This is a genomic window from Enterococcus sp. DIV1726a (assembly GCF_051710985.1).
Taxonomy (GTDB): domain Bacteria; phylum Bacillota; class Bacilli; order Lactobacillales; family Enterococcaceae; genus Enterococcus_B; species Enterococcus_B hirae.
In genome coordinates this window covers 2,235,001-2,292,671 of the sequence record NZ_JBIOLS010000001.1, presented here as the reverse complement: position 1 = coordinate 2,292,671, position 57,671 = coordinate 2,235,001, and the positions used below count along the sequence as shown (strand labels likewise).

Annotated in this window: 48 protein-coding genes, 2 rRNA genes, 1 other RNA gene and 2 pseudogenes (2 of these 53 only partly in view); 41 read left to right on the top strand and 12 right to left on the bottom strand. The window is 37.4% G+C overall.

Annotation, left to right across the window (positions count from 1 at the left end):
• Positions 1–418, top strand: the 3' portion of a protein-coding gene (locus IGJ27_RS10390; RefSeq protein WP_010720763.1) for a folate family ECF transporter S component. It extends 119 nt beyond the left edge of the window; the window shows 418 of its 537 coding nt (coding positions 120–537); its start codon lies beyond the left edge, outside the window; the stop codon is at positions 416–418.
• A gap of 330 nt (positions 419–748) precedes the next feature.
• On the opposite strand, the gene IGJ27_RS10385 is transcribed toward IGJ27_RS10390, so the two are convergent.
• On the bottom strand, positions 749–1,180 hold the full coding sequence (locus IGJ27_RS10385) for a thioredoxin family protein (RefSeq protein ID WP_094940096.1): 432 nt from the start codon (positions 1,178–1,180) through the stop codon (positions 749–751).
• Positions 1,181–1,193: 13 nt separating this feature from the next.
• A complete protein-coding gene (locus tag IGJ27_RS10380) occupies positions 1,194–1,916 on the bottom strand; it encodes a hypothetical protein (RefSeq protein ID WP_237558446.1) in 723 nt (240 codons plus the stop codon).
• A 419-nt stretch (positions 1,917–2,335) separates the two neighbouring features.
• Between IGJ27_RS10380 and IGJ27_RS10375 the strand changes: the two genes are divergently transcribed.
• Complete coding sequence (locus tag IGJ27_RS10375; RefSeq protein ID WP_256733908.1) at positions 2,336–3,079, top strand: helix-turn-helix domain-containing protein; 744 nt, start codon at positions 2,336–2,338, stop codon at positions 3,077–3,079.
• 430 nt (positions 3,080–3,509) lie between these two features.
• On the opposite strand, the gene IGJ27_RS10370 is transcribed toward IGJ27_RS10375, so the two are convergent.
• Both IGJ27_RS10370 and IGJ27_RS10365 read right to left on the bottom strand, forming a co-directional pair.
• The gene (locus IGJ27_RS10370; protein ID WP_178305733.1) at positions 3,510–5,276 is read right to left on the bottom strand and encodes an ABC transporter ATP-binding protein; all 1,767 of its coding nucleotides are present in this window, start codon (positions 5,274–5,276) and stop codon (positions 3,510–3,512) included.
• A gap of 1 nt (position 5,277) precedes the next feature.
• Positions 5,278–6,993, bottom strand: coding sequence for an ABC transporter ATP-binding protein (locus tag IGJ27_RS10365; RefSeq protein WP_010720761.1), 1,716 nt, complete (start codon positions 6,991–6,993; stop codon positions 5,278–5,280).
• Between the two features lie 374 nt (positions 6,994–7,367).
• Here IGJ27_RS10365 and IGJ27_RS10360 point away from each other — a divergent pair, with 374 nt between their 5' ends.
• The 7 genes from IGJ27_RS10360 to IGJ27_RS10330 all read left to right on the top strand — a co-directional run bounded on the left by IGJ27_RS10360 (position 7,368) and on the right by IGJ27_RS10330 (position 14,800).
• A complete protein-coding gene (locus IGJ27_RS10360) occupies positions 7,368–10,136 on the top strand; it encodes a sigma 54-interacting transcriptional regulator (protein ID WP_088745473.1) in 2,769 nt (922 codons plus the stop codon).
• A 76-nt stretch (positions 10,137–10,212) separates the two neighbouring features.
• On the top strand, positions 10,213–10,632 hold the full coding sequence (locus IGJ27_RS10355) for a PTS sugar transporter subunit IIA (protein ID WP_010720759.1): 420 nt from the start codon (positions 10,213–10,215) through the stop codon (positions 10,630–10,632).
• 12 nt (positions 10,633–10,644) lie between these two features.
• Positions 10,645–11,115, top strand: a complete 471-nt coding sequence (locus IGJ27_RS10350) for a PTS sugar transporter subunit IIB (RefSeq protein WP_010720758.1) — start codon at positions 10,645–10,647, stop codon at positions 11,113–11,115.
• A gap of 17 nt (positions 11,116–11,132) precedes the next feature.
• Complete coding sequence (locus IGJ27_RS10345) at positions 11,133–11,912, top strand: PTS mannose/fructose/sorbose/N-acetylgalactosamine transporter subunit IIC (RefSeq protein ID WP_010720757.1); 780 nt, start codon at positions 11,133–11,135, stop codon at positions 11,910–11,912.
• Entirely contained in the window at positions 11,899–12,720 is an 822-nt protein-coding gene (locus IGJ27_RS10340) for a PTS system mannose/fructose/sorbose family transporter subunit IID (protein WP_010737178.1), read from the top strand. Before IGJ27_RS10345 ends, IGJ27_RS10340 begins: the two co-directional genes overlap by 14 nt.
• Before the next feature lie 16 nt (positions 12,721–12,736).
• Positions 12,737–13,786 (top strand): SIS domain-containing protein, encoded by a 1,050-nt coding sequence (locus IGJ27_RS10335; RefSeq protein WP_178305734.1) that lies wholly within the window; start codon positions 12,737–12,739, stop codon positions 13,784–13,786.
• A 12-nt stretch (positions 13,787–13,798) separates the two neighbouring features.
• Complete coding sequence (locus tag IGJ27_RS10330; RefSeq protein WP_178305735.1) at positions 13,799–14,800, top strand: SIS domain-containing protein; 1,002 nt, start codon at positions 13,799–13,801, stop codon at positions 14,798–14,800.
• 170 nt (positions 14,801–14,970) lie between these two features.
• Here IGJ27_RS10330 and IGJ27_RS10325 read toward each other — a convergent pair whose 3' ends face one another.
• The 3 genes from IGJ27_RS10325 to IGJ27_RS10315 all read right to left on the bottom strand — a co-directional run bounded on the left by IGJ27_RS10325 (position 14,971) and on the right by IGJ27_RS10315 (position 17,612).
• The gene (locus tag IGJ27_RS10325) at positions 14,971–15,615 is read right to left on the bottom strand and encodes a lytic polysaccharide monooxygenase (protein ID WP_010720753.1); all 645 of its coding nucleotides are present in this window, start codon (positions 15,613–15,615) and stop codon (positions 14,971–14,973) included.
• 343 nt (positions 15,616–15,958) lie between these two features.
• Complete coding sequence (locus tag IGJ27_RS10320; protein ID WP_010737182.1) at positions 15,959–16,606, bottom strand: lytic polysaccharide monooxygenase auxiliary activity family 9 protein; 648 nt, start codon at positions 16,604–16,606, stop codon at positions 15,959–15,961.
• Between the two features lie 133 nt (positions 16,607–16,739).
• Entirely contained in the window at positions 16,740–17,612 is an 873-nt protein-coding gene (locus tag IGJ27_RS10315) for a helix-turn-helix domain-containing protein (protein ID WP_178305736.1), read from the bottom strand.
• A 217-nt stretch (positions 17,613–17,829) separates the two neighbouring features.
• Between IGJ27_RS10315 and IGJ27_RS10310 the strand changes: the two genes are divergently transcribed.
• The 15 genes from IGJ27_RS10310 (at position 17,830) to IGJ27_RS10240 (ending at position 35,564) form a co-directional block, all read left to right on the top strand.
• Positions 17,830–19,563, top strand: coding sequence for a fibronectin type III domain-containing protein (locus IGJ27_RS10310; protein WP_178305737.1), 1,734 nt, complete (start codon positions 17,830–17,832; stop codon positions 19,561–19,563).
• Between the two features lie 561 nt (positions 19,564–20,124).
• Positions 20,125–21,144, top strand: coding sequence for an NAD(P)H-dependent glycerol-3-phosphate dehydrogenase (locus tag IGJ27_RS10305; protein WP_178305738.1), 1,020 nt, complete (start codon positions 20,125–20,127; stop codon positions 21,142–21,144).
• A 31-nt stretch (positions 21,145–21,175) separates the two neighbouring features.
• Positions 21,176–22,045 (top strand): UTP--glucose-1-phosphate uridylyltransferase GalU, encoded by an 870-nt coding sequence (gene galU, locus IGJ27_RS10300; protein ID WP_034700586.1) that lies wholly within the window; start codon positions 21,176–21,178, stop codon positions 22,043–22,045.
• A 169-nt stretch (positions 22,046–22,214) separates the two neighbouring features.
• The gene (locus IGJ27_RS10295) at positions 22,215–22,571 is read left to right on the top strand and encodes a hypothetical protein (protein WP_178305739.1); all 357 of its coding nucleotides are present in this window, start codon (positions 22,215–22,217) and stop codon (positions 22,569–22,571) included.
• Positions 22,572–23,351: 780 nt separating this feature from the next.
• Positions 23,352–23,951, top strand: coding sequence for an SIS domain-containing protein (locus IGJ27_RS10290; RefSeq protein ID WP_178305740.1), 600 nt, complete (start codon positions 23,352–23,354; stop codon positions 23,949–23,951).
• Positions 23,952–24,627: 676 nt separating this feature from the next.
• A complete protein-coding gene (gene yfcC / locus IGJ27_RS10285; protein WP_010720745.1) occupies positions 24,628–26,367 on the top strand; it encodes a putative basic amino acid antiporter YfcC in 1,740 nt (579 codons plus the stop codon).
• Positions 26,368–26,602: 235 nt separating this feature from the next.
• Entirely contained in the window at positions 26,603–27,787 is a 1,185-nt protein-coding gene (gene iadA / locus IGJ27_RS10280; RefSeq protein ID WP_178305741.1) for a beta-aspartyl-peptidase, read from the top strand.
• A gap of 88 nt (positions 27,788–27,875) precedes the next feature.
• Positions 27,876–28,100: a CsbD family protein gene (locus IGJ27_RS10275; protein WP_010720743.1), complete on the top strand. Its 225-nt coding sequence runs from the start codon at positions 27,876–27,878 to the stop codon at positions 28,098–28,100.
• A gap of 758 nt (positions 28,101–28,858) precedes the next feature.
• Positions 28,859–30,538 carry a ribonuclease J gene (locus IGJ27_RS10270; RefSeq protein ID WP_010720742.1) on the top strand — a complete coding sequence of 560 codons (1,680 nt, stop codon included), beginning with the start codon at positions 28,859–28,861 and terminating at the stop codon, positions 30,536–30,538.
• Between the two features lie 154 nt (positions 30,539–30,692).
• A complete protein-coding gene (locus IGJ27_RS10265) occupies positions 30,693–31,166 on the top strand; it encodes a YbaK/EbsC family protein (protein WP_178305742.1) in 474 nt (157 codons plus the stop codon).
• Positions 31,167–31,319: 153 nt separating this feature from the next.
• The gene (locus IGJ27_RS10260) at positions 31,320–32,000 is read left to right on the top strand and encodes a metal-dependent hydrolase (protein WP_010720740.1); all 681 of its coding nucleotides are present in this window, start codon (positions 31,320–31,322) and stop codon (positions 31,998–32,000) included.
• Between the two features lie 9 nt (positions 32,001–32,009).
• Positions 32,010–33,341, top strand: a complete 1,332-nt coding sequence (locus tag IGJ27_RS10255) for a DRTGG domain-containing protein (RefSeq protein ID WP_010720739.1) — start codon at positions 32,010–32,012, stop codon at positions 33,339–33,341.
• A 14-nt stretch (positions 33,342–33,355) separates the two neighbouring features.
• On the top strand, positions 33,356–34,306 hold the full coding sequence (locus IGJ27_RS10250) for a DHH family phosphoesterase (RefSeq protein WP_178305743.1): 951 nt from the start codon (positions 33,356–33,358) through the stop codon (positions 34,304–34,306).
• Between the two features lie 140 nt (positions 34,307–34,446).
• On the top strand, positions 34,447–34,779 hold the full coding sequence (locus IGJ27_RS10245; protein ID WP_178305744.1) for a zinc ribbon domain-containing protein YjdM: 333 nt from the start codon (positions 34,447–34,449) through the stop codon (positions 34,777–34,779).
• Between the two features lie 77 nt (positions 34,780–34,856).
• The gene (locus tag IGJ27_RS10240; RefSeq protein WP_010720736.1) at positions 34,857–35,564 is read left to right on the top strand and encodes a zinc metallopeptidase; all 708 of its coding nucleotides are present in this window, start codon (positions 34,857–34,859) and stop codon (positions 35,562–35,564) included.
• 201 nt (positions 35,565–35,765) lie between these two features.
• On the opposite strand, the gene IGJ27_RS10235 is transcribed toward IGJ27_RS10240, so the two are convergent.
• On the bottom strand, positions 35,766–37,229 hold the full coding sequence (locus IGJ27_RS10235) for a helix-turn-helix domain-containing protein (RefSeq protein ID WP_010737192.1): 1,464 nt from the start codon (positions 37,227–37,229) through the stop codon (positions 35,766–35,768).
• A 443-nt stretch (positions 37,230–37,672) separates the two neighbouring features.
• On the opposite strand from IGJ27_RS10235, the gene IGJ27_RS10230 reads away from it, so the two are divergent.
• The gene (locus IGJ27_RS10230) at positions 37,673–38,215 is read left to right on the top strand and encodes a hypothetical protein (protein WP_010720734.1); all 543 of its coding nucleotides are present in this window, start codon (positions 37,673–37,675) and stop codon (positions 38,213–38,215) included.
• Between the two features lie 159 nt (positions 38,216–38,374).
• A complete protein-coding gene (locus IGJ27_RS10225) occupies positions 38,375–38,710 on the top strand; it encodes a hypothetical protein (RefSeq protein WP_010737193.1) in 336 nt (111 codons plus the stop codon).
• A 106-nt stretch (positions 38,711–38,816) separates the two neighbouring features.
• Here the strand turns inward: IGJ27_RS10225 and IGJ27_RS10220 are convergent, their stop codons facing one another.
• Positions 38,817–39,677, bottom strand: a complete 861-nt coding sequence (locus IGJ27_RS10220; RefSeq protein WP_010720732.1) for a helix-turn-helix domain-containing protein — start codon at positions 39,675–39,677, stop codon at positions 38,817–38,819.
• A 108-nt stretch (positions 39,678–39,785) separates the two neighbouring features.
• Here IGJ27_RS10220 and tadA point away from each other — a divergent pair, with 108 nt between their 5' ends.
• The 10 genes and pseudogenes from tadA (at position 39,786) to IGJ27_RS10170 (ending at position 48,239) form a co-directional block, all read left to right on the top strand.
• The gene (gene tadA, locus IGJ27_RS10215; RefSeq protein ID WP_010720731.1) at positions 39,786–40,277 is read left to right on the top strand and encodes a tRNA adenosine(34) deaminase TadA; all 492 of its coding nucleotides are present in this window, start codon (positions 39,786–39,788) and stop codon (positions 40,275–40,277) included.
• A gap of 40 nt (positions 40,278–40,317) precedes the next feature.
• Positions 40,318–40,402, top strand: an RNA gene (gene ffs, locus IGJ27_RS10210) — signal recognition particle sRNA small type.
• Between the two features lie 245 nt (positions 40,403–40,647).
• On the top strand, positions 40,648–40,968 hold the full coding sequence (locus tag IGJ27_RS10205) for a hypothetical protein (protein ID WP_178305745.1): 321 nt from the start codon (positions 40,648–40,650) through the stop codon (positions 40,966–40,968).
• A gap of 744 nt (positions 40,969–41,712) precedes the next feature.
• Positions 41,713–42,084, top strand: coding sequence for a phage holin family protein (locus IGJ27_RS10200; protein WP_053766345.1), 372 nt, complete (start codon positions 41,713–41,715; stop codon positions 42,082–42,084).
• Between the two features lie 263 nt (positions 42,085–42,347).
• A pseudogene (locus IGJ27_RS10195) lies at positions 42,348–42,755 on the top strand (phage tail tip lysozyme); the annotation flags it as partial.
• 75 nt (positions 42,756–42,830) lie between these two features.
• Positions 42,831–43,799: pseudogene (locus IGJ27_RS10190) on the top strand (peptidoglycan amidohydrolase family protein); the annotation flags it as partial.
• Between the two features lie 948 nt (positions 43,800–44,747).
• Complete coding sequence (locus IGJ27_RS10185) at positions 44,748–46,133, top strand: bifunctional metallophosphatase/5'-nucleotidase (protein WP_438791703.1); 1,386 nt, start codon at positions 44,748–44,750, stop codon at positions 46,131–46,133.
• A 36-nt stretch (positions 46,134–46,169) separates the two neighbouring features.
• The gene (locus IGJ27_RS10180; protein WP_010720726.1) at positions 46,170–46,829 is read left to right on the top strand and encodes a YutD family protein; all 660 of its coding nucleotides are present in this window, start codon (positions 46,170–46,172) and stop codon (positions 46,827–46,829) included.
• A 2-nt stretch (positions 46,830–46,831) separates the two neighbouring features.
• Entirely contained in the window at positions 46,832–47,596 is a 765-nt protein-coding gene (locus tag IGJ27_RS10175; RefSeq protein ID WP_178305746.1) for a TIGR01457 family HAD-type hydrolase, read from the top strand.
• Position 47,597: 1 nt separating this feature from the next.
• Entirely contained in the window at positions 47,598–48,239 is a 642-nt protein-coding gene (locus IGJ27_RS10170; protein ID WP_034700571.1) for a TIGR01906 family membrane protein, read from the top strand.
• 1,064 nt (positions 48,240–49,303) lie between these two features.
• Here the strand turns inward: IGJ27_RS10170 and IGJ27_RS10165 are convergent.
• Both IGJ27_RS10165 and IGJ27_RS10160 read right to left on the bottom strand, forming a co-directional pair.
• Complete coding sequence (locus IGJ27_RS10165; RefSeq protein WP_010720723.1) at positions 49,304–49,813, bottom strand: phosphatidylglycerophosphatase A family protein; 510 nt, start codon at positions 49,811–49,813, stop codon at positions 49,304–49,306.
• A 120-nt stretch (positions 49,814–49,933) separates the two neighbouring features.
• Positions 49,934–50,932 carry an NAD(P)/FAD-dependent oxidoreductase gene (locus IGJ27_RS10160; RefSeq protein ID WP_034700569.1) on the bottom strand — a complete coding sequence of 333 codons (999 nt, stop codon included), beginning with the start codon at positions 50,930–50,932 and terminating at the stop codon, positions 49,934–49,936.
• 327 nt (positions 50,933–51,259) lie between these two features.
• Between IGJ27_RS10160 and IGJ27_RS10155 the strand changes: the two genes are divergently transcribed.
• Entirely contained in the window at positions 51,260–51,844 is a 585-nt protein-coding gene (locus tag IGJ27_RS10155) for a peptidylprolyl isomerase (RefSeq protein WP_010720721.1), read from the top strand.
• Between the two features lie 141 nt (positions 51,845–51,985).
• Here IGJ27_RS10155 and IGJ27_RS10150 read toward each other — a convergent pair whose 3' ends face one another.
• On the bottom strand, positions 51,986–53,152 hold the full coding sequence (locus IGJ27_RS10150) for a MalY/PatB family protein (protein ID WP_373191608.1): 1,167 nt from the start codon (positions 53,150–53,152) through the stop codon (positions 51,986–51,988).
• A 91-nt stretch (positions 53,153–53,243) separates the two neighbouring features.
• Between IGJ27_RS10150 and IGJ27_RS10145 the strand changes: the two genes are divergently transcribed.
• From IGJ27_RS10145 to IGJ27_RS10130, 4 genes are all read left to right on the top strand, one after another.
• The gene (locus IGJ27_RS10145) at positions 53,244–53,624 is read left to right on the top strand and encodes a CvfD/Ygs/GSP13 family RNA-binding post-transcriptional regulator (protein ID WP_010720719.1); all 381 of its coding nucleotides are present in this window, start codon (positions 53,244–53,246) and stop codon (positions 53,622–53,624) included.
• Between the two features lie 73 nt (positions 53,625–53,697).
• Positions 53,698–54,060: a hypothetical protein gene (locus IGJ27_RS10140; protein ID WP_010720718.1), complete on the top strand. Its 363-nt coding sequence runs from the start codon at positions 53,698–53,700 to the stop codon at positions 54,058–54,060.
• Between the two features lie 690 nt (positions 54,061–54,750).
• Positions 54,751–56,310 (top strand): 16S ribosomal RNA (locus IGJ27_RS10135).
• 232 nt (positions 56,311–56,542) lie between these two features.
• Positions 56,543–57,671 (top strand): 23S ribosomal RNA (locus IGJ27_RS10130) (it continues 1,785 nt past the right edge of the window).
• The 16S and 23S rRNA genes sit together here, the layout of an rRNA operon.

Here is a 57,671-nt window from a genome sequence, read left to right as displayed (position 1 = left end):
ATTTATTCCACAAATGATCATGGGGATTTTATTTGGCCCGTTTTGGTCTGGAATTGGGGGTGTATTAGCTGACTTAGTAGGAATGGCGTTATTTTCAAAAACAGCTTTCTTTATTGGCTTTACTTTGAATGCCTTTATCGAAGGAGCAATTTATGGTTTCTTTTTTTACCGAAAAGAGATTACTTGGAAAAATTCGCTATTAGCTACACTTTCGGTCACGCTGATCATTAATTTGCTATTGACTCCTTTGTGGCTAGCGATGATGTATCATGTTCCATTATTTAGTTGGATCGTCTGGGCACCAAGGTTATTAAAAACAGTCGTTTGGATTCCTATTCAAACCATTGCGATGTATTACGTCGGACGTAGTATTCCATACAAAAAGATTTTAAGAAGTATGACTCTTCACGCAAAATAGTCAACTCAGAAACCAAAGAAGCAACCTTCCCATCCCAGAAGGTTGCTTCTTTTGCTTATTTATTGTAAGAAAGGAGACGTTTATTTCTATAAAATAGTGAACAACGATTGAAAGAGATGATATATGGCCATACCACCTAGAATACTACTGATGATGGTCAAAAGGATTGTGACACTTTTAGAGGGCTTTGTTAATGAAAGATAGTAATAGGCAAGCCCAATTTGAAGATTGAAGTAGAAAATAGCACTTCCAGATCTAAAATTAGGGAAAAGTGTCATAATAATATTTATACACAGTGATATCTTTAACAATTCTTTGTACCAATTTTTTTTAGCCATTTAGGATAAACTCCTCGATTGCTTTTTCATTTTTAAGGCCAATTATTCGATCAATAACTTTCCCATCCACAATTTTTATTATGGCCGGGATAGAATTAATTCCTAAGCTGTCAGCCATTATTTCCAACTTATCCTCATTCTCTTTACGAGCGTTATCTGTATTATAATATCCCATAGATTGGTGCTGGTTGTTTAGTACTTTTCGCAAAATAGGCTCAAATTCTTTACATTGGGGGCATGTAGGTCTCCCTACATAAACAAATAAAGTATCCTTTCCATTCATTATTTTTTCTAAAGAAATACTATCCACTTCATATAAACCTTCTTTAGATGTTGCCATTTGAGTATAGACATATAAAATAGTAGGTAAACTAAAAATAATTAAAATGAAACACATCAATTTTTTTGGATTAATATTTATCATAAACACAACCAGTTTATAATTTAAAACATGCGACTACTCCACCGATGGCACCACCAGCAAGAGCGACAAAACCTGTTATACAAGCAGCACATACTAATGGAACTGCAAGACAAGCAGCAGCACATGTAGGGGCAATGATGTTAGCAACTGCACGGCTTATTCCTAAAACAATTGCTAGACAGGCTGCTTTTTCAGCCATTCCACGGGCTTGCTTCAAATGAAGAAACTCACTTTGAACTTCTTGTAACTGTTTTTTCAATTCATTATTTGGTATAAATTTATCTTCAAGAATTTGGTGAGTCATTTCTTCGCCATTGGAAAATGTTCTAATCTCGAAAGTATCTTTTTCTGATTGAGTGATCAAAGATTCTTGGACTCCCTTAATGTTGTACATCATATCAAAGATTACCGTAACACTGCTGAATAGATTATAGTGTTCATTTGTGATTGGTACAGTCAATGAATAATAATCTTTATTTTCTCCATTTTCACTTATAATTTGTAACGCTGTAGCATTGTCCAATGTTAAATATTTTTCTGAAACATGTAATTGAATAGTAGAGTCAAGTTTAGATGAAAATACGTCCATTAGTTTGTTTTTTTCTTTCGAGCTAATTTCTTTTGCTGTTTCAGACAAAATGACCATATTTTTAACGATTGATGTAGCTTCTTTCGAATTTATACCAGGAACCGTCACTGGATTGCTTTCAAAATAGGTACTAATCGTTTGTGTCATTGGCACATAGTCAGTCTCTTGAATCATCTCTGCATTGACAATCATAGAAAAGTTAGGAATGATAAAGGAAGCTAGAGTTATAACAGCAATAAGACTTATAATGAATTTGTTTTTTTACATATTTTTTTAATTCCTTTCGATGATCCAGTTTAAGTAAAAAATAGTTACTCTTAGTCGTGTGAATTCTTACATAACATTTCTTTTTTGTACTTTGCAGTAAAAATAAGCACTTTATAACAATTTAGTGAATAAAACATAATCACCAAATAACTATATTCACAAATCTCCTGATATTTTCTCCTTTACTATTATTTAAAGCGCTTTTATTGCTTGTATCCATAGTATAGAATGAAAACGAGTAAATTATTTTATATGGTATCAATAGTCACATTGAATTTAAAAAAGGAAGTGAACGACGAATGGAAATTCATGAATTACTACGTAAATTTCGAAAGGAAAGGGGGTTATCTCAAAAAGAGTTAGCACATAAAATAACTTCTAGAGAATCTTTAGTAAAATACGAAAGTGGTAAAAATCAGATTCCATTGATTCCTTTATTAGCTTTTTTAAAAAAGATGAACATTGAGTTAGACGAATGTTTATTTTATTTAAATAAAATAAACGGAAATCATCCAAGACAAAAGTTAAATCAGCTACTTAGTCAATTGGAAGATGTCAAGTTACCAATTGACGACCGATTAAGAAATTTAGAATTAGATATCAAAAAAACAAAAAGCATTGTTGATAAGCGGAATTATCTAATAGCTAAAGGCTATCAATGGCATTTACTACCGAATGATGAAAGAAAGTTTACCCTACATGATAAGGTTTATATCAAAGCGATCATGAACCATCTAGAAAAAGTAGCAGAATATGGTCGTTTTGAAATAGTCACATTTACTTCACTGGCTTTTCTTTTTACAACAGAATTTATTCAAATGCAAGCTTCGAAAGTAGAAAGGATGGGTGATAACGAAAATTTTCTCTCTTCACTTTGCACGTTGTATCATGTTCTCTTTCTTTTAATGCTAGAAAGAAAAGAAAGCGGCTATTCAAAAGAATATCTAGAAAAATTAAGGATGGTTCGAGGTAGACTAGTGACACCACAAAAAACAGAGGTACACGAAAGGTTTGACGATTTGCTACTGAATAGCTTGGTCTAGCGTACAGCTAATCCTAAGCAATTAACAGATTTTTTTATGGGGATTAGGTTAATTGGGGCAACTCAACTTGAAGAGGAGTTTCTTTTAGCTTTAAAAAAATATGAGAGACTTTATGGTCTTTCTCTTTTACCTTCAATTATAGAATAAAAACCGTTGGTAGTAAGGAAGTTTTGGGCAGCTAAGCTATTTAAAGATGAGCTAGGGATGAAATGTTTTGCTTTTGTTTTTTTATGAAGAAGTATAGTTTTGATAACCATTTACATATAAAGTGAGTCATGTCGCAAAGACGTTGTTCATGTTTTAGGAGTGAATGAATAGGTTCTTTTAATGCTTTTCTCTAATAAAATAATAACTGTCCCACAAAAGTTAGTGAAAAACTAGCTCTTGAGGGACAGTTACACTGATTTATTACAACTACTTTTTGATTGAGTTAACTATTTTTAGTAAACTGCGCTTGATATAGTTGATGGTAGTACCCGTCTTTTTGTAGTAATTCATCGTGGGTACCCATCTCAACGATGGCGCCTTGCTCCATGACTAAGATTTGATCAGCATTTTTGATTGTCGATAAACGATGGGCAATCACAAAGCTCGTTTTGCCTTCCATCATTGTTAAAAAGGCATCTTGAATTTTCTTTTCCGTCAAAGTATCGACTGAACTAGTTGCTTCATCTAGGATCAACATAGGAGGGTTGCTGATCATTGTACGGGCGATCGTTAACAATTGTCTTTGTCCGTCAGAGATTTTCAGACCTTGTCCGCCGATTTTTGTTGATAACTTTTCAGGCAAGCGTTCCACAAATTCATACATATACGAAGCTTTGAGTGCTTGATTGATTTCTTCATCACTAGCATCTGGATTGCCATACTGTAGATTTTCTTTTAACGTACTGTCAAAGAGCCAAGTATCTTGTAAAACCATTCCAAAGCTTTTTCGCAAGCTATCTCTTTGGATATCTCGAATATCATACCCGTCGATCGTAATAGTTCCACCTGTCGCATCATAAAAACGCATCAACAGGTTAACTAACGTGGATTTACCAGCACCAGTCTTACCTACAATCGCAATCGTTTGCCCTGGTTTAGCAACAAAACTGAAATTTTCGATCAATCGTTGACTTGGTTCATAAGAAAAGGATACATGATTGAACGCTACTTCACCTTTGATTGTTGCTGGATTCAACGCATAAGCATTAGGTTCATCTGGCGTTTCTTCGGGTTGATCGATGAGTTCAAAGGCACGTTCTAATCCAGAAAAAGCGGTTTGGATCTGTGTCGTGATTCCAGAAAGTTCAATAAACGGTTTAGAAAACTGACTAGAATAGATCGTGAAACTAGAGATCACACCGACTGTAATGGCTGAGCCACTTCTTAATGCTAGTAAACCACCAACTAATCCAATCGAAAGATAAGCTAAGTGATCCACAAAACGAGAAGACGGATTCGTCAAAGAAGAAGAAAATTGGGCACGTTGTCCTTTTTGATAGAGATTAGTGTTCAATGCTTGGAATTGTCGTTGATTCATTTCTTCTTGTTGAAAGGCTTTAACGATTTTCTGATTCCCGATCCGTTCGGTAACAAAGCCAGAGATATTCCCGATAATCTTTTGTTGATTGTCAAAGTCGTTTTGTGATGCACGGGCAACGATCCAACTCACAAGAAAAATGATCGGTGTGGAGCAAATCACGACGAGTGTCAATAAAGGACTAAGGCGTAACATAAATATAAAAGACAAGACGATGATAGCCACGCCGGCAAACATTTGGTTAAACGCCGCAGAGATCGCAATGGAAATATTATCCATATCGTTGGTAAAACGACTAACGATATTCCCGTGTGAATTTTGATCATAGTAACGAAGCGGTAATTTATTCAAACGTGCAAAGGCATCTTTTCTTAATTTTGCTACGGAAAGATAAGCCAAGCGATTACTTAAGACTTGGATCAGCCATTGACTGATCACGTTGATCAATACGATCCCGCCAAATAATAATAAGAGGTGGAACAATTGAGCAAATCGAACTTGACCTGCGCCGATCATTTGGTCAATACTTTGACCAATCTGTAAAGTCATTACCACAGTAGCGATCCCGTTGATGATCCCTAAAAGGATCGCAAACCAGATATCTTTTGAATAGGCTGTAAGGTAAGGAACGAATCGTTTGAGGGTTTTCCAGGATAATTTTTTTGTTTTCATCTTATTCTTCCTCCTGTGATGCGACGATTTCGCGATACTCAACGGAATCCTTCAATAAATCTTCATGTTTCCCTTGCGCAACGATCTTTCCTTGATCCATCACGAGGATCTTATGTGCTTCTTGAATCGAGCGGATTCGTTGAGAAATAATAATGACTGTCGTATCTAGTGAGGTTTGTAATGCTTTTCTTAAGTTAAGATCGGTTTGATAATCTAACGCGCTTAAAGAATCATCTAAAATCAATAATTCAGGTTTGGCAATTAACGCACGTGCAATCGTTAGCCGTTGTTTTTGACCGCCAGAAAAGTTTTTTCCGTTTTCCATTACTTTTGTTTCTAATCCTTTAGGAAGTTGTCGAACAAAATCTTCTGCTTGAGCAATTCTAAGAGCTTCCCAACATTCTTCATCTGTGGCATCTTCTTTTCCCCATTGAAGGTTTTCACGGATAGTTCCAGTGAATAAAACAGCGGTTTGAGGAACTTGTGAGATTTGGCTTCTTAAAGGATCAAGTTTCCATGAGCGAACATCCACGTCATCAAAAGCGACGGAACCTGCGTTGACGTCATAGAAACGTGGAATCAATTGAGTTAAGGTTGTTTTTCCGCTACCGGTTGGTCCAATGATCCCCAAAACCGTGTTTCGTTTCAAAGCAAAAGTAATGTCTTGTAAAGATAATCCTGACTTTTCAGTATAACGAAAGTCGACATGTTCAAATTGAACGATGTTTTCGGATTGGAAATTCGGTGTCAAGGCATCTTCTGCATCTGTCAGTGTGGTGTCAGTTTCTAGGACTTCTTTGACCCGATTACCTGAAGCTTCCGCTCGGGTAAAGATAACGACCAGGTTAGAAACGACGATCAATGCCAGTAACATTTGATTCATGTAATTGATCAACGCAAGGACTTGACCTTGTTGCAAATGTCCGATATTGACTTTGATCCCACCAACAGTCAACAAACAAATAATACCGATATTCATGATCAATGTGGTAGCCGGTGATAAGAGAGCTGAGATATTTGAAACACGTAAGTAGTTTTTAGCTAATTCATCGGTGTCCTCATCAAAAGTATCAATTTCTGTTTTTGTGCGGGAGAATGCTCGAATTACACGAACACCGCTTAGATTTTGACTAACCGTTTCATTTAAACGATCCAGTTTTTCTTGGACTTTTTGGTACAGTGGAATTGTTTTTTTGATGATAAAGTATAAAATGATTGAAAAAATCGGTAGGATAGCTAAGAAAAACAAGCCGATTTCCCAGTCAATCACAAAGGCCATGACGACTGAACCGATACTTAGAAATGGCGCACGGATCAATAAACGGATTACCATAGCTAATGCTAATTGGAGTTGGTTGATGTCGTTCGTCATTCGAGTGATCAATGTATCTGTACCAAAATGATTTAATTCACTATGTGAAAAGGAATTGATTTTCTTGATTAGTTGATTTCTAAGCTCAGTACCAAATCCTTGTGAAGCTATTGAAGCATAATATTGACAAATGATCGCACAAATCAATCCAACAACTGACATCACGACCATCCAGATCCCCATTTGGATGATCACACCACGATCATTCATCTTTAGACCGTTATCAATCAATGAGGCCATCAATAATGGCAAAATCAATTCAAAGACAGCTTCTAAGAATTTAAAAACGGGACCCAGAATGATTTGTTTACGGTAATCTTTTGCATAACGCAATAACTGAATCATATGATTCCTCCTAAAATATATTTACCATTAGCTAAGAAAAAGCCAAATAAATTTTCTCGAATTTCTTTCTTAGCTACTTAAACGGTAGGCACGGATTTAAGAGAAAGGGGAGTCAGTTGCAAGAAATTTCTGTCTATTTTACATTGATGACCCTTTGTCTTAAACGAGTACTTTCCTATGTATAAGTAGGTACTCTCACATTGTATCTTATGAAATTTAGAATGAAAAGTGAATAAGCCTTTTCATAAATGAAACTTTGAAGTGAATTAGCAAAAAAAGTCATTGACGAATCTCGTTTGTTTCTCCTTCTTTTTAGATAAAAATAGCTATTGACAAAATGAATGCGTTTCCTATGATGGAGAAGAGGTGAGAGAATGTTAAAAGAAGAAATCCAAGATTATTTAGAAAATCAAACGGCATTTATCGATTTAGCACAATTAAGTGATGTTTTTACAGCGAAATATTTAGCAGCATACTTTAAAGTGAAACGTAATACGGTCAGTCATTATCTTAATCAATTAAATGAAGCTGGCATTTTGGTTAAGATCAATTCTCGTCCGGTCTATTACTTTCATAAAATGGCTTTTGAACAGCAATTTTTTGCTTTAAGTAAAACGTATTATGCCTCAACTGAAGAAATAAGGGCTGAACAGCCTATTTTTTCAAGAAGTAAAGATCTTTTTTCTTTAGTGATCGGTCACGAAGCAAGCCTGAAAGAAAGCATTGAACAAATCAAAACAGCTCTTTTTTATCCAGATGGTGGGCTACCTGTGTTATTAACTGGAGAAAGTGGTACAGGGAAAAGCTTCTTAGTCAATATCGTTTATCAATACTGTTTAGAACATGATCTCTTACCAGAAAATGCGCCTTTCGTGACGTTGAATTGTGCCCAATATGCCGACAATCCAGAATTGTTGACGAGTAATTTATTTGGACATGTCAGTGGAGCATACACCGGTGCGACACAAGATAAGGTTGGCGCTTTTGAGGCAGCCGATGGGGGATTATTATTTTTAGATGAAGTTCATCGACTTAGCCCTGAAGGACAAGAAAAATTGTTTACGTATCTGGATCAAGGGATTATTTATCGAATGGGAGAAACGAATCAGGGGAAAAAAGTCGATGTTCGGCTCTTCTTTGCTACGACTGAAGAAGTCACCAAACATTTTCTGCCCACTTTTATGCGTCGGATTCCTTTTAAGATTGATCTGCCTTCTTTACGTGCTCGTGGAAAAGAAGAACGATTGGAGCTGATTTATTCTTTTTTCTTAAATGAACAAAGAAAAATCGAGCGACCAATGAAAGTGAGTGGTCAAGTGCTGTCATTATTGACGAACCAAAGTTTTTCGGGAAACATCGGCGAATTGAAAAATAGCGTAAAAGTAGCTGTAGCCAAAGCATTCGCTGAACAAAAAGAGGAAGAGAGCCTATCGATCAAACTCCAACATTTACAAAGATATCTTTTGAAGGTTCCCCATCAAGACAGCCCAGCCCAATCAGCTGTGTGGATCACTGAGAAAAAAGAATTAGCTCATTTGGTTGAAAAAAGACAACCAGAACAGGAGCGAATGATCCGCTGCTTTGAACAACTATTATTGACCTTTAAGAAAAATGGCGCAACAGTAAGTAACTGTGAAGAAAAATTAAAAGAAGAAGTCGTTTATTTATTTGATTTTTTACTCTTTGAAACGAGTCGCCAAGAAAAACATGAACTACTAGTCTACTGGTTGCACTCCATTCGAGAAACGCTAAAACAAATGGAAAGTGCCTATCAGATCAAGTTTGATGGTAACAGCGTCTATGCGCTAAGTTATTATCTCTATCAAAGAAGCACAGTAAAGTGGTTACCAGAAGATGGGGAAATCGAACAATTGATCAAGGAACTAGACCGCCAGTTAGAACTAATGTATCCAGCAAACTATCACTACGCCCATCGGATCTTGGAATTGACACAAGCTAAGTTAGATTTAGAAGTTACTTTATTAGATCATATTTTATTAACGATCTATTTGAGACGGACGAAATGGACAAAAGAACAAAGTGTGCCTAAAGCAATCATTGCTGCTCATGGTTATGCTACCGCTAGTAGTATGGCAAACGTCGCTAATCGACTGTTGGGAAATGATCTGTTTGAATCCTTTGATATGCCCTTAGATGTGACACCCCAACAAATTGCGGATGAAATGATCGATTACAGTAATCGTCATGATATCTCTAATGGACTGATCATTTTAGTTGATATGGGCTCGTTAAAAGAAATCCATCAACTATTCAAAGATCAGGTCTTTGCCCCAATCGTTATTTTGAATAATGTGACAACACCATTAGTTATCAGCATTGGAGAAAAAATGCAAAAAATGACTGATCTGGAAGAAATCGTCAAGGAAGCGGTGGCCTCCTTGGAAGCAGAGTGGACGATCATTTACCCTCAAAAAAATAAACAAAAAGCATTACTGATCACTTGCATGACGGGGATCGGAACGGCTGTCCATATGAGTGAACTACTTGAAAAAAGTTTACCAGCAAACAGCGCACTTAAAATCATCCCTTATGAATACCAAGTATTAACACAAAGAAAATTAACGGAATCGGTTTTTTCGATGTATGATGTGATTGGCATCATTGGGACAACGAATCCTCAAATCGACACGATGCCATATCTGTCGCTAGAGTCATTGATTTCAGGAGAGAAGATGGATGAACTTGTTCAATGGCTGGCTCCTATTTTTTCATTGAAAGAACAAGCTAACTTTGATCAGCAATTTGTCCGAAATTTTTCATTAGAAAAAGTACTGGAGTCGGTGACGATCCTTGATACAGAAAAAGTGATGACAGAAATCGAGCTGTTTATGCGCGAATTGGAGATGCGTTTTGATAAGAACATCACGACGCCACAAAAGATCGCCCTTTTTGTCCATGTCAGTTGTTTGATTGAACGATTGATCAGGCAGATCCCGATTGAAAGTTACCATGGTCAAGAACAGTTGTTACAGTGTCAAAAAGAAACCTTGGATCGAATCAAAGAAGCATTTAGTGTCATCGAAGAACATTATAGTGTCACGATCCCACCATCAGAAGTCGCTTATATTTATGATATTCTCGAAAATGTAGAGGATAAAATAGGCTCAGAAGAAGAATTTTAATCGTAAGCAAGATACTGCCACTATGTTGGCACGTATCTTGCTTTATTTGTAGTGAGAGTAAGAAAGAGGTGGAAACATGGAAAGAACAATTATTCTAGCCTCCCATGGACGTTTTGCTTCAGGGATTTTAGATTCTTTGGAACTTATTTTTGGTAAAACGCATTCAATCCTAGCGTTAGATTGCTATGGAACTGAAACGTTTGATTTAGCAAAATCAGTGCAGCAATTGATCAACGATCATCAAGGGCAAGAGTTGATCATCATCACTGACTTATTTGGTGGCAGTGTAAACAATGAATTTTTGCAGTACATTAACCGACCGAATATCTACTTGATTGCTGGTTTGAATCTGCCATTGTTGATCGAGATTGCCACAAAAATTGAGACAGCTGATTCAATCGTTGAATTGATCCATCAGGTATTGAATGATTCAAAAGAAATGATCCAATTTTGTAATGAAAGTATCGAAAAAAAAATGGAAGAAGAAGAATTTTAGGAGGGATTGGAAATGATTATTTTAACAAGAGTCGATCATCGTTTATTACATGGTCAAGTCGCTTTTTCTTGGACACAATCAATTGGCGCAGATTGTATTTTGATCGCAAATGATGATGTGCCAAACAATGAAATACGCAAAACAACCATTAAGCTGGCAAAGCCACAAGGAGTGAAACTAGTGATCAAATCGATTGAAGATTCGATCGCTGCATTACAAAGTGGCGTAACGGATAAATATAAACTATTTATCGTAGTAGAGTCTGTGAAAGATGCGTATCAATTAGCAAAAGCTTGTCCACAGATCAAGCAAATCAATTTAGGTGGGATTAAAGCAAAGGAAGGAACGCGGAGTCTAGGTAAAGCGGTCAACGTATTACCTGAAGAAGAAAAATTGTTGGAACAAATGATCGCTGATGGGATAGAAGTAGAAATTCGTCAAGTACCAGCAGATAAAAAAATAGCAGCAAAGGAAGTCTTATGAGAAAGGAAGAATAAAAGATGATCCTACAAGCAATTCTTTTAGGTCTGGTTGCCTTTATTGCGCAATCAGAGTATGCGTTAGGAACTTCCCTGCTTTCTCGTCCGATCGTAACGGGATTATTTACAGGGATTGTTTTGGGAGATGTAAAAACAGGTATTATTATGGGAGCAACTTTGGAATTAGCTTTTATTGGTTCATTTTCAGTTGGAGCATCGATTCCACCAGACGTTGTGACCGGTGGAATCTTAGGAACTGCATTTGCCATTACTGCAGGAGCAGGAACAGAAACAGCATTACTATTAGGGTTACCAATTGCGACACTTACCCTTATTTTAAAAAATGTTTATTTAGGACTATTGATTCCGATCATGAACCACAGAGCAGATCGTTATGCGGAGGATGGAAATTATAAAGGGGTCGAACACATGCACTTATTAGCTGGTTTCGGCTTGTCATTGATGCTTGGTCTGGTAGTCATGATTTCTTATTTAGTCGGAAGTCAAACGATCGGGAATCTCTTAGCGAAAATACCAGATTTTGTGCAAAACGGCTTGACCGTTGCAACTGGGTTGATTCCAGCGCTTGGATTTGCCATGCTGGCACGTTTATTGATCAATAAAAAAGTAGCACCTTATTTCTTTTTAGGCTTTGCTGTAGCAGCTTACTTAGAGATTCCAGTAACAGGTATTGCCATCTTTGGGGCGATCTTAGCCGTCATTGTCGTCAATATCATGAACGTACGTCAAGTATCCGTTCAAACTTCAGCAGGGGAGGTAGAAGAGGATGAAGACTTCTAATCAAGAAGAACACAAAGTGACCAAAAAAGAATTGAATCAGGTCTTTTGGCGCTCATTTCAAATGGAATTTTCATGGAACTATGAAAGGCAGATGAATATGGCCTATGTCTTTGCCATCATTCCCATCTTGAAAAAGCTCTATCATACTAAAGAAGAAATGTCAGCAGCGCTTAAACGACACTTGGAATTTTTTAACACGACACCACATATCGTGACCCTGATCTTAGGGATCAATGCAGCAATGGAAGAAGAAAATAAAAATGACCCAGAGTTTGATGTAACAGCTATTGATAGTATCAAAACCTCACTGATGGGGCCTTTAGCAGGGTTAGGCGATTCATTCTTTTGGGGAACGTTGCGTTTGATCGCGACGGGTGTTGGGACTTCGCTAGCACTACAAGGAAATATTTTAGGACCAATTTTATTCCTTTTGATTTTCAATATCCCTCATGTTTTATTTCGTTACTTGGCAACAAGTTGGGGCTATCGACTAGGTACTGGATTTTTAAAGAAAATCCAAGCAAACGGAATGATGGAAAGTTTGACGTTAGGTGCTTCAATCATTGGATTGATGGTAGTTGGCGGGATGACTGCGACGATGATCGATATCAATATTCCTTTGAAAATCGGAACAGGTGAAAATGCTGTCACGGTTCAAAGTATTTTTGATGATATCGTTCCTCATATTTTAAGTTTAGGTGCCTTTGGAGCAGTCTTTTATTTATTGAAAAAAGAAGTCAAACCATTGATGATTTTGATTGGATTAGCTATTTTTGGGATTGCTGGTTCATGGATCGGTATCTTTTAGAAAAGGAGAGAACAAGATGGTCACAATGCTTGATTATATTCATGAAGAAAAAACGGTTTTATCAGCGATTCTTGAAAAGAATGATTCGTCACCCCATGTTTCTTATCAAAACATGCAACACGTTCTGATTCTGGCGACAGGTTCTTCGTATAATGCTTGTCTTGCTGCAAAGCCGGCACTAGAAAGCTATGGAGATATCACTGTGGATATCCAAGAACCTTATCATTTTAATCATTATGGGAAATTGTCAGAAGAAGTTGATACAGTCATCGCTGTTTCTCAAAGTGGGAAAAGTGCTTCGACAGTCGATGCCATTCGAAAGATCCAATCATCAAAACGACGGACGATCGCTTTAACTGGAGATGATCAAAGTCCGATCACCAAAGAAGTGGATCAAGTGATTGACTTGAATATGGGCGTGGAAAAAGTGGGGTTTGTTACCAAGGGCTATTCAGCAACCGTTCTTCAGTTGATTCTCTTAGGTCTAGCGATTGGAACCAGTAAAGACAGAATAACAGCAGCGCAAAAAGAAGAAAAACTAGTTCAACTAAGAGAAATCGTGATGAAAATTCCTCAGATCATTTCGCAAACAGAACAATTTTTTGAAAAAAATGAAGCACTCTTTCGTGTAGCAAAACGATTTATTGCGATCGGGTATGGACCGAATTGGGGAACAGCGAAAGAGTTTGAAACCAAGTTTACAGAAACTGTTCGGGAACCTTCCCAAGGCTTTGAATTAGAGGCATACATGCACGGTCCGTATTTAGAAGCCAATCCTGGTCACATCCTATTCTTCCTGGAAACCGATAGTGATAGTCAAAAACGTTCCCAGCGATTAGCACAATACATGAAACAATATGTTGGACAGGTCATTGTTGTAACGACTGAAGGAGAAACGACTGAGAATCAGCTTAGTCTGGGAATCACTAGCGAAGAAGAACTTTCTGTTTTAGCTTTAGTTGTACCGATCCAAGTTTTGGCTTATAAAATTGCGACTGCTAAAGGGATCGATTTAGGTCAAAGAATTTTTGATGATTTTGATGAAGTATTAAAAAGTAAAATTTAAGAGGTGGAGACTATGTTAAAATTCAATGAACAAAAACAAATCGAGGATATCAATGGGGCGCTAGCTTTACGTCCGCAAGTGGAACAAATCATTGACGGATTGGGAGAGGGATTCGATGCAATTTATTATTTAGGAATCGGCGGAACCTACGCGTCAGCGATGCAAGCTGTGACTTATATGAATGGTAAAAGTAACCTACCTGTTTATGTCCAACATGCAGCAGAATATTACACAACTGGCAACAAACGCCTAACAGAAAAATCAATTGTTGTCTTGTCTTCAGTTACTGGTACCACGCAAGAAGTCGTGCAAGCGGTCAAAGAAATCAAAACAGTGGGTGCGACACTGATCGGGTTTATTGATACAAAAGAGAGTATTCTCGCTGAACTTTGTGACCATACGATCACTTATCCTGCACCTGGAACCGAACAAATCAAATTCTTTATGGTCGCAGATCGTTTGATGTATAATCATGGCGAATTTGAAGACTACGAAACCTATTATCAACAATTAGAAGAGCGCTTAGCAGTTGGCTTAGTCGAAGCCGAAAAACAAGCAGATGCTTTTGGATTAGTGTTTGCTGAAAAACATCGTCATGATTCGATGCACTATTTTATCGGTGCAGGGAACCAATGGGGCGCTGTCTATTCTTATGCGATGTGTTATTGGGAAGAACAAAGTTGGTTGCCTTCTAAATCGATCCATGCTGCTGAATTTTTACATGGTACGCTAGAAGTGATTGAAGAAACGACACCAGTGACGTTGTTCTTAGGAGAAGATGAACAACGTGTACTTGCAGAAAGAGTCGCAAACCTATTACCAAAAATCTGTGCAAATTATACATTGATTGATACAAAAGACTATCCAATTGAAGGAATTGACGAAAGTTATCGTGGACGTGTCCTTTCTTATTTGCTGATGCATGCGGTGACACAACGAATCGATGCACATATCGAGCAATTAAATTGTCACCCCTTAGAAATCAGAAGATATTACCGTCAATTTGAGTATTAAGCGACACAATCAGTTCTAAGAGGAACGATTTCGTAAAATAATAAAATAAAACATACCAATATGAATCGTCTGTCAGTGAGATAAGCGGTTCATACTGGTATGTTTTTTTGTTATGACATGGATCAAGTGAGCGATTTGATCCGTGTGTTGATATGTTGATAGCAGAATTTTTATGAATTGTTTGATAAGTCAGTTAAGAGATTACGAGGTTGGATATTCGCATCAATCACATTGTAAAAGGCATTTGAAGTATCATTCACATCCCAAACGGCTAAGATGACATGATAACCGAGATGATCACCTGGAATAGTGATCGTGTGTGTTAGATTTGTGTCGGCATCTTTCCCGTGACCGTCTACCTCACCTATAAATTGAAATTCATCGCGGGATAATGGTTTGTTTGGATTCCAATTATTTTTCGTGATATAGTAATGCCATTTAGCTGTTTTATGCGCGGCAGTATAAGACCAAGTGAATTTCGTTGGACCAGTTGAAAGGTTTTGTTTTGTCCAAATAGTAGCAGTTTGTTTGTCTAATTCAAATCCTTTGACACCATTTGCGGAAGCAATTTTTCCATCTGCAGGTCCACCATTTGGGAATCCTTTAGGTGCTTCTAGTGATTGTGGCTCAGTAATTATTTCACCGTATTTTTCAAGAGCTGCATGCCAATTCTTCTTACTGTCTAATTCTCCTTGATAGGCACGACTGATAGGTTTCTCCACATAACCGTGAGCATCCACATTAACTGTCGATAAGGCAGTTAAACCAGTTGTTGCTAAAACGAGACCTAATCCTACGACTAAACTTTTTTTCATCTTGATTCCCTCCATCAATTGCTTATTATGTGAAATAAATTTTTTCACAAAAATAGTATAAAACGAAAGGAGAAGAGGGTTAAATATTGTTTGTTATTGCAACAAAAAAAGTATGGTTCCTAAAAAAGTTCGCTCAGTTCGCTATCATGAAAAAGCGTTCGATAAAAGATAACTTCTTTCTGATACGCTCTTATTATTGATGAGTGGCAAAAGTGAAACGAAAAAGATCCCACGATGTTGAGCCTAGCAATACTAGAACTACCCATCGTGGGAAAGATTGAGCAAATGTTTTCAATAAACAGTAAAGAAAATGAAGAATGATTGATTGTTCAGTTAAAGAGAATCACATGGATTCATTTAAATCATTTAAGATACTACGAGGTTGGATATTCGCATCAATAACATTGTAGAAGGCATTTGATGTATCACTTACATCCCAAACTGCTAAAATCACATGATAACCTATCCGGTCATTTGGGATCGTAATGGTGTGAGTTGGACTCGTGCTAGCTTGCGCACCTTTTCCTTGGACTTCGCCGATCAATTGAAGTTCATTGCGAGAAAGTGGTTTATTCTGGTTCCAACCTGGTTTAGTGATATAGTAATGCCATTTACTAGTTGGGTGTGATTGCGTATACTTCCAAGTGAATTTTGTCGCTCCCCCTGTTAAATTTTGTTTCGTCCATAGACTAGAAGTTTGCTTATCTAATTCAAATCCTCTTGCACCATTTGCAGAAGCGATTTTTCCATCTGCTGGTCCACCTTTAGGGAATCCCTGAGGAGCTTCTAGTGATTGTGGTTCATTAATGATCGGACCATATTTTTGAACTGCGAAATCATAGCCAATGTTTTCTTTATCCAATTGACCTTGATAGGCACGGCTAATTGGCGAGATAACATAACCATGTGCTGAAACATTGACGGAAGATAATGTTGTCAATCCTGTCGTTGCTAAAACCAAACCTAACCCTAATAAAGAACTTTTTTTCATATTATAACTTTCCTCCAAAATGATTTTTATGAAAAGGTTTTCTTTTCATGAATTTAGTATAACGAGGAGAACAGTAAGCTTAGATTGTTTGTCTAGCATTACAACAAAAATAACATCTTCCGGTTCGTTATTGTTAATTAGCTTTGTTTTGTAAACTGCTTTCAATCAATAAATTTTTGAGATTATTAAAATATTCTTTAGCATTAGTCAAATCTAACCACTCAAAAAAACGAAGACCCTTTTCGATTTCCGGGATGGCTGAATGATCGCCATCTGCTAATCGATCCAAAGCCGCAAATAATTTATACTGGGCAAGATCAATTGACTGTTTGTGGTTTTGCGTTAATCTTTTCAGTTCGCATAGAAAAAGTTTTCTAAGAATCGCAGAATGACGGTTAAATGAGAGGCGTAAACCATTAAGAATAAAATTAGAGAAAAGTTCTGAATAGTAGGTAGCGTCTATGTACGTTTTCATTTTTGATACACTGGTTTGAAAGAGATGGATGATGTATTGATCATCAAAAATAAACAAACAGTTTGAAAAAATCGTTAGTTCAAAATGTCCCCAGGTTTCAATTTTTTCAAGATAATTTTTGATCACAAAAATTTCTTCTTCTATTTTCAAATTGGTATCAGTATGGTTGTAGAGGTAGTTCATAATCAATTTTCGTTGGGCATAAATCAAACGATAGTAGATGCTGCCTGTTTTTTCGTATTCGTTTAGTAGTTCTAATTCTTGTTCGTGAGTGATTTTTTTGGATGAGATGAGATAGTTGGTTAATTTTTGTTTATTCGTAAGTGAATTGCTATTAAGAAGAAATTGATACTCTTCTAAAGTAATGTTCATTCGTTCAAGGTAGTTAACTAATAGTTCAAAACTGATCTTTGTTCCTCTTGATTCAAACGCTGCAAGGGTTCCTCGTTGTGAGATACCTCGTGTCAACTGTTCTTGTGTTAAGCCACGTTCTTTTCTTAACTTACGAATCAGAGACGAATGGTTAGTCATATCTTTATCCTCCTAGTGTTTTTTTATATATATTGTAGATGTTTTTTTAAATATATCACAAATGTAATAAAATTTAAATAAAGCGTCATTTTTGCGCGCTTTTAAAGAAAAAGTGCGTAATCGATTATTTGGGTGTTGCAATACTATGCAAATAATTGTAATCGTTTTAATTGGTGGTGTAATATGTTATGTAATAAAGAATAATGGAGGCGGTTTGATGAAGAAAAAACTAGTATTATTTTCTGTAGGCGTGTTTAGTGCAATAGTAAGTGGAGGTACGACGGTTTTTGCAGCTGATGCAGCAGACACGATGCCTGACCTCGCGAATAAACAAATTGCAGTCGGATACTATCATAACTGGCAAGCGGAACAAGGCGCAGGCTATCAAGGAGGTCGTCCAGCCGACATTGATTTGGCCAAAATAAATCCTTTTTACAATGTAGTGACGGTTTCGTTTATGAAAGGAGAAGGGATTCCTACTTTTAAACCTTATAATATGACGGATCAGGCCTTTCGTGAAAAAGTAGCAACATTGAATGCGCAAGGGCGAGCAGTCATTATTTCTCTAGGAGGAGCAGATTCACATATTGAATTACATCGTGGCCAGGAACAAGCTTTTGCGAATGAAATCATTCGGTTAGTAGAAGTATATGGCTTTGATGGATTAGATATTGATTTGGAACAAACTGCGGTGGCTGCTGGGGATAATCAAACAGTCATTCCGGCGGCATTAAAAATCGTTCGTGAGCATTACAAGAAAGAAAACAAACATTTTATTATCTCAATGGCGCCTGAATTTCCATACTTAAGAACAAATGGGGCATATGTACCATACATTACAGCTTTACAAAATGAATATGACTTTATTGCCCCTCAATTGTATAATCAAGCAGGCGATGGGATTAGTGTTGGGACGGAATGGATTGCCCAAAACAATGACAATAAAAAGTATGAATTTTTGTACGGGATTTCAAAATCATTTAATGAAGGAAGCGGTGGCTTTATCCAAATTCCGGCAAGTAAACTAGCTCTAGGGATCCCAGCTAACGAAGATGCCGCAGCGAATGGCTATGTTAAAGATCCTTCAAAGGTCTATCAAGTGTTTGAACAAATGACAAAAGATCAAACGCCATTAAAAGGAATCATGACATGGAGTGTCAATTGGGACGAGGGCAGAAATAAAGCTGGAATTGCCTATAATCAGTCGTTTGCGAATGCTTATCAAGGATTGTTCAAAGAGCAAGTACCAGATACTGAGAAACCTTCTAAACCAGAAAATTTAAAAGGAACCGCAACGCAATCAAGCATTTCATTAAGCTGGTCAGCTTCTACTGATAATGTGCGTGTTTCTCATTATAATATTTATCAAAACAAGCAACTCATTGGGACTAGTAACACAACCAATTATACGGTGAGCAATTTATCCCCTGACACAACCTATTCATTTACGGTTGAAGCAGTCGATACATCAGGAAATCGCTCAACATCGTCTGACGTATTAACGATCAGAACACAAGCTGGTTCACAATTACCAGCCCCTTCGATACCAACTGGTCTAGTAGTAAAAGGTGTATCGCAAAACTCTGTGACACTCGGTTGGTCTGCAAATGATCCGAAAGAAGAGGTCATCGGCTATGAAATCTATCGAAATGGCGTTCTATTAACAACCACGATGACACCAGATTTTATAGACAAGGGATTAATGTCTGATACGACATACACTTATCAAATCGCAGCAGTCAATTCTTCTGGTATTTCTAAGAAAAGTCAACAAGTGACAGCGAAAACGACAGCAGATAATCAAGCAGAAGAATGGAAAATTGGGAAATTATATAATATTGGTGATATTGTGACCTATAAAGGAAATCTTTACCGTTGTCGTAACATCCACATGGGACAAATCGGTTGGGAACCTGATGTGGCTTTAGTATTATGGCTGAAGATCAGTTAATAAAGTTAACAAAATAAAAAAAGAGTCAGAGTGCAGTATGTCAGGGCTATTACAATGAGGATGTAATGAGGACATACACATATAAAGCGCACTCTGATTTTTTTACATAAAATTGTCAGAATCAAAATATAAGATAAGCCACGCAACCATTTTACATGCTCTGATCTAAATAGTTATTTTCAGTTGTTCAGGATGAGAGAATAAACAAAAGAAGAAAACACACAGTTCAATCTGAATTCTGGTGTTTTCTTCTTTTATCATTTAGTAACGATCGTACAAAAGTGATGGGACAAACGATGCAACCCATATCGCTGGAATAAAAATAACTGAAACATTAATTAAAATGGCGGTGTAACAGACCACATATTCTAGCCCCCCTTTCTAGTTGATTCAATGATTATTTATATGATAATTATAACGCTTTGAATGACATAAAATTAAAATGTATCTTAATACAACAATGTCAAGTGTTAAACAAACTGTTAAAACGGGAAAAATAGTTTTCAACATTTAGAGTATCTATACTATAATAGTTACTATCAACTATTTGGAGGAATATCAATGAAACAAAAAATTGCAGTTTTAGGCCCAGGCTCTTGGGGGACTGCTTTAGCGCAAACCTTAGCAGAAAACGGACATGATGTTCGTATTTGGGGAAATGTTCCTGAACAAATCGATGAAATTAATCAGTATCATACAAATAAACAATTTTTACCTAACCTAAAAATTTCCGAAACGATTATCGGTTATAAAGAATTAGCAGAAGCAGTGAAGGATGTCGATGCGGTTTTATTCGTTGTACCAACGAAAGCTATTCGTTCAGTTGCTCAAGAATTGATTGAGAAAATGAATACTAAACCAATCATCATTCATGCAAGTAAAGGGTTAGAGCAAGGAACACATAAACGCATTTCTGAAGTTATTGCTGAAGAGATTCCAGAGGAAAAAAGAAAGGCAATCGTCGTGCTTTCTGGACCAAGCCACGCGGAAGAAGTTGCTGTTCATGATATTACGACCATTACTGCTGCAAGCATTGATCAGCAAGCGGCAATCTACGTGCAAGATCTGTTCATGAATGATTATTTTAGAATTTATACGAATAATGATGTCATCGGAGTTGAAACGGGTGCGGCTTTAAAAAATATCATTGCTATCGGTGCTGGTGCCATCCATGGATTAGGTTTTGGTGATGATGCAAAAGCGGCGATCATGACTCGAGGATTAGCGGAGATTAGCCGTCTAGGAGTGGCAATGGGTGCCAATCCATTGACATTTATTGGCTTGAGTGGTGTAGGTGACTTGATCGTGACTTGTACAAGTGTTCATTCTCGTAACTGGCGAGCAGGAAATTTGCTTGGTCAAGGACATAATTTAGAAGAAGTACTTGAGAATATGGGAATGGTGGTTGAAGGAGTCTCTACTACTAAAGCTGCGGTTGAATTAGCGGAACAACTAGGGGTAGAGATGCCGATCACACAGACAATCTACAATGTATTATATAATGGAGAAGACATCAAACAAGCAGCCAAAGAAATCATGTTGCGAGATGGTAAAATAGAGAATGAATTTTCATTAAGCTAAGGGCTTATATTGAAATGAAAGGACGGGGTGTATGAAAGTTAAGAAAGCAATCATACCTGCAGGTGGTTTAGGCACGCGTTTTTTACCTGCGACAAAAGCAATGGCTAAAGAAATGCTTCCTATTGTTGACAAACCAACGATCCAATTCATTGTTGAAGAAGCGTTAAAATCTGGGATTGAAGATATTTTAATTGTTACTGGGAAAGAAAAACGTCCGATCGAAGATCATTTTGATGCTAACCTTGAATTGGAATTAAATCTGCGTGAGAAGGGAAAACTCGATTTATTAAGTACCATCAAGGAAACGGAAGCTGTTAATCTTCATTTTATCCGACAATCTTACCCTAAAGGATTAGGGCATGCAGTTCTTCAGGCCAAAGCATTTGTAGGAGATGAACCATTTGTTGTCATGTTAGGGGACGACTTGATGGTGGATCAAGTCCCTTTGACAAAACAGCTAATGATGGACTTCGAGGAAACTCATTCATCAACGATTGCAGTGATGGAAGTTTTGCCAGAAGATACAGGAAAATATGGAATCATTGATCCTGGAGAGGAAGAAAAAACTGGGTTATATCGAGTAAGAAAAATGGTAGAAAAACCTACTCCTCAAGAGGCGCCTAGTAACCTTGCCATTATTGGACGCTATTTATTAACACCAGACATTTTTCCAATACTCGAAACGCAAACACCAGGTGCGGGCAATGAAATCCAATTAACGGATGCGATTGATACATTAAATCGCCATCAAAAAGTCTATGCAAGAAATTTTAAAGGGAGACGATATGATGTTGGTGATAAATATGGTTACATGCGAACCAATATTGATTATGGGTTACAACATCCAGAAATCGGCGCTGCCCTTAAAGAGTATCTGATACAACTTAGTAAAGAGTTATAATTTCTAAACTAAGGTACTTTTACTTGGTCTTATCTAGTTCGTTGCTTAAATTTTAGTAAAATACTTTTTGTTAGCTATTAAAATAAACGTCATTTTTCTTATTATGTAGTAATATAAAAGAGTTATGGCAAAATTGACTTTTAAATACAGAAAAGGTGTGTAGCTTTGTATGGGAAAATTGATTACAATCGGTCAAACACTTCTTGATGGATTGAAATGGCTGATGGAAGGAAATAACTGGTTGTTTTTGACTCCATTGGTGCTAATTTGTGGATATGTTTTCATTCAAATGGCTAGAAAAAAAGAGAAATTATTGATTTTTATCTGGTATTTAGCAACAATTTCTATTTTAAGTGTTATGCTTGAACTTGCTTTAGGTGCGTGGGAAGCTATGATTTTTGCTTTGATATTTATCATAGGTTATTTCGTCATCTTTATCCCTTATTTCTTTAGAGGCGTTCATATCGGCAAAAAAGGCAGACACACGGCTTCTCATCGCAGAACAAAACGATCAGATAAACGCTAAAAGCAGTGAGTTAAGAAAGTTGATCCATGTAGCTTGCAACTACGGTTATTGCTCGCTTGAGTTTTTCGTTAGAACAAAGCAACCGCTGGTTAAATCCATTTTATTTGGATGAGCGGTTGCTTTTTTGTCTGGTTTTAGGGTCTGAGTATGCCATTTAAGGAATGGGAGTTAGCGAAAAGCAGTAGGGGAGAGTCATCTTGGTAGGCTAAACAAAAAAATGATCATGACATATTTAATTGTGGACGGCAAATTTATTTATTTAAGTAGATATTGGCTGTTATCATTGTTAAAAAATAAATCTAAAAACAAGAATCCTATCGTGATAGGATTCTTGTTCAGTTAAAAAAGTTGATTTATATGTCAAGAAAACAGACCATGGTTTTTTTATTTTTTCGGACTTGCACTTGTCTGATAGATTACTTAAAATGATTAAAGATAGAAACAGCAGAATAAAAAAAGGCTCCCTAATAGTTAGCGGCAACTAACTATCAGGGAATGACCAGTCACACGTATACACCCTGACCGATCATTTGCCATAGTCAATGCAAGGCATCGACCGTATTTATTGTACCTAATTTCTGGGGAGATTTCTACCCTTGTGTCGGTTTTTCGATGGTCGGTAGCTCGTTTATTTACTATGTCAAGGTATTGGGCAGTATGCTCAATGCCTTTTTTTATCTTTCATTTTCAAGCAAAAGGTTGATACGTCTTAACTGATTTCTTTTTTTATGTTTTAGTGCACTTGCTGTTTTTGTTGTGAAATTAAAGGTGGAGAAATAAATGAGTTTACACTATTTTGATTATTATCAGCAACTAGAAAAGAAATTAAGAATCGAAGAACCCTTGATGGTTCAAGCTGCTTCTTTAATTGCTCGTCAAGTTTCATTAGGTGGACGTTTACAAATCTTTGCTAGTCGTACACTAAGCGGGATAGCATTTGAGTTTTGGGAGCATTTACCTGAAATGATACCGGGCAAGTTAATTGAAAATCCGGCAAATGGGATATATGAAACTTTGGAAGGAACAGGAAAAGCGATCATTGATCAGCTCTCTGTCAAACAAGCAGATATTTTTCTACTTCTTTCCAATGAAGGCAGGGATCCAAGTATTGTGGAGTTAGCTCAATGGATCAAGTCAAATGGTCATTTACTGATTATTGTTACTGGATTTGATCTCTCGCGAAGTATCAAATCACAACACAGTAATGGGTTGCGACTGTTTGAATTTGCTGACCTAGTATTGGATAACCATGCACAAATGAATGATACCGCTTTATCATTGTCAGAAGTTGAGCTTGCTCTTTGTGATAGTTCCTCTATCGCTACCATATTACTATTGCAGCAAACCCTATATTTTACAGTCTGCCAGCTGATTCGTTAGGGAACGTAAAAATAGAATGAATGGAAACATTGCCTTGAAGTAGATGAAAAAGGGACACCTTTGAATAAAACTAGGAACATTCGGCGATTTCTAAGTGTTAGTGTAAAAAGTAGAGCAAGGTAACATCTTTTTTCAATAGTTAAAACAAGCAAAATATCACAAAGAAGAGACAAAAAAGAATTCACTTGAATTCTTTTTTGTCTCTTAATACACGTTGATGAAAGAGTCTTCCCCAAAACTCTTTACATTGCAATTATAGTACATTAGTTATGATTATTGCAATGAAGATTGTTTATAGATTAAAAAAGTCTGAAGCAGCTATTTTTCTAATAGACTATCTGTTTTTTTATTCGTTTTTTCGGATAAATAATGAATAAAAAATTCTATTTATATCGAATATTGAAAAAATATACATATTTTAAAAATGATAAAATATAATTGGTTTTTATTCATAAATAATAAAACAAGTAAAGATATCATATGAAACTAATTGATTATATCCTTGCATCACAAAATACAAGAGAATTATTTAACTTTTTTTGGTTGCTTTTAACAAAAATAAAAAAGATTGCTTTAATAGATAATTAATGTGTTTAGCGTTTTTTTGCTGTATAATCTAATCTGATATTGATTGTTTTATTCATAAAAATTTAAAGATAGAAAGGAAGACTTCATAGTGAAGAAGCAAGTGTCTTCGGGGAAATCCAAACGGGATCTCACAAAAATGACGACACCCCATACTTATGTCATCATTTTTGGAGTGGTCATCCTTGCTTGGTTGCTGACATTTATTGTACCAGCAGGAAAATTTAGTACACAAGATATCGAATACCAAGATGCAAACGGAGAAACAAGTACGCGAACTGTATTACGCCAAGATTCATTTCGTTATGCTTATGCCTTGGATCGCTCCTATGTATTTGATCAATTAGAGAAGTTACAAAATGATCCGACGGAAAGAGAGAAATTAAAAGTCCCTGAAAAAGGGTTAGAAGAAGTGATCTCTGAAGGTGAAAAGAAATTAACGCAAGAAAAGTTAGATGAAATCTCTTTAACAGATGATGTACTTTATGACCAATTTGGCGAACGCATTTATGATACTTCAAAAAAACTCCATAAAACGGCTCGAGTATGGGGGACCGATGATTTTGGTGGTTTCGGATTTTTGAATTTTGTCTTTGAAGGGTTAGTTTCAGGAGACAAGTATGGATCGGCTGTCGGAATCGCTGCACTTATTTTAGTTGTTGGTGGTGCTTTTGGAATTATCATGCGCACCGGGGCAATTGATGCAGGGATCTATGCTTTCATCAGTAAGACAAGGGGACTGGAGCGTTTAGCCTTACCGCTATTATTTTTTGCTTTTTCATTCGGTGGCGCGACATTCGGCATGGCAGAGGAAGTCATTCCTTTTTCTATGGTGATGGTCCCATTTGTGATAGCTCTTGGTTATGACTCGATCGTTGCAGTAACAGTCACGTATGTCGCCTCTCAAGTCGGAAATGCGACTTCCTGGATGAGTCCGTTTAGTGTAGCAGTTGCTCAAGGGATCGCTGGCATTCCAGTGTTATCGGGTGCGACGTTCCGATTGATCATGTGGGTCGTTATCACAGCGTTATCTGCTGGCTATTTGATGATTTATGGGGAGAAAATCCGTAAAAACCCTGAAAGCTCATTGACGTATAAATCGGATGATTATTTCAGAAGTCATTTGAAAAAAACAACCGACGAGAAAAAAGCGTTTATGTTGGGACACAAATTGATTTTACTTGAAATGCTCATCGTATTGGTTTGGATCGTTTGGGGTGTTACGCAAGAAGGGTATTATATCCCAGAAATTGCTTCACAATTTTTTGTTATGGGATTAGTCGCAGGGATCATTGCAGTAATCTTCAAATTGGATGGCATGCGGATCAATGATATTGCCTCTTCTTTCCAATCGGGTGCTGCTGATCTAGCTGGAACAGCAATCGTTGTAGGGATGGCAAAAGGGATCTTATTAGTATTAGGTGGCTCAGATGCTTCTGTTCCTTCTGCTTTAAACACCATTTTACATGGCATCGGTACAGCTTTAGCAGGAGTACCAGCGGCTATCGGAGCGTGGGCAATGTATATTTTCCAAAGCCTGTTTAATTTAGTCGTGACATCCAATTCTGGTCAAGCGGCGTTAACGATGCCAATCATGGCACCACTTGCTGACTTAGTAGGGGTCTCTCGTCAAGTAGCTGTATTAGCTTATCAATTAGGCGCTGGATTTATGGATGCCTTTACCCCTGTATCAGCTAGTTTGATTGGTGTCTTAGGTGTTGCACGTATCGAGTGGGCAAAATGGGCAAGATTCCAAATCAAAATGCAAGGCTTCTTTTTTGTCCTAGGTACTATCTTTATCATGATTGCTATAGCAATCGGCTTACAATAGCGAAGCAATAAAGTTAAGGCTAGTGAAGAATCCACGAATCGTGTTTTTTCTGATGACAGAGGAACTCGATGCTTTTTCAAACTTACTAGCCAAAAAGTTGACTTATAGAAAGCAAGCCGAAGAGACTGAAAATAGTTTGTCTTATTTTCATTATTCTTCGGCTTTTTTATACTAAAAATAGTTACTTTTGAAACAAAGAAAATCAAAATATCGGTATCAGAAAGGATGAAGTCAAATGAAAATCATTCGTCAAATTGAGGTCTATGCACCAGATTATTTAGGGGTCATGGATGTATTGATTGCCGGGGATAAAATTATTGCGCTTGAAGAAGCGTTGACCGGTGGCTATGCTGAGTTAGAAGTGGAAGAAATTTCCGGTAGTGGGAAAGTGTTGACACCGGGCTTTATTGATTGCCATTTTCACCTTTTAGGTGGAGGTGGAGAGGGCGGTTTTCAAAATCGTACGCCAGAAGTAACTTTAAGTCAATTGACGACAGCGGGTGTAACAACAGTTGTTGGGTGTTTGGGAACAGATGGTGAAGGTCGTGACATGACTGCACTTATCAGTAAGGCAAAAGGCTTAGAAGCAGAAGGAATCTCAACTTACGTCTATGAAGGTTCTTATCGGTTACCACTCAAAACGGTTACGGATTCAATCATCAAAGATTTTTTGACAATTGATAAAATCATCGGAATTGGCGAAATTGCTGTTTCTGACCATCGATCATCTCAGCCTACATTTGAAGAATTTTCTCGAGCAACTGCTGATGCCCGAGTAGGAGGTATGTTGTCTGGTAAAGCTGGTATCGTCAATGTCCATTTAGGTGGAGGAAAACGTAAACTAGAGTTATTAACAAGGGTAGTTGAGGAAACCGAGATTCCGATTACGCAATTTTTACCTACCCATGCCAACCGCACGCCAGAACTTTTAACAGCTTGTATCGAGTTTGCGAAAAAAGGTGGGACAATTGACTTCACAGCGAGCGAAGATCCTGATTTTTGGGAACGAACAGATGGGGAAGTCCGCTTTAGTAAAGCTTTAAAACAGTTGATCGAAGCTGGCGTTTCCCTTGATCATTTTACAATGTCATCTGATGGACAAGGAAGTTTACCTTACTTTGATGAAAAAAATCACTTTCTTGGTATGGGTGTCGGAAGCGCAAAATCACTACTGGTAGGTATCAAAGAAGCGGTAGAAAAAGAAGAGATTCCACTTGAAGTAGCCTTGCGAGCAATCACAGTCAATCCCGCTCGTGTGTTAAAGCTGGTGCGAAAAGGAACAATCAAAGTAGGGAACGATGCTGATCTATGTATACTTGACAAAGAAACCTTAGCCATCGAAACAGTGATCGCCAAAGGACAAGTAATGGTTGAAAACAAAGAAGTTAAAGTGTGGGGAACCTTTGAAAAAACGATCTAAGAGCATACTGTTTGTCTGTTTTTCAAGTTGATGATACCCTGATAATAGTTAGATAGTTAGAAATGAGAAATTTAAGGGAGGAATTAAGATGGCAGATTTAAAAGGACGTTCTGAAGATGCAAAAGACAAAGTAGTTGGTAAAGGAAAAGAAGCTTACGGTAAAGCAACAGATGATAAAAGCAAAGAAGCTGAAGGAAAAGCACAATCACTTGGTGCTGATATCAAAGAAAAAGCTCGTAATTTAGGCGATGATATCAAAGAAGGCTTTGAAGATGTCAAAGAAAAATTCTCCAAAAAAGATGATAAAAAATAGTTTCTCCAAAAGAGAAGTTTGGTTAAAACTTTGAGAATGATCCTCTGGTTTTATCCAAAGCGAGTTCTTAAGGAAGATTGATTGTAAAAGACGATAGATTTGGTTTATTGTGTTTTGCACCTCTTATAGTTAGTAAACGAACTTTTGAGGTGCGCCACGATACCAATTCTACCGTCTTTTTTTAGTATGCGTTCCAGCAAATCTATCGATGTACTCTCTCGAATTATGATAAGTATAATTATAAGTCAATGAACTTAATAGAGCTTTGAAGTGATTTGTAGTAAGAAAGCTTTTATTGAGATCGAAAATCCTACTATAGTTATTTCTAAAAATATGGTAAAATAGACGGAGTATGTTTGTAACAGAAGAACGGATAAAAGTAGACAGTTTGTTAAATTGAGACTGTTTTAATCAACGACTTGAGGCAAGATTGGTTGTGCTTTATAAAACCAGGCTTTTTTTCTTGAAAATAGCAGATGCTAGCGATTTATCTAATTTGTTGTATAATGATGGGGAGTAGTCGAATCCATTGTTTTCGACTTTTGTGTTAAAAATAATCGATTCATCGCTTTAATGAAACTTATTCAAAAATGGCAGAAGATAAACAAGAGGACTGTCAATCAGCTGCTTTTTCTTGCTAAGCAATAGAAGAAGTCAGCTAAAATTTTGTGAGTTGCTCATTGAGATGAATCATCTATTTAGTTAAAGAAGAGAATCGATGTCTTTAAACTTGGACATCATAAGAAGAGGTGAAATTTGTGAGTACCATTAAAATTATCCCTTTAGGCGGCGTACGTGAAAATGGAAAAAATATGTACATCGCTGAAGTGGGAGAAGATATTTTTGTTTTAGACTGTGGTTTAAAATATCCTGAAAACGAATTGTTAGGTATTGATGTAGTCATTCCTGACTTTACGTATCTGGAAGAAAACATTGATCGGGTAGCGGGAGTCTTTTTGACACATGGACATGCAGATGCGATCGGAGCGTTACCTTATTTACTTTCTAAGCTCTCTGTACCAGTATTTGGAACCGAGTTAACGATCGAGCTTGCTAAATTGAGTGTGGGACGAAATGATGCAGCAAAAGGTTTCAAAGATTTCCATGTAGTCGATGAACACACGGAGATTGATTTTGGCGAGACGATCGTCAGCTTTTTCCGAACCACCCACACGATTCCAGACTCAGTCGGGATCAACTTGAAAACCAAAGAGGGCAGCATTGTCTACACAGGCGATTTTAAATTCGATCAGACAGCTATTCCAATGTATCAAACTGATTATGCTCGTTTGGCAGAAATCGGTAAAGAAGGCGTATTGGCATTACTTAGTGAATCAGCGAACGCTGAAAACTCAGTTCCTGTTGCATCAGAGCTACAGATTGCGGATGAAGTCTTCGATACGATCAAGTATTGGGAAGGTAGAATCATCGTTGCTTGTGTGGCAAGTAATCTACAGCGGGTTCAACAAGTCTTGGATGCAGCCGAAAAGGCACAAAGAAAAGTAGTATTGACAGGGCAAGATTTTGAGCGGATCATCCGAACAGCAATGCGTCTGGAAAAACTACAACTTCCGAGTGAAGATTTGCTTGTGACCTTGAAGGACATGAAGAAATACAAACCAGAAGAAATCATCATTTTAGAAACTGGACGGATGGGTGAACCAATTAAGTCATTGCAAAAAATGGCCAATAAAACCCACCGTAATATCAAAATCGAAGAAGGCGACTTAGTCTATATCACAACTACTCCAAGTATTGCGATGGAAACGATGGTAGCTAAAACAGAGGATATCATTTATCGTGCAGGTGGTACGGTCAAATTGATCTCTGAGAACATGCGAGTGTCTGGACATGCGAACCCTAATGATCTTCAGTTGATGCTTAATTTGATGAGACCAACTTATTTTATTCCTGTTCAAGGTGAATATCGTGAATTAGCTGCTCATGCTGATTTAGCTCATGCCGTCGGGATCCCTTACAAAAACATTTACATCACAGGACGTGGTGATGTGTTGGAATATAAAAATAAACGGATGAGTGTCGCTGGAACGATCAGTGCTGAAAATGTGATGATCGATGGTTTAGGAATTGGTGATATTGGTAATATTGTGTTACGTGACCGTAAAATCTTGTCAGAAGATGGTATCTTTGTAGCTGTAGTTACTATTAGTCGCCGTGAAAAGAAAATCGTCTCAAAACCACAAATCACATCTCGCGGTTTCGTTTATGTCAAAGCTAGTCGTGATTTGATGAAAGAAAGTGGGACGATGATCGAAGAAATCGTGGAAAAACACTTGGAAAGTAACGACTTTGAGTGGAGTAAATTAAAACAAGACATTCGAGATCAATTAGGACGCTACCTATTTGAACAAACAAAACGTCGTCCAGTGATTTTACCAGTGATCATGGAAGCAACACAACGTAGAGGCAAAAAATAATTGAAACAATAATGGTGTGGAAAAGGTCGTAATCTTTTAAAGAGGTGACTTTTCCATACCATTTTTTGTATCAGTTGAACCAAAGTTCTTGCTCGTTCTTTTTTTTCTATTTTTTTGTAAAATAAAAGAGAAGGAAATGGAAGGAAGATAGTAGATGAAAACAAAAGTAGAAGAATATTTAGAAAAAGAAAGAATTTCTTACGAAGCTCTGACATTTAATCAGACAGAATTGAATGATTTTCAAAAAATACTCAAGCAAAAACAAATTGATCAAAACAGTGTTTGTAAAACATTAGTTTTGAAAGGGGATAAAACAGGTGTAATCATTGCCGTTGTTCCATTGTCTGAACATTTAGATTACAAAAAAACCAGGAAAATTTCTGGTGATCACAAAGTCGGTTTTCCCGGAATGGATTTTGTGATGGCATCTACAGATTATCCACATGGTGCAAATACACCGATCGGCATTTATCGTAAACACCCAGATTATCTTTTTTTAGTTGATGCATCTTTCAAAGAAAAGCAAATGTTGGTCATGTCAAGTGGCGAAATTGGCAGAAGCATTAAGATTGCTAGAACAGACTTCGAAAAAATAGTTCCTTTTACGTATGCAGAGTTAGTGGAGTAGCGTACTTAGAGTGGTTTGAGCTGATTTGCCACTTGGTACAAACTGTATTATCTGTTACAATGATTACGTATGTACTGTACTATTATTTAGGATTATTCTCTAAATGAAATCGGTTTATTTAATGTATGAAAGAAAGTAAAAGGAGCGAGAAAAGTGAAAATTACTTATCACGGACATTCATGTGTGTCGATCGAAATGAAAAATGGTGAACGCTTGATTATCGACCCGTTTATTACAGGCAATCCGTTAACAGATTTAACAGTGGATAAGGTAGAAGTAGACTGGGTTTTAGTTACTCATGGGCACAACGATCATGTAGGAGACATGGTGCCGATTGCTAAACAAAATGATGCAACGATTATCAGCATTGTTGAGATTACCAATTATGCGGAACAGTTAGGTGCCAAAGGACATGGGATGAATATTGGTGGAAAATATGAATTTCCATTTGGGATCGTAAAATTTGTTCCTGCCCAGCACAGCTCAAGTTATGAGGTAGCTGGCACACCGCTTTATATGGGCGAACCTAGTGGGATTGTGATCCAAGCAGAAGGAAAAACGATCTATCACGCAGGAGATACCGCTGATTTTAGTGATTTGGCTTTACTTGCCGAACAATTTACCATTGACGTTGCCTTTTTACCAATTGGTGATAATTTTACAATGGGACCAGAAGATGCAGCGAGAGCAGCAAAACGGATTGGCGCTAAGCTAGTCGTTCCTATCCATTACAATACATTTCCTGTTATCCAACAAGATCCTCAACTATTTATTGAGAAGTTGGCAGGGAACGAAGGAAAAATAATGAGCGTTTCTGAAACGCTGGAAGTGTAGGTTAAAGATATGGCGACGAAACATGACTTGATTTTAGAATATATCGAAAGCTTACCGGTTGGAAATCGTATTTCAGTCAGAAGTATAGCAAAAGAATTAAACGTAAGTGAAGGAACGGCCTATCGTGCCATCAAGGATGCTGAAAATATCGGATTAGTTTCAACGATCCAACGTGTCGGAACAATCCGGATTGAGCGGAAATTGAAAAAACATATTGAACGACTGACGTTTGGGGAAGTCGTCAGGATCATTGAAGGAGATGTATTGGGAGGCGCAACAGGATTAGACAAAGTATTGAATAAATTTGTGATCGGTGCGATGACGAAACATGCGATGGAACGCTATATCACACCAGGATCACTGATGATCGTCGGTAACCGCTCGGAAGTTCAAAAATTAGCTTTAGAAGATGGAGCCGCCGTGCTGATTACTGGTGGATTTGACACTACCCCCGAGATTGCTCGCTTAGCAGATGAATTAGCGATGCCGATTCTTCGTACGACTTATGATACCTTTACCGTAGCAACGATGATCAACCGTGCTTTGAGTGATCAATTGATTAAAAAAGACATTATGCTTGTCAGTGATATCTATATGTCAGCAGAAAAGACACACTACCTGCTACAAACAGATACGATCGCCGATTATCAAAAACTATCAGAGGAAACGCACCATTCACGATTTCCAGTAGTGAACCGTCACATGCGCTTGATGGGAATTATTACTGCTAAAGATGTTCTTGGTAAAGCAGATACACAAGTAATTGAGCGGGTCATGACAAAAGACCCGATCAGTGTGAAAAAAACCATGAGTGTTGCTTCTGTCAGCCATCAAATGATCTGGGATGGTTTAGAAGTCATGCCAGTCGTTTCGGATGATTTGACGCTTGAAGGGCTGATTACTCGGCAAGATGTGATGAAAGCCATGCAGTTAGTTCAGCGACAACCGCAAATTGCAGATACGATCTCTGACCAAATCTCAGGAGGAATCCAAACGATCGATCGAGACCGAGACGGGAATCTTTTGGCAAATCCAAAGTTTAAATTTGTGGTTACCCCTCAAATGGTCAATGGGGTCGGTACGATTTCATTTGGTGTATTAAGTGAGATCCTTTCTGATGTTGCACAAAAAACCATGGTATTAAATCAACGCAGAAATATCATGATCGAACAGATGAGTCTCCATTATCTACGTTTAATCCAACTTGAAAGCGAATTGGATATTCGTCCGAGAGTGCTTGAAATTGGTCGGAGATCAGCCAAACTAGACATTGAAGTATATATCGAAAATACGATCGTTTCCAAGGCAATCGTTGTTTGCCAAGTAATGGAACGTTCATAGAAAGCAGGGAAATAATGACTGTCCAATCTGAAATTTTAGCAGAAATAAAAAAATATGATCGAATCATCATCCATCGACATCAACGTCCTGACCCAGATGCTTTAGGTTCTCAAGTAGGTTTAGCAGAGATTTTAAGAGCAACGTTTCCTCAAAAAGAAATTTACCAAGTCGGGGAAACTGTGGAGGGCTTGCGCTTTTTAGCAGAAATGCAAATAGTTGATGATCAAGTGTATGAAGGAGCTTTGGTCATCGTCACTGATACAGCAAATGCACCTAGAATCAGTGATGATCGTTTTAAGTTAGGTGAGAAATTAATAAAAATTGATCATCATCCAAATGATGAACCGTATGGTGATCTGGTCTGGGTCGATACGAAAGCCAGCAGTTGTAGTGAGATGATTACGGAGTTTGCCCTCATGTTTCCAAATGAGTTAACGTTGAATACCAGTGCAGCGCGTTTGCTTTATGCTGGGATTGTAGGAGATACAGGACGCTTCCTATATCCAGCTACAACCGCCAGGACGTTGGAAATTGCAGCAGATTTAAGACGTTATCCTTTTGATGCCAGTGCATTGAATCGTGAAATTGAACAAATGCCGATGAAAGTTGCTAAACTTTCAGGTTATTTATACCAAAATATCCAGGTTGATGAAAATGGCGCAGGAAAAGTGATTTTATCACAAGAACTCCTTTCGCAATACGGAATTGATGATTCTGAAACAGCAGCTGTTGTTTCCTTACCTGGTGTCATTGATGAGGTATTAGCTTGGGGAATCTTTGTGCAACAACCTGAAGGATATTACCGTGTACGGTTACGTTCGAAAGGCCCGATCATTAATGAATTAGCGAAAAAGCATCATGGTGGTGGGCATCCGCTCGCAAGTGGCGCAAGTGCGAAAGATTTAGAGGAAGTGGCAGAAATTTATGACGAAATCAAAGAGATTTGTCATGCGTATCAAAGATAGTAACTATTTTAGAAGAGAGAGTTGTTCGTTGTAAAAATGATTTTTACTAAACTTTGTTTTAAAAATCACAAGTCTCTCTTTTCAAAAGACACGTTATCCGTTACAATAATGCTCAACGCTATTTTTAAAGGAGAAAGAAGATGACATTACCAAACTGCCTACAATGTGGCTCTGAATACACTTACGAAGATCGAGGATTATTTATTTGTCCTGAATGTGCAAATGAATGGTCAAATGAAGAACAGGACCAAGTAGATGGCTTGATCGTTCTTGATGCTAATGGTAATCCTTTGGCAGAAGGCGATAGTGTGACAGTGATCAAAGATTTAAAAGTGAAAGGTGCATCTGGTGCCATCAAACAAGGAACAAAAGTGAAAAATATTCGTCTAGTGGAAGGCGACCATAACATTGATTGTAAAGTCGATGGATTTGGACCGATGAAATTAAAATCAGAATTTGTTAAAAAACTCTAATACACTCAAGGTATTTTCACCTTCTTTTTAGATCACTCATGGTAAAATAAGTTAAAATAAAAAGGAGTGGATTTATCATGTATGGATATGGCATGTATGGCTTTTTTGATCCTACATTTTTGTTAGTGATCATCGGATTAGTTATTTCCGGTATTGCCTCAGCTTATGTGAACAGTACTTTTCGTAAATATGACAAAATCAGAAGTAAGAATAACGTGACGGGTACTCAAGCAGCGCAATACATTTTACAAAGTCAACAAATTAATGATGTCGGTGTCCAACAAATTGCAGGAGATTTGACCGATAATTATAATTCAGGAAATAAAATGTTGAGCTTATCACAAGCAACGGCACAGTCTACTTCGGTAGCTGCAATTGGTGTTGCTGCCCATGAATGTGGGCATGCGGTACAAGATGCTGTTGGTTATGCGCCACTAAAGATTCGTGCCGCACTGGTTCCAGTGGCTAATTTTGGTTCGATGATTTCATTTCCATTGATTTTGATTGGTGTTTTACTGAGCTGGAATGATACATTGATCAACATCGGTATTTTTGCTTTTTCACTTGCGCTTTTGTTTCAGCTAGTTACATTACCAGTCGAATTTAATGCATCCAGACGAGCCATTCAAATTCTAAGCGAAGGTGGTCTTCTGACAGCAGAAGAAGTACCAATGGCTAGACACGTACTCTTTGCCGCAGCATTGACATACGTAGCTGCAGCACTTGCCACTTTCTTACAATTGCTTCGTTTGATCTTATTATTCGGTGGTAATCGTAGAGACTAGTACATGGGACATTATTAAGGTCCTTACTAGCAATGAAAAATCGTAAGTAATTATCGTTAAACCGCTTTGACCTGGTTCAAACGCGAAGAGTTGAATAAGATAGGGCTATCTATCAAGATAATAGTTAAGTATAGGACAACAGGTTGTCCTATACTTTTTTTGCTTGTTTCAGCTATTTTCCAGCTTAAGGAAACAAAAGGATTATTTTTGGTGGAGTCTTTGTATCAGATGGAATAAATGGAGCCAAAGTTCATCTTCACGTTCAGGGTCAAGATAAAAGATATCTGCCGTTTGTTGTTGGGTATCGAACCAATCAGTGACGATTAAATCAGCTTCTTCAGGGTTTTCGGTGATTTGTAAAAACTGATGATTAAAAATATTTTTTAATAATTTTTCGATGTGGTAGTTTCCTGAAAAGACCTTGCTTATCTGTAGATGTATTGCTAATTTTTTATTTTCTTCCGATTTTAAAAGTGTATAGATCAAGCGACTAAGATGTTCGTGCAGTAAATTTTGGCTTGGTTGAGAAGTAAACGTGTCAGCGATGATCATTTGTATTTTTTTTAATCGTTGATCCGAGGCATCGATTTTCATATTTTCAGAAGGATAATAAAGTGCATGGAAGTAATCGATTTTTTCTTGGAATAAAAAAATAAACGTCGTCAGCATCATAATCAAATAATGGTAATAATACTTCTTTTCACCAGCAGATATCGAAGGGAATGACTCAGCTATTTTTTTGATCAGAAAAGAAACTTGTCGACAAAGCGAATGATTACTTTTAGAAAACTCATAGCCAAAGAGTGTTTTTTGTTGTTCGGGAATGAGGTTAGGAAAAAAATAGCAAAGTAAAAAATTAAAGTATAGTACTTCATTTTGGACAAGACTTTCAGGCAAGGATTGGGACAATTGTTTTTTCAATTCGCCGCTAAAATCTTTTGTAGAAGTTAAAATTTTCATTGTTTCATAGCTTTCTAAGAGGCTAGCATCTGGTAATTGATGATGAGCAGATCGCATTAAAAAGATTGCCACTAATAAGTAAACTTTTTCTTGTATCTTTGATGTTTTCTTGGTCATCAAAAGCTCATTGGATAAATGAGTATGCTTTACTTGGGAAAGTTTCATATTTGTCAAAGGCCAATCAATCCCCTGAAAAGCATCAGAAAAAAAGAAATACATATAAATTCTAATCGATAATTCATCGCCTTTCAAAATGTAACAATTTTGGCGAGAGATGATTTGCAGATGGAACTTTTTAAGTGATTTGTTTAATTGATTAGTTAGTTTTTCTAAATAAGAAGGAGATATGTACAACTTTTCCAATAATATTTTTTTTGAAACACGACTGTGTGGCGAATCAAAAAGTAACAATAAAAAATTAAACCGATTTGATTCGCGTAGAAAAAACAATTTTATATAATGAAAGATCGCCATTTTTTCATCTTTATGTTGTGAATCTAATTTCAATTCGCCTTTGGCAGTTGAGTAAATGAATCTAGGGATACTTAGTTGTTGAAAAATAGTCCCGTTTAATTTGCGGATGATTTCTTTGATCGTTCTCTTAGGGATTGATAGAACCTGAGATAATTCACGTAAGGAACATTTATTGGTTTGAACAATGGTATAGAATACTAACAATTCTTTCTTTTTTGCGTCCGTTAACATAAGTTGCTCCTTTTCCTTTTATTTTTTGTCCATGGGAGGACATAAACTGTGAGTGGAAAGAGTTTTTAATGTATGTTATTCTCACATAGTAGTAGTTGTTGTATGTACATGTTGTTATTTAAATGGTATATAACAATCGTTTATTCTATTGTTGTTTTTTTCGCTCATTTTGTCAAGTTATAACAGATTAAATAATCAATTTATATAACAAAAACATTGTTATTTAGCTGATTTTGTTATGTTGGGTTTTGAGTATTGAAGAAAGTTATTAATAAAATAAGCTTCTTGTTGAAATTGTACCTAAATATATTTTTTTGATGTTATGTTGTTATTTTTAATGGGGGATTAGTACTGTCCTCTAAATAATAATACCTTTAATTTAGAGATGACTAAAAATAATGTCTTTTTAAAAAAATGATCAAAAGTGAGAAAGGAAGAATTGTATGAGTAGAGTAACAAATTTTAGCAAAGAGTATTTACTCTTTAAAAGTATGGTATATGCTGAAGAAAATGGCTTATCAAAGATAACAGCTAGGAGTTTAGCTTCTTTTTGTGGCTGTTCCACTTATCCGATTTATGCCCACTTTAAATCAATACGTATATTAAAAGAAAAAATACTTGAAGAAATAACGATCTGTTTTGATCGCTATTTATCAGAATATGTCATTGATGATTTCTTCAGTATCGTCCATCTACTAAAAGAGTTCTTTTCAATCCATGAAAGCATTCGTGGAGTAGTGATTAAGTCTGAGTTAGATATGGCTTCCTTGTTTAAACGTGCGTTTTCAGAATATGTCAAAGAACATACTGGGATCAAAGAGCCTTACTTATTAGAATTACTTTGGCTCAATGCATTAGGCAGTTTGAACTCAGATCGATCTTCTCATGAATTTTTTGAAACAATGACATTGATTTGGAATAAATTGGCTGAGTTGGAAGAGAACTTGCCTGAAGTATTAACAAATATTGAATATTCCCCTAAGTAAATGGATGAAACGATGCTGAAGCGTCCTTTCATATAGATGATCAGAAAAATTGGTGGCAGCGTTTTATCTTTCGGCGATTTTGAAAGTGAAAAAGGGTAAATAGTTCGTTTATCTTTTTATCTATGCTATGATTAATATAGATAAAAGGAGCTGATAATGATGAAAACATCAACAAAAGTAACAATTGGATTAGGTGTCGCAGCAGCAGCAAGCGTAGCGACAGCAGTAGTTGTTTCGGGAAAAGTCATTGAAAAAATCCATCATTTGACGAACCGGGCAAAAGTAAAAAAGTTCGTTAATGAGACATTTGATGGAAACGAAAAACTACTAGATATCGTTGAACATTTATCGGATAGTGATTTAGATTCTTTGATGGGAATCCTGGCGAAGATCAAGTCAGGCAAAAAGAAAATTTCTGTCTATGGGGATTCTCTAAAAGGATCAACGGAAGATGTGAAAGACCGTTTACTCCATTACGTTGATAAAATCATGTGATGCAACAAAAAAAGTAAAGTTAAAAGTACAAAAAGAGCGAAAGTATTAGAAAATGGGACAAACATTATTGGTTTGTCTCATGAACGAATACTTTCGCTTTTTGTGTTCAATGTGTTTGTTCTTGCAGTAAGAGCAAATGACAAAACAGTAAATCATTTGCTTCTTTTAAGTTGAACCCAGTTTGTTCTTGGAATTTTTCGATTTTGTATTTCAATGTATTTCGATGAAGAAAGAGTGATTTAGCTGTCGAACTAATATTACCTAAATTTTTCCATAACACTGAAATGATCTCTTCCATTTCTGTCCGTTTGACCATCTCCTGATAACTTGCAATTAACTGATTGTTGTTCATTGTTCCTTTTGTATAATGATGTAAAGCCACCTCTGATAATGAGATTGCGCCACCATGTAAAGCAAAGTGCTTTTTTTCTTCAAAAAATATTTTCCGCTCTTCAAAAAACAATTCTGAAAAATTGGGAGAAGGTAAATGAAATGAGCCAATAAATACTTGGGTAGTAATTTCAAAGTCTGCATCTAATGAAAGAAAAATACCTCTTAGCTCAGAAATTTCTAGATAACTAGGACATTTTTTTTCAATCAGTACAGCATCGGTTTCTGTATAAAAGAAAAAATCTTCTAAGTGGAAAAACATTTCACCGATTGTTTCTTGCCATTGGCGCTTAAGAAATTCTCCTCTTGGATCAATGTGAAATTGAATCATGCGAAAGCTTTCTTCTGCTACTAGCGGTTTATTTTCAAATAGATAATGATACCATGGATGATTATCTTCGACAGTAGCTACAGGGAATAACGCTTTCAAAATATTTGTTTCTTGTGTCGAAATCGTCGATTGATCGATCCATAAAAAATAATCATCAATTGCTAAAGAGAGAATTCCTTTATCGGAAGCAGGGGAATTTTTTTTCTGTGCATTAGGATAAAGTGTTATCAGTTTTGTCAAGTCCATCAAAGTCACCTCATGTTTTATTTTACCATAAGACAAAAAGCTAGTTACAACCTTTTTGACTTATGCTAAAGTTAAGCAAGAAAACGAAAAGTAGGGGATCGATTGGAAATGAAGGAAATCGATAATGAAAAACATGAAAAATGGATGCGTTTAGCCATTGAAGAAGCTCAGAAAGCCCAACAATTAGCGGAAGTACCAATTGGAGCGATTGTTGTTTTAAATGATGAAATCATTGGAAGAGGCTACAATTTAAGAGAAACCACGCAAGACGCAACCACGCATGCGGAAATGATTGCGATCCGTGAAGCTTGTCAAAATGTTGGAAGTTGGCGTTTAGAAGAAGCCCAATTATATGTGACACTCGAGCCTTGTCCTATGTGTAGCGGTGCGATGATTTTATCTCGAGTCAAAGAAGTATACTTCGGTGCGTATGATCCAAAGGGCGGAACAGCGGGAACATTAATGAATTTATTGACAGATGAACGCTTTAACCACCAAGCCCATGTAGTAGGAGGCGTTTTGGAAACGGAATGTGGCCAACTTTTAACGGATTTTTTTAGAGAGTTGCGCTTAAGAAAAAAGAAATTAAAAAAAGGCTAGCCAAATAAAAAAAAATCAGGTATACTATTATTTGCCGAAAGGCTAGGACAATGGCGGGCTTGTGAAGCGTGTCAGATCTGGAAGGAAGCAGCACTAAGCAGGATCCGCCATGTGTCTGATTAAAACGAATCTTAAAAGCGTGATAGGTAGTACTTTACTACTTGTTACGTTTTTTTTGTATAATGAACCAGTGTCTCTTTAGTTTTTTAGGTACTTTATTTGTATTTTATAGAGAAGTAAATAGATAGAGTATAATTGTTATTGGTGAAAAGACAGCATTCCATACCAATAACCTAAAAATAAATAATCGAAAGAGGTACATATTGATGGGAACGGAACACAAGCAAATGATATAAACGACGATATACAGATGGCTAGTGACTATCTTGGGCTACAATTGTCTTATTATATTGAGGAAGAAAATAAATTGCCGTCTAGCTCAAGTGTAAATAATATTAATGTAGAAAACTCTTTTCCTTTTGAGCAGACAAATACATACAATAAAGAGGATTCATTTGTCACGCTTGTTTCAGTTAATATAAAAGAGTATCTGGACATGGAAAAGAGAGAACGTAAAAATGTGTCTATTCCTAAGTGGGCAGATAAATTAGGCAAAGAATTGAAGATCAATTTTTCTGAAACATTGGCACATGCGATTTTAAAGAGAGCAGAAGAAGTAAAAAATAATTAAAATAAATGACAAGAAAAAAGCCTAGAATAAAATTTAACTTTAAGCTAAAATATGGATTTTACAAATATTCACAACGAATATTTTGTAAAATTCTTTTTTTGAATAAGCAGAGAACTTGATAAAATGACAGCTCTAAATTTAATAGTGAACGAATAAGTTGACTTAAGAACAGTGAAAAGTTGAAAGAGGTTGAGACAAAAGTGTTCAGCATCAAGAAATAAGAAGGAATTTCCGAAAATTGACAAGAAACACAAAAACTAGTTTTTGATGTTGATTGTTACCTACTTGGTGATTCTCAAATTTTTGGTAAATTTCGGCAAATTTTCCGAAGATGCTACTTTTGTCTCACCGTGAATCAGAGGTCGTGAAAACATCGGGTAGCTCTGATGACAATAAGAAAGAATTTTTTGAAACAGCTTCTCATGTTTTGAAAAATTCAGGCTTATTGTTGAGGAGTTGCTTCTTGAACGCCGTTTATTCGTTTTTAGAGATACTAGAAGAGACTGAGACAACTTTTGTCCCAGTCCCTTTTTTTTGTCACAAATTTTATTATTTTCCAACATATCTAAATGGAAACAAAAATCTTTAGCAAAGTAGTGAAAGGAAGGTCTGACAATGTAAAAAGAAGAATAGTGTATCAAACAAATAATGAAAGCTAAAAGCAAGGGACTCAAAACTGCAAACTAATGTCTGTTATGGAGGGCATTTCTTTCGCAGTCATTACGTTTAAAAGGAGGTGTTAGTATGACGGCATTAACGAAAGTCTTTGCTAGTGATCAAGCATTAATTCACAGTTTTTTTCTAGTGGTTCTATTAGATCTCATAACAGGTTGGCTCAAAGCAAAAGTCAATCATGTTTGGTATTCAACGCTAAGTTGGCGAGGACTTTGGAAAAAACTCAGTCATTTTGTGTTATTGATCCTGACGGGAGTCGTTGATTTTGTGTTGATCCAAAACGGCGTTCATTTTGAATTTACGTTAGTAAAGGTTTTTACGACTTGCCTGATTTTCACTGAGATTGGGAGCATTTTGACTAATATTGCTGAGTCAGAAGTAACGACTTATTTTGAGGGGATTTTAAAATCAATTCAAGACAAAATGAAACCAAAACAATAATGAAACAGAGAACGATTAGGAAGGATCAAAGTGAATTTACTGAGATACTACGTGATAATGACTTTTTTATTTACTAACAAAGCAACCTAGGCACAGCTTTTTAGAAAAAAGTGAAAGATTTTATTTTTTCTGTCACAAATCACTAAAATAGCTCACATATCTATGTGATTCGAATCAAATGATCAAAATAATTTTTTAGGAGGATGAAAGATAACAGTAAGTAATAAGCTGTGTACATTTAAAGGCGCAATTAATATGAAAAAATGATTGAAAGTAAGGAGCGAACAATTATTATGGGACAATTTGAAACAGCAAAAACAATTTGGGATTACTTGGTCAGTCAAGGTTGGTCAAAAACCGCAGTTGCTGGATTATTAGGGAACATGCAATCAGAAAGTGGCATTATTGCCGACCGATGGGAGAGCGACATTGTCGGAAATATGTCTGGTGGATACGGACTAGTGCAATGGACACCAGCATCTAAATATATCAATTGGGCAAATGCGAATGGATTAAATTACAAAGACGTCATTTCTCAATGCAAACGTATTGAGTGGGAGGTAGCAAACAATCAACAATTTTATAATATATCTATGACGTTTCAACAATTTAAGACAAGTAACAAATCTCCAGAAGAACTGGCGAATATTTTCATTCAATATTATGAAAGACCGGCAAATGCAAACCAACCAGCAAGAGCGCAACAAGCTAGATACTGGTACCAACAATTAAACCGAACAAAAGTCGTGGATTGGTTCAATAAACATCGTGGACAGATAACCTATTCCATGACTGGCTCAAGAAACGGTACAGATGGAACGGCAGATTGTTCTGGAAGTATTACTCAAGCAGTCAAAGACAGCTCTGGAATTCCTTATAGCTATTTATATAATACGGTTACCCTTGGTGGTTATCTCCAAAGATGTGGTTATGTATTAGTTTTAGTCGGAAATTCAAACGCTTCCAATCTCTCTCAGCTGAAAGATGAGGATATTGTTTTACTTTCTGGTGGGTCCTCGATGGCTGATTCAGGTGGTGCGATTGGACATACAGGTGTGATTACTGGTGGTGGTAAAAACATCACTTCAACTTGTTACTATACGCAAGGAGAAAAAAATACTGCGATTCAAGAATTACGTTTTGATAAAAATTATATCGTTGCAAATGGGTTTCATTATTATGAAGTTTGGCGTTTTTCTGGCGGTTTTAATCAATCAAGTTCAACAGGAATGACTAATGACCCAACGCCACCTTCATTTTCGACAAATGTTCATTATAGTTTACGAGTGTTGGGGGGAGCTTGGTTAGGAGAAATCACTAACTTTAACAATTCAGATTCTAATGGTTTTTCAGGATTACCGAATCATCAACACGATATGCTATACATCAAGGTTGATAAAGGAACATTACGTTATCGAGTACACACGATGACAAGCGGTTGGTTAGATTGGGTTAGTAAAGGTGATCCAAATGACATGGTCAATGGATGTGCAGGGAATCCTGGAGAAGCGATTGATGGTGTACAAATTTATTACACAACACCTGCTGGAGAAACTTATTCACAAGCATATTACCGTTCACAAACGACCGCTCGTGCTGACTGGTTACAAACTTGTTGCGATGATGGAACATCGATCGTCGGTTATGATGGTTGGGCGGGGATGTTTGGCGAACCGCTAGACCGTCTGCAAATCGGGATTGCGAAATCCAATCCTTTATTTACTTATTCACCAGGGGTAAATAATGGGGGAAGTTTTTCTACCAATGTTCACTATGGGTTACGTGTGTTGGGCGGAAGTTGGTTAGGAGAAATTACCAATTTCAATGATGTCGATTCCAACGGTTTTTCAGGATTGCCAAATAATCAACATGACATGCTTTATATCAAAGTAGATGCGGGAACGATTCGTTATCGAGTCCATACGGTAAAAAGTGGTTGGTTAGATTGGGTCAGCAAAGGTGATCCAAATGATATGGTCAATGGATGTGCAGGAAATCCTGGTGAAGCCATCGATGGTGTGCAACTTTACTATACAACACCTACAGGTAAGACATTATCGCAAGCCTACTACCGTTCACAAACGACCGCCCGAGCTGGTTGGCTAGGAGTATGTTGTGATGATGGCACCTCTATCGCTGGCTATGATGGCTGGGCAGGAATGTTTGGCGAACCATTGGATCGTCTACAAATCAGTATAGCTGCATCTAATCAATTTTTTGATTAAAAAAACTTCAATTAGTTGTCTGAAAAGAGAAAAATGAGAAACTGATTGCTACTTGATTATTGCTAAAGAAGTAGTGATAGAAGAGTTAGTTTTAAGAAATAAGCCGAAGAATTCCGACATTCGTCCTGCGTATACTGGAAATTCTACGGCTTATTTCTGTGATTTGATTGAAAGTTAGTTGACGAATAAATGGGCAATGCCGATAGAATTATATCTATTGATCATGTTTTGCTGTAACGTATTTTTTCATCACTTTTCTACCCCGAATCGCTAGCTAGAGATAGACTGATTATTACTTTGATCCGATATTATCCACAAGGCTAACGTTTAGAATGGAATCTATTCACAGCGGAGGAATTTGATTTTCTTTAAAATCTTTCAAAGTGAACAAAGAAAAAGCCTATGGTATGATAAAGAAAAGTGAGGCGAAAGAATAAGATGGAAAAAATAGTTTTATTACATACGAATGATTTACACTCGCATCTAGAAAACTGGCCTAAAATCAGAAGGTTTATTGAGCAAAAAAAGCGTGAAAACGAAAAAAAAGAAAATACCACGACCATCACTGTTGATTTAGGTGACTTTGTTGATCGCTGGCACCCGCTATCAGAAGCAACCGATGGACAAGCAAATGTTGAACTAATGAATAACGTAGGCTATGATGCTGTGACGATAGGTAATAATGAAGGCGTGGGAAATGCCAAGGATCAATTGAATCATCTTTATGATCAGGCAAATTTTGATATTTTATTGGATAATTTGTTTGATAAACATCTGTTGCAACCGCCGAAATGGGCAAAAAAGTACAAGATCATTGAAACTCCTCAACAGACTAAAATCGGCTTACTGGCTTTGGCGGCTCCTTTTCCCTTAACTTATAGTCCAAATGGTTGGGATATCAGAAACCCTTATGATATTTTGCCTGAATTAGTGGAAGAACTAAGACCAAAAGTAGACATCTTGGTATTGATGAGCCATCTAGGTATCCAAGACGATCGTCAAATTGCCCAAGAACTTCCGTCAATTGATGTAATCTTAGGCTCACATACGCATCATTTGCTGATTGATGGTCAAATCGTTAATGGTGTTCAGCTTGCAGCAGCAGGAAAATATGGACAATACGTTGGAGAGGTTCACCTCACCGTTGATGAGCATAAAAACATCATCCAAAAATCAGCTCGGGCTATCCCAACAGAAACGATGACGACGTTTATTGAAGATGAGCAGGAAAGCCATGATTATTTAACTAAAGGGCACGAACTATTAGCGGCAAAAAAAGTAGCCAAGTTACCTTATGATTTATCAGTAGATATTTTTGCGGAACATTCTTTTATCTATGAGGCGTTAGAAGCAGTCAAGTATCGTGGGCAAACACAAGGCGCAATGCTAAATAGTGGGTTGTTTTTAACTGGATTACCAGCAGGGCTGATCAATCAGGATCAACTGCATACGGCATTGCCTCATCCAATGCATTTACTGAATGTCACACTTAAAGGAAGGGATTTGATTCGATTGGTATTAGAAATCGAAAAAAATCGTGCCTTTTTACGCAATTACCCAATCAGAGGTATGGGATTTCGGGGAAAAATTTTTGGACAAGTGGTTTATAGTGGGATCTCTTATGATGCAGTGAATCATCAAGTTCACTGGCTGAATCAGCCGATAGATAACGAGCGTCGATATACATTTACAACAGTGGATCATTTTATGTTTGTACCTTTCTTTCCAACGATTGAGATTGCTGGTGAAAATGAATTTTTATTTCCGGAATTTATTCGTAGCGTAGTAGGGGAATACTTAAATGCTCACTATCCAATAAAATAAAAACAAGGTATAATAGGAACGATAGGTGGTGAAAGCATGTCGGCAAAACAAAAAGAGCAACACGCCGTTGAAGCTAAAACAAAAGAAAAACAGACAGCGAAAAATGTCGAGGACCATACGGTGACAGAAGAAATCACCGCCGTGTTAGAAGAAATTATCGAAGAACCCAAACCGGAGAAAGTAAAGGGAGAAATCATTACTTTCATCGATGAGAAGAATTTTTTGATTGGCGAACAGCACTATCGCCTAGTAAAGGATCATCGAGAGGGGTTCAATCCAGAAAAACTTGGCGAAAGATATAGTGAAGTCTTGTCGCGTTATGACTATATCGTTGGTGATTGGGGCTATGAACAATTAAGATTAAAAGGATTTTTCCGAGTAGATAACAGACGTGCTCATCCCGACCAACGAATTGATGCTTTGGAAGATTATTTGTATGAGTATTGTAATTTTGGTTGCGCTTATTTTGTGATTGAACAAATCGGAGGTAAGAAGGAAAAAAATACTCCTCGCAGAAGAAAAAAGAAAAATCAAAACCAACATCGTGCGTACATTGATGAGAAAAAAGGACCCGTTTCTTCAAATCACAAAAAACCGGTCATCAAAAAAAGAAAAACAGAACAAAAAAAGACTGAAAAAACATCAACTAAACCAAAAGCCAACACTAATTTTACGATAAGACAAAGGGAAGAGTAAAGATGGATTATAAAGGATATTTGATTGATTTAGATGGAACGATTTATCGGGGGACTGAACCTATACCTGCTGGGAAACGTTTTGTGGAGGCTCTTCAGGCAAAAAAACAGTCTTTTCTGTTTGTTACGAATAACACCACAAAAAGTCCACAGGCAGTAGCCAATCGCTTGGCAGATGAATTTGATATACACGTCAGCCCAGAAACTGTTTATACAGCTTCTTTAGCAACGATCGATTTTATGCACGCTGCCGGGAAAGGAAACACGTTTTATGCCATAGGTGAAGCTGGTTTGATCGATTTGATTTTAGAAGCAGGATTTGTCTGGGACGAAGAAAATCCCGATTATGTAGTAGTCGGTCTAGATAATTATCTGACGTATGAAAAAGTAGTCAAAGCGACTCTTGCGATCCAAAAAGGGGCAACATTTATTGGAACAAATCCAGATAAAAATATTCCAACTGAGCGTGGGTTGCTGCCAGGTGCAGGATCGGTTATTTCGTTTGTGGAGACAGCTACACAGACGCCGCCGATTTATATTGGCAAACCAGAAGCGATCATTATGGATAAGGCGGTAGAAAAATTAGGTTTAACGAAAGCAGATGTCATCATGGTTGGAGACAACTATGAAACAGACATCCAAGCAGGGATTCGAAATGGGATTGATACGTTGTTGGTGCTCTCAGGATTTACGAAAGCTGAGGATGTACCTTTATTACCGGTACCTGCTACACACGTTCTCCGTTCGTTAGATGAGTGGAGTTTCTAGAATGAGAAAAACAAAATGGGTGTGGGGAGAATATGCGGGTTTGGTTTGTCTATTCTTCATGCTGATCAGTCTGGCGATCGCGATAACAATCAATTTTCGCTTTCTCTATGAACTAGACATCAAATATCTGAACATATTGGATCATACTACGCTTGATCAAGAAACTTTATTGAAAAATTTTGATCAATTAATGGCTTATTTAAATAATCCTTTTCAGAAGGAATTAAGTCTGCAAAATTTTCCTATTTCTGCAAGTGGAGCACATCATTTTTATGAAGTCAAAAAACTTTTTTTACTTAACTATTTTGTGCTGCTGTTGACGTTGATACCTAGTATCTACTATCTCTTTTATCTGAAACGTCATAAGCGTTTTTGGCGTTTAGTTCAACCGTTTAAGATTGGAATGCTCGTACCGATTGTTTTTGGCTTTTTTATGTTGGTAGGATTTGATCGCTTTTTTATCTTGTTCCATGAAACATTTTTTAACAACGACGATTGGCTGTTTGATCCGACAACCGATCCAATCATTAACGTCTTACCAGAACAATTTTTTATGCATAGTTTTATTTTATTTTTTATTTTAATTGAACTCTTTTTTGCTTTTTTTGTGATCATTGGAAAAAGAGAGCTAAAAAGAAGTTAAAATCAAACATAGAATAGAACAAATCATAATGCCTATTTTGTTTCAACAGAATAAAAAAAGCCCGAGACAAGGAGATTGTCTCGGGTTTTCGCTTTAAACGGTGTTCAAAGAGCTGTCCTTCGGTATTAAGTCAAAAAATCTCAAAACATGAAAAGCTGTTTCGAGATTTTCATCCTTAATACTCAGGACAAAACGCTCTTTTCACAACCTCTTTCTCTAAACGGTGTTCAAACATCAGCTCCTTGAAATAAGCCTGAATTTTTCAAAATATGAGAAGCTATTTTAAAAAATTCTTTCTTATTGTCATCGGAGCTATACGATGTTTTCACAACCTCTGATTCACGGTGTTCAAAGAGCTGTCCTTCGGTATTAAGTCAAAAAATCTCAAAACATGAAAAGCTGTTTCGAGATTTTCATCCTTAATACTCAGGACAAAACGCTCTTTTTACAACCTCTTTCTCTAAACGGTGTTCAAACATCAGCTCCTTGAAATAAGCCTGAATTTTTCAAAATATGAGAAGCTATTTTAAAAAATTCTTTCTTATTGTCATCGGAGCTATACGATGTTTTCACAACCTCTGATTCACGGTGTTCAAAGAGCTGTCCTTCGGTATTAAGTCAAAAAATATCAAAACATGAAAAGCTGTTTCGAGATTTTCATCCTTAATACTCAGGGCAAAACGCTCTTGTCACAACCTCTTTCTCTAAACGGTGTTCAAACATCAGCTCCTTGAAATAAGCCTGAATTTTTCAAAATATGAGAAGCTATTTTAAAAAATTCTTTCTTATTGTCATCGGAGCTATACGATGTTTTCACAACCTCTGGTTCACGGTGTTCAAAGAGCTGTCCTTCGGTATTAAGTCAAAAAATCTCAAAACATGAAAAGCTGTTTCGAGATTTTCATCCTTAATACTCAGGACAAGTCGCTCTTTTCACAACCTCTGATTCACGGTGTTCAAGAAGCAACTCCTCAGCAATAAGCGATGATTTTCTAAAATATGAGAAGCTATTTTAAAAAATCCTCTCTTATTCGCTCGGAGCTGATCGCTTCTTTCACAACCTCTTATTGAGTCAAACGACTGCGTTTTTCTGGCTCTTGGTGAGCAAGACGACTGGCAGCAGAGGCAGCGATTGCACCCACGATGTCATCCAAGAAAGTATGCACATTTTTTCCGTCATGGCTATTTAATTTTTGTAAAATACCAGGCTTTACTTTATCGATATAGCCATAATTAGTGAAACCGATTGTCCCATAGACATTTACAATTGATAAGGCTAGTATTTCATCGATCCCATACAGTCCTTCATCATCTTCAATGATATGTTGGAGCGGTGACATCAATTTATTTTCTTCTGCTAAAATATCTAATTGAACCCCAGTTATGATCGCGTTATGGACTTCACGTTTGGTTAAGACAGCGTGAACACTTTGGATACAATCTGCTAAAGTAAGATCAGTAATGTAATCTTTTTGTAAAAACATCACTAGCTCAGCAATGTCTTCAAGGGTTACTCCACGCTCATTAAGCAATTCACGTGCTTTTTCTTCTAGCGTTTCAGTTTTGATAACCATTTTCTTCCTCCTTTTGCTTCTGTGAATCAACTATATTGTTAGCCTACCAAATAAAAAAGCAAGAAACAAATGTTGTCTCCTCTGCTTTGGACAAAATGGTCAAAAATCATACAAGCTATCCTATTTAGGAGGAACTTTTTTATCGTATAAACTGGTACTGTGTCCAGGTTGTGTGCGTTCTTTAGGGTTAATAAAGTGTAACGCATTATTGACAGCTGTAGGTGCTTCGCCAAATCCAGTAGCGATCAATTTTACTTTTCCTTTGTAAGAACAGATATCGCCAGCAGCATAAACGCCTGGTATCGAGGTTGACATATCTGAGTTTACTGAAATTGCATTTCTGGTACTTTCAAGTCCCCATGTTGAAAGATGTTCTAGATTTGAGGTGAACCCATAATTAACAATCAATGAATCAATTAGTAACTCAATTGTTTCCTCGCTTTTTACCCGTTTTAAGCGAACAGCAGTCAATTCCCCATTTTCTCCAGATAATTCATCAATGAGATAGGGAGTTAAAAGATTGACTGATGAAGCTTTCAATAAGTTTACACTATGCTCATGAGCTCTAAATTCTGGCCGGCGATGGATAAGATAAACTTCACTCGCAATCGGTTCTAGCATCAACGCCCAATCAATTGCTGAATCACCACCACCTGCAATTGCTACTTTTTTACCAGCATATTTCATTAAATCGTTCACAAAATAATCGAGACCGTGATGCTCATAAGTTGTTGCTTCTGGTACATTTAATTTTCTAGGTTGAAAAGAACCGCTTCCTAAAGTCAAAATGACTGCTTTTGAATAGTGGATTCCTTTAGTAGTTGTGATCTCAATTATTTCATCTTCTTTAGTAATAGAAAGAACTTCCTCATTCAAATGAAAAGAGTGATTGAATGTGGTTAACTGTTTTTCCAGATTTGCTACTAAGTCACTGGCTTTCACGGCGGGATAGCCGGGAATATCATAAATATATTTTTCTGGGTAAAGCGTTGCTAATTGCCCACCTAGTTGAGGTAAACTGTCAATGATCTTAGTTTTTGCTTGACGCATACCTGCGTAAAACGCTGCAAACATCCCTACTGGTCCTGCACCGATAATTGTAATATCATAGATTTCCATAGAAAACTTCCTCCTCATACCCACACTATAGCAGAATTTAATTGAGAATACTTCTCAAACAAATGATTTATTTCTAATTCTTAAGGAGGTTGGGGCAGAAGCGAAAACGATCTCTCGTGAAATCTACTGGTTCACATATTTAAAAATACTCGTGGATTATTTTTTAAGTCAGAGAAACGCAGAAAAGTATCTATCATTTGATAAAAAGTATATAATCATTTTTACATAAGGATGAGTCTTTTTGTTTTCTTAAGTTTCATGTAACAGCGAATAGAGAGAATATGTTATTATTACCAATGAAGGAATAATTTTTAGGAGGAAAAAGATATGGTATTCCCACAATTAAGCTTAGAAAATGAAAAAGGACCAAAGGCAGTAATAAAAACAAACCGTGGTGACATTACGGTCCAATTATTCCCAGAACTAGCGCCTAAAACAGTTAAAAATTTTATTGAACTTGCTAAAAAAGGATATTACGACGGAGTAATTTTCCACCGTGTCATCCCTGATTTTATGATTCAAGGTGGCGATCCAACTGGTACAGGTATGGGTGGCGAAAGCATCTATGGTGAAAGTTTTGAAGATGAATTTAGTCGTGAGTTGTTCAACTTACGTGGGGCGTTATCGATGGCTAACTCTGGACCAAATACAAACGGTAGCCAGTTCTTTATCGTGAATAATGAAAATGTACCAGCGAATATGCTAGATCAATTAGAAGGTGCAGGCTTCCCGGCTGAAATCATCGAAGCATACAAAGGTGGTGGGACACCTTGGCTAGATTTCCGTCATACTGTATTTGGTCATGTGATTGATGGCATGACTACCGTAGATGAAATTGCTAACGTACAACGTGGTCCACAAGATCGTCCAGTACATGATGTAGTGATCGAGAAAGTTGAAGTATCAGAATAATCACTCGCAATAGTAAGGCATCTTAATTACTAACTAAGCACAAAATAAACCAACTGGTTTCAATCATTGACCCAGTTGGTTTATTTTATTTCTAATTAGAATAGAACCTCGTTTAAAAGTCGTCAAAAATGCTTTTGTTTTTTATGTGAAGGCTTTTTTTATCCGCATCAATCCATCTAGTAGTGTTTCTTCCGGACAAGCTAAATTCAATCGCATATGAGCATGACCGGCAGGACCAAATGAGATGCCAGGATTTAAAACAACTTTTCCTTTGGTAATCAATGTTTGTTCTAGCAACTCGTCATTCGCTTCATAAGCAGAAAAATCTAACCACATCAAATACGTTCCTTCAATCGTCATCACACCTAGTTGAGGTAAATGTTTTTCAAAAAAAGAAGTGGCAGTGGCCGCGTTTTTTTCTATATAAGGAAGCAGTTGACTAAGCCATTCTCTACCCGTTTTGTAAGCAGCTTGTGTACCGATTAGACCAAAAGTATTTATATCTTGTTGCTGATTCATTAGTATCCGCTGTTCAAATTGTTCTTTTAATTTAGGATTTTTTATAAACACCATTGAGTTTTTAATCGCTGCTAAATTAAAGGTCTTGGTTGCCGAAGTAAACGTGATTAAAGACTGACTTAGGGTTTCATCAATCGTTAACATCGAGTTAAAATGGTTCGTTGAAAAAACTAAGTCTTGATGAATTTCATCACTAAAAAGCAGCACTTTGTGTTTCAAACATAGTTCGCTTAGTTGTGATAATTCTTCTTTAGTCCAAACACGCCCCCCTGGATTGTGGGGATTACAAAGGATTACCACTTTTACTTGTTGTTCAACAATCTTTTTTTCCATATCTTGAAAGTCCATCATGAATTTATTGTTTTGTTCAATTAATTGACTCCGTATAAGCTGACGGTGATTACTCTCGACGATTGCAGAAAAAGGTGGGTAAACGGGGTCATGGATCAGCACACTGTCACCTAGTTCAGTAAAAGTTTGAATTGCAACAGCTAAACTAGATAAAACACCGCTAGTAAAGACAATGTGTTCTTTTGTTAAAGATACCTGATGCTGTTGTTTTTCCCAATTGATGACTGCGTGATATAATTTTTCTGAAACGGTAGAGTAACCAAAAAGACCTTGAGAAACATAATTTTCAAAAGCTTTTTTTACTCCAGCAGGTGATAAAAAATCCATGTCTGCAACCCATAAAGGCAATAAGTCGTCTCTTTGATAGGTTTCTTTAATTGAATCCCATTTTACGCTATCGGTATGTCTTCTTGAAACTTTCTTGTCAAATTCACTCATCTAAAGGACCCCTTTTTCTATTGAGTATTTTCAAAACTTCTTTTTTTAAATCATTTACAGTATAATGATAAATGCAAAGAGAGGGAAGTACATGACATATAAAATTGGACAAATAATTAAAGGAAAAATAACTGGAATACAGCCTTATGGTGCATTTGTGTCTTTAGACGAGGAAACACAAGGCTTGATTCACGTATCAGAAGTACAATCAGGTTACACGAAAAGTATTCACACATTGTTAAAAGTTGGTCAACCAGTAACTGTTCAAATCATTGATATTGATGAATATTCAAAAAAAATTAGTTTGTCGTTACGTACGTTGGAGAAAAAGAGCCCTGTTATTCCTTATCGAAGGAAAAGATACTTTACGAATAAAAATAAAAAGATCGGGTTTGCCACGATTGCGGAACAACTACCAAAATGGGTGGACGAAGCACTAGAAGAACTAGAACAGAAAGAAAATAAGAAATAAAAAGTGTATTTTTTCTGAAAATGTGCTAGAATTTTTATGTAAACCACAGAACAAGTTGATCGAGGTGGAAATTTTGGCAAGCAAAAAAGTAGCTGGTACAATCATGTTGCATTTGGAGGATGGATCAAAAAAATTTTTAGTCCATTCAATTGATGACAAGCTGGAGTTTGCATTAGCAGAGCTTTCAGAAGAAAAGACGGGGTTAGCAAACATACTTAGCTTTTTAAAAGAAATCGTTCATATTGATGTTAGCAAAATTAATTTGATGGAGTTGACCAATACACATATTAATCACGAAAATGTTCCATTGTTTGTTTTTGAAACTGAGCAAAAAAGTCAAAGTGAAGACTTAGGTAAAGGCTATCTTTGGGAAGACCCAGATCAAATGCGCTCTGTCCTTGGCACTTACGAAGTGGAAGGAGTTCCTTTCTTTTAATGTAGAATTAGACACCAAAAGAAACTTGAAAAAAATTCAAGTTTCTTTTTTTATGGTAACCGGTCCTCTTTAAAGGATGAAACGTTCAGTTTATCATGGATTATATTCGATAATGCAAACTTTTTTATGATTCTTTTGAAGTAAAAGCGAATGATGATCTTTTGCTTGAATATTCTTTTGAAAAATTAAGTGAAAATGCTTGTTGACGTACCTTGGTTTACGTGATAAATTTATTAACGTTGATTTAAGAAACAGCGTAATGAAACTTTCTAAAAAAATAGCAGAAAAGTTCTTGACGTTTCTAAAAACACATGATAAGATAACTAAGTCGTTAAAAAACGACAGCTTACGAAGCTTGATTCTATCGAAAAAAACTTCAAAAAAGTTGTTGACAAATAACAAACGATGAGTTATGATAAATGAGTTGCTGAAACACTTCTGAAAAACGAAGTTAAAAAAACTTTTAAAAAAAGAGTTGACAAACAAACGTCGCTCTGATATGATATAAAAGTTGCTACGGCAATCTCGACTGATTAGCTTTTAATCAAGTAGACCTTTGAAAACTGAACAAAGCAAAGACAAACCAAATGTGTAGGGCGTCTTGATTGATTCAAGACAACAAACATTTTTAACAAGCAAGCAATATGCTAGCAAACAATTGAGCTTAACAATCGCAAGATTGTTCGAACTTTTTATGAGAGTTTGATCCTGGCTCAGGACGAACGCTGGCGGCGTGCCTAATACATGCAAGTCGAACGCTTCTTTTTCCACCGGAGCTTGCTCCACCGGAAAAAGAGGAGTGGCGAACGGGTGAGTAACACGTGGGTAACCTGCCCATCAGAAGGGGATAACACTTGGAAACAGGTGCTAATACCGTATAACAATCGAAACCGCATGGTTTTGATTTGAAAGGCGCTTTCGGGTGTCGCTGATGGATGGACCCGCGGTGCATTAGCTAGTTGGTGAGGTAACGGCTCACCAAGGCGACGATGCATAGCCGACCTGAGAGGGTGATCGGCCACATTGGGACTGAGACACGGCCCAAACTCCTACGGGAGGCAGCAGTAGGGAATCTTCGGCAATGGACGAAAGTCTGACCGAGCAACGCCGCGTGAGTGAAGAAGGTTTTCGGATCGTAAAACTCTGTTGTTAGAGAAGAACAAGGATGAGAGTAACTGTTCATCCCTTGACGGTATCTAACCAGAAAGCCACGGCTAACTACGTGCCAGCAGCCGCGGTAATACGTAGGTGGCAAGCGTTGTCCGGATTTATTGGGCGTAAAGCGAGCGCAGGCGGTTTCTTAAGTCTGATGTGAAAGCCCCCGGCTCAACCGGGGAGGGTCATTGGAAACTGGGAGACTTGAGTGCAGAAGAGGAGAGTGGAATTCCATGTGTAGCGGTGAAATGCGTAGATATATGGAGGAACACCAGTGGCGAAGGCGGCTCTCTGGTCTGTAACTGACGCTGAGGCTCGAAAGCGTGGGGAGCAAACAGGATTAGATACCCTGGTAGTCCACGCCGTAAACGATGAGTGCTAAGTGTTGGAGGGTTTCCGCCCTTCAGTGCTGCAGCTAACGCATTAAGCACTCCGCCTGGGGAGTACGACCGCAAGGTTGAAACTCAAAGGAATTGACGGGGGCCCGCACAAGCGGTGGAGCATGTGGTTTAATTCGAAGCAACGCGAAGAACCTTACCAGGTCTTGACATCCTTTGACCACTCTAGAGATAGAGCTTCCCCTTCGGGGGCAAAGTGACAGGTGGTGCATGGTTGTCGTCAGCTCGTGTCGTGAGATGTTGGGTTAAGTCCCGCAACGAGCGCAACCCTTATTGTTAGTTGCCATCATTTAGTTGGGCACTCTAGCAAGACTGCCGGTGACAAACCGGAGGAAGGTGGGGATGACGTCAAATCATCATGCCCCTTATGACCTGGGCTACACACGTGCTACAATGGGAAGTACAACGAGTCGCAAAGTCGCGAGGCTAAGCTAATCTCTTAAAGCTTCTCTCAGTTCGGATTGTAGGCTGCAACTCGCCTACATGAAGCCGGAATCGCTAGTAATCGCGGATCAGCACGCCGCGGTGAATACGTTCCCGGGCCTTGTACACACCGCCCGTCACACCACGAGAGTTTGTAACACCCGAAGTCGGTGAGGTAACCTTTTGGAGCCAGCCGCCTAAGGTGGGATAGATGATTGGGGTGAAGTCGTAACAAGGTAGCCGTATCGGAAGGTGCGGCTGGATCACCTCCTTTCTAAGGAATATTACGGAGACTACACTGTTTGTTTTTCACTTTGTTCAGTTTTGAGAGGTTTACTCTCAAAGAGATATTTTTGTTCATTGAAAACTGGATATTTGAAGTAAATTAGTAATACAAACCGAGAACACCGCGTTGAATGAGTTTTTTAATAAGTTCAATTGCTTATTTTCTTGATCGGACTTCTATCGCTAGAAGAAAGATCAAAACCCAACCGTAAGGTTGATAAGGTTAAGTGAATAAGGGCGCACGGTGGATGCCTTGGCACTAGGAGCCGATGAAGGACGGGACTAACACCGATATGCTTTGGGGAGCTGTACGTAAGCTATGATCCAGAGATTTCCGAATGGGGGAACCCAGCATCTTTTATAGGATGTTACGTTTGCGTGAATACATAGCGCATTCGAGGTAGACGCAGAGAACTGAAACATCTAAGTACCTGCAGGAAGAGAAAGAAAATTCGATTCCCTGAGTAGCGGCGAGCGAAACGGGAAAAGCCCAAACCAATGAGCTTGCTCATTGGGGTTGTAGGACTCCAATATGGTAGTTCTTTCAGATAGTCGAATGACTTGGAAAAGTCAGTCAAAGAGGGTAAAAACCCCGTAGATGAAATTTGGAAGGCACCTAGGAGGATCCTGAGTACGGCGGAACACGAGGAATTCCGTCGGAATCCGGGAGGACCATCTCCCAAGGCTAAATACTCCCTAGTGACCGATAGTGAACCAGTACCGTGAGGGAAAGGTGAAAAGCACCCCGGAAGGGGAGTGAAATAGAACCTGAAACCGTGTGCCTACAACAAGTCAAAGCCCGTTAATGGGTGATGGCGTGCCTTTTGTAGAATGAACCGGCGAGTTACGATTGCATGCGAGGTTAAGTTGAAGAGACGGAGCCGCAGCGAAAGCGAGTCTGAATAGGGCGTTTGAGTATGTAGTCGTAGACCCGAAACCATGTGATCTACCCATGTCCAGGTTGAAGGTGCGGTAAAACGCACTGGAGGACCGAACCCACGTACGTTGAAAAGTGCGGGGATGAGGTGTGGGTAGCGGAGAAATTCCAAACGAACTTGGAGATAGCTGGTTCTCTCCGAAATAGCTTTAGGGCTAGCCTCGGAATTGAGAATGATGGAGGTAGAGCACTGTTTGGACTAGGGGCCCATCTCGGGTTACCGAATTCAGATAAACTCCGAATGCCATTCATTCATATCCGGGAGTCAGACTGTGAGTGATAAGATCCATAGTCGAAAGGGAAACAGCCCAGACCACCAGCTAAGGTCCCAAAATATATGTTAAGTGGAAAAGGATGTGGGGTTGCACAGACAACTAGGATGTTGGCTTAGAAGCAGCCACCATTTAAAGAGT

Coding starts and splice junctions, on each gene's coding strand:
- IGJ27_RS10245 (WP_178305744.1), top strand. CDS start 34,447: ATGACATTACCAAACTGCCTACAATGTGGCTCTGAATACACTTACGAA.
- IGJ27_RS10320 (WP_010737182.1), bottom strand. CDS start 16,606: ATGAAAAAAAGTTCTTTATTAGGGTTAGGTTTGGTTTTAGCAACGACA.
- IGJ27_RS10200 (WP_053766345.1), top strand. CDS start 41,713: ATGACGGCATTAACGAAAGTCTTTGCTAGTGATCAAGCATTAATTCAC.
- IGJ27_RS10345 (WP_010720757.1), top strand. CDS start 11,133: ATGATCCTACAAGCAATTCTTTTAGGTCTGGTTGCCTTTATTGCGCAA.
- IGJ27_RS10365 (WP_010720761.1), bottom strand. CDS start 6,993: ATGATTCAGTTATTGCGTTATGCAAAAGATTACCGTAAACAAATCATT.
- IGJ27_RS10250 (WP_178305743.1), top strand. CDS start 33,356: ATGACTGTCCAATCTGAAATTTTAGCAGAAATAAAAAAATATGATCGA.
- IGJ27_RS10325 (WP_010720753.1), bottom strand. CDS start 15,615: ATGAAAAAAAGTTTAGTCGTAGGATTAGGTCTCGTTTTAGCAACAACT.
- IGJ27_RS10155 (WP_010720721.1), top strand. CDS start 51,260: ATGGTATTCCCACAATTAAGCTTAGAAAATGAAAAAGGACCAAAGGCA.
- IGJ27_RS10230 (WP_010720734.1), top strand. CDS start 37,673: ATGAGTAGAGTAACAAATTTTAGCAAAGAGTATTTACTCTTTAAAAGT.
- IGJ27_RS10315 (WP_178305736.1), bottom strand. CDS start 17,612: ATGACTAACCATTCGTCTCTGATTCGTAAGTTAAGAAAAGAACGTGGC.
- IGJ27_RS10160 (WP_034700569.1), bottom strand. CDS start 50,932: ATGGAAATCTATGATATTACAATTATCGGTGCAGGACCAGTAGGGATG.
- IGJ27_RS10255 (WP_010720739.1), top strand. CDS start 32,010: ATGGCGACGAAACATGACTTGATTTTAGAATATATCGAAAGCTTACCG.
- IGJ27_RS10360 (WP_088745473.1), top strand. CDS start 7,368: ATGTTAAAAGAAGAAATCCAAGATTATTTAGAAAATCAAACGGCATTT.
- IGJ27_RS10350 (WP_010720758.1), top strand. CDS start 10,645: ATGATTATTTTAACAAGAGTCGATCATCGTTTATTACATGGTCAAGTC.
- IGJ27_RS10265 (WP_178305742.1), top strand. CDS start 30,693: ATGAAAACAAAAGTAGAAGAATATTTAGAAAAAGAAAGAATTTCTTAC.
- IGJ27_RS10380 (WP_237558446.1), bottom strand. CDS start 1,916: ATGACACAAACGATTAGTACCTATTTTGAAAGCAATCCAGTGACGGTT.
- IGJ27_RS10185 (WP_438791703.1), top strand. CDS start 44,748: ATGGAAAAAATAGTTTTATTACATACGAATGATTTACACTCGCATCTA.
- IGJ27_RS10180 (WP_010720726.1), top strand. CDS start 46,170: ATGTCGGCAAAACAAAAAGAGCAACACGCCGTTGAAGCTAAAACAAAA.
- IGJ27_RS10240 (WP_010720736.1), top strand. CDS start 34,857: ATGTATGGATATGGCATGTATGGCTTTTTTGATCCTACATTTTTGTTA.
- IGJ27_RS10375 (WP_256733908.1), top strand. CDS start 2,336: ATGGAAATTCATGAATTACTACGTAAATTTCGAAAGGAAAGGGGGTTA.
- IGJ27_RS10355 (WP_010720759.1), top strand. CDS start 10,213: ATGGAAAGAACAATTATTCTAGCCTCCCATGGACGTTTTGCTTCAGGG.
- IGJ27_RS10220 (WP_010720732.1), bottom strand. CDS start 39,677: ATGGACTTGACAAAACTGATAACACTTTATCCTAATGCACAGAAAAAA.
- galU (WP_034700586.1), top strand. CDS start 21,176: ATGAAAGTTAAGAAAGCAATCATACCTGCAGGTGGTTTAGGCACGCGT.
- IGJ27_RS10340 (WP_010737178.1), top strand. CDS start 11,899: ATGAAGACTTCTAATCAAGAAGAACACAAAGTGACCAAAAAAGAATTG.
- IGJ27_RS10165 (WP_010720723.1), bottom strand. CDS start 49,813: ATGGTTATCAAAACTGAAACGCTAGAAGAAAAAGCACGTGAATTGCTT.
- tadA (WP_010720731.1), top strand. CDS start 39,786: ATGAAGGAAATCGATAATGAAAAACATGAAAAATGGATGCGTTTAGCC.
- IGJ27_RS10305 (WP_178305738.1), top strand. CDS start 20,125: ATGAAACAAAAAATTGCAGTTTTAGGCCCAGGCTCTTGGGGGACTGCT.
- IGJ27_RS10145 (WP_010720719.1), top strand. CDS start 53,244: ATGACATATAAAATTGGACAAATAATTAAAGGAAAAATAACTGGAATA.
- IGJ27_RS10175 (WP_178305746.1), top strand. CDS start 46,832: ATGGATTATAAAGGATATTTGATTGATTTAGATGGAACGATTTATCGG.
- IGJ27_RS10170 (WP_034700571.1), top strand. CDS start 47,598: ATGAGAAAAACAAAATGGGTGTGGGGAGAATATGCGGGTTTGGTTTGT.
- IGJ27_RS10370 (WP_178305733.1), bottom strand. CDS start 5,276: ATGAAAACAAAAAAATTATCCTGGAAAACCCTCAAACGATTCGTTCCT.
- IGJ27_RS10225 (WP_010737193.1), top strand. CDS start 38,375: ATGAAAACATCAACAAAAGTAACAATTGGATTAGGTGTCGCAGCAGCA.
- IGJ27_RS10205 (WP_178305745.1), top strand. CDS start 40,648: ATGGCTAGTGACTATCTTGGGCTACAATTGTCTTATTATATTGAGGAA.
- IGJ27_RS10310 (WP_178305737.1), top strand. CDS start 17,830: ATGAAGAAAAAACTAGTATTATTTTCTGTAGGCGTGTTTAGTGCAATA.
- IGJ27_RS10295 (WP_178305739.1), top strand. CDS start 22,215: ATGGGAAAATTGATTACAATCGGTCAAACACTTCTTGATGGATTGAAA.
- iadA (WP_178305741.1), top strand. CDS start 26,603: ATGAAAATCATTCGTCAAATTGAGGTCTATGCACCAGATTATTTAGGG.
- IGJ27_RS10290 (WP_178305740.1), top strand. CDS start 23,352: ATGAGTTTACACTATTTTGATTATTATCAGCAACTAGAAAAGAAATTA.
- IGJ27_RS10330 (WP_178305735.1), top strand. CDS start 13,799: ATGTTAAAATTCAATGAACAAAAACAAATCGAGGATATCAATGGGGCG.
- IGJ27_RS10335 (WP_178305734.1), top strand. CDS start 12,737: ATGGTCACAATGCTTGATTATATTCATGAAGAAAAAACGGTTTTATCA.
- IGJ27_RS10150 (WP_373191608.1), bottom strand. CDS start 53,152: ATGAGTGAATTTGACAAGAAAGTTTCAAGAAGACATACCGATAGCGTA.
- IGJ27_RS10235 (WP_010737192.1), bottom strand. CDS start 37,229: ATGTTAACGGACGCAAAAAAGAAAGAATTGTTAGTATTCTATACCATT.
- IGJ27_RS10275 (WP_010720743.1), top strand. CDS start 27,876: ATGGCAGATTTAAAAGGACGTTCTGAAGATGCAAAAGACAAAGTAGTT.
- IGJ27_RS10385 (WP_094940096.1), bottom strand. CDS start 1,180: ATGATAAATATTAATCCAAAAAAATTGATGTGTTTCATTTTAATTATT.